A 55,765-nucleotide genomic window follows, 5' to 3' on the forward strand; every position below is an offset into this window, starting at 1 on the left:
ACAATGCCCACATGCGCTATTTCATCGCCCACATCCACCGGCTGCGGGACGAGGGCAAGGCCGCCTCGCCGACCGAGGAACTGGGCTGACCGCGGGCCCGCCATGGCGCTGAAACTCGGCCTCACGCTCTACGGGCTCGGCCACCGGCGCGAGGCGGGCAAGGACGTGCCCCGCCCGGCGCGGCCGACCGGCCAGCTGGCCTGGCTGCACGCGCCCGAGGCCGCGGCGGCCCGCGGCCTGCGCGAGCTGGCGCGGCGGCTGTGGCTGGAGGACGGGGTGCCCTGCCTGGTCACCTGCCCCGACCCGCTGCCCGACCAGCCCGGCGCGCTGGTGCAGCCGCCGCCGCCGGATACGCCGGCCGAGGCGCGCGCCTTCCTCGACCACTGGCGCCCCGACCTCTGCCTCTTCGCCGAGGGAGAGCTGCGCCCGGCGCTGGTGCGCGAGGCCGCGCTGCGGCGGCTGCCGCTGCTGATGGCCGATGCCCGCGCGCCGCGGCTGCCGCGGGACCGCGACGGCTGGTTCCCGGGGGTGATCCGCGGGTCGCTGACGCCCTTCCGCTGGATCGGCGCGCTGGACGAGGCCTCGGCCCGCGCCTTCCGCCGCGCCGGAGCGCCGCCCTCGGCGGTGGCGGTGACCGGACGGCTGGAGGAGCCCTCGGCCGTCCTTAGCTGCAACGAGGCCGAGCGGGCGGCGCTGGCCGCCACCTTCGCCACCCGCCCGGTCTGGTTCGCCGCCGCCCTGCCGGAGGCCGAGGAGGAGGCCGTCTTCACCGCCCACCGGGCGGCGCTGCGCCAGTCGCACCGGCTGCTGCTGATCCTGCTGCCGGAACGCCCCGACCGGGCCGAAGCCATCGCCGCCCGCGCCGAGGCCGAGGACTGGGCCATCGCCCGCCGCGCCCGCGAGGAGGAGCCGGAGGCGCAGACCGAGCTGTTCCTGGTCGACAACCCCGACGAGATCGGCCTGTGGTATCGGCTGGCCCCGATCACCTTCCTCGGCGGCAGTCTCTCCGGCACCGGCGCGATCCGCGACCCGATGGAGGCCGCCGCGCTCGGCTCCGCCATCCTGCACGGGCCGCGGGCCGGGGTGCATGGCGCCGCCTTCGGCCGCCTCGGCGCGGCGCGGGCGGCGCGGGCCGTCGCCTCGGCGCAGGACCTGGCCGAGGCGATGGGGGACCTGCTGTCGCCCGACCGTTCGGCCCGGCTGGCGCATGCGGCCTGGACCGTGGCCTCGGACGGGGCCGAGGCGACCGAGGCGCTGTTGTCCCGTATCCGCGGCACGCTGGAGGGAGACGGCTGATGCGCGCGCCCGGCTTCTGGTTCACCCCGCCCGACCGGCCCGCCCTGGCGGCACGGCTGCTGGCGCCCCTCGGCTGGCTCTATGCCGCCGCCACCGCAAGGCGGCTGGCGCGGGGGCCGGGCTATCGGGCCGCAGTCCCGGTGATCTGCATCGGCAACCTGAACGCGGGCGGCACCGGAAAGACCCCCACCGCCATCGCCCTGGCGCAGCGCCTGCTGGCGTGGGGGCTGACGGTGCACATCGTCAGCCGCGGCCATGGCGGCAGCCTGCCCGGCCCGGTGCAGGTGGATGCCGCCCGCCATACCGCGGCTGAGACCGGGGACGAGCCGCTGCTCTTGTCCGCCTTCGCGCCGACCTGGATTTCCCGCGACCGCGCCGCCGGGGTGCGGGCAGCCGAGGGTGCGGGGGCGCAAGTCGTTCTGCTGGACGACGGCTTCCAGAATCCCTCGGTGGCCAAGGACCTGTCGCTGGTGGTGGCGGATGCCGAACGGGGGTTCGGCAACGGCCGCTGCCTGCCGGCGGGGCCCCTGCGCGAGCCGGTGGCGAAGGGCCTCGCCCGCGCCGACGCGCTGCTGACCATCGGCGAGCCGGCGGCGCAGGAGCGGTTCCTGGCCGCCTGGGGCGGTTCGGTCGCGCTGCCGCATCTGAAGGGGCGGCTGGCGCCGTTGCAGATGGGGATGGACTGGCAGGGCGAGCGGGTGATCGCCTTCGCCGGCATCGGCCACCCCGAGAAGTTCTTCGCCACCCTGCGGGCCGAGGGCGCGCAGATCACCCGCGCGCTGGCGCTGTCGGACCACGAGCCGTTCCAGGACGCGATGCTGCGGCGGCTGGAGCACGAGGCGCGGACCATCGGCGCGCAGCTGGTGACGACCGAGAAGGACGCCGCCCGCCTGCCCGCCTGGTTCCGCCCCAAGGTGCTGGTGCTGGTGGTGCGGCTGGAGCTGGAAGACTGGGCGCCGCTGGATGCGCTGCTGGATCGGCTGGGGCTGGCGCGGTAGATCAGGCCCGCTTGCCCACCATCGAGACCCCCAACACCTCCAGCACTTTCGCCTCGATCTGCGCCGCGTCCATGCCGGCGACGCGATACATCGCCTCGGGGCTGGCCTGGTCGATGAAGATGTCGGGCAGGACCATCGAGCGGAACTTGAACCCGCGGTCGAAGATGCCATCCTCGGCCAGCAGTTGCGCGACGTGGGAGCCGAAGCCGCCGATGGCACCCTCCTCGATGGTGATCAGCGCCTCATGCCCGCGCGCCAGCCACAGGATCAAGTCGCGGTCCAGCGGCTTGGCAAAGCGGGCGTCGGCCACGGTCGGCGCCATGCCGCGGCCGGCCAGCGCCTCGGCGGCCTTCAGCACCTCGGAAAGCCTGGTGCCGAAGGACAGCAGCGCCACCCGCGACCCTTCCCGCATCACCCGGCCCCGGCCGATCTCCAGCGGCACGCCGCGGGCGGGGAGTTCCACCCCACAGCCCTCGCCGCGCGGGTAGCGGAAGGCGATGGGGCCCTGGTCCCAGGCGGCGGCGGTCGCCACCATGTGCCGCAGCTCGGCCTCGTCCGCCGCAGCCATCACCACCATGCCCGGCAGGTTGGACAGGAAGGCCACGTCGAAGGACCCGGCATGGGTCGCCCCGTCCGCGCCCACCAGCCCGGCGCGGTCGATGGCGAAGCGCACCGGCAGGCGCTGGATCGCCACGTCATGCACCACCTGATCGTAGCCGCGTTGCAGGAAGGTGGAGTAGATCGCGCAGAACGGCTTCATCCCACCCGCCGCGAGGCCGGCAGAGAAGGTCACCGCATGTTGCTCGGCTATCCCTACGTCGAACATCCGGCGCGGGAAGCGCCCGGCGAACAGGTCCAGCCCGGTGCCGTCCGGCATCGCCGCGGTGACGCCGACGATCTTCTCGTCGCGCTCGGCCTCCTGGATCAGGCTTTCGGCGAAGACCCGGGTGTAGCTGGGGGCATTCGACGGCACCTTCTTCTGCTCGCCCGTCATCACGTCGAACTTCGCCCGGGCATGGCCGCGGTCGGCGGAGTTCTCGGCGGGGGCGTAGCCCTTGCCCTTCTTGGTCAGCACATGGATCAGCATCGGCCCGGTCGCCCGCGCCTTCGCCGTGCGCAGCACCGGCAGCAGCTGGTCGAGGTCGTGCCCGTCGATGGGGCCGACATAGGAAAAGCCCAAAGCCTCGAACAGGGTCCCGCCGATGGCCATGCCCTTCAGCATCTCCTTCGCCCGCCGCGCACCTTCCTGCAGCGGCTCCGGCAGCAGGCCGACGAAGCCCTTCGCCACCTGCTTCAGGTCCTGCATCGGCGCCTCGGCATAGAGGCGGCTCAGATAGCTGGACAGCGCCCCCACCGGCGGGGCGATCGACATCTCGTTGTCGTTCAGGATGACGAACAGCCGCTGGTTCAGGTGGCCGGCGTTGTTCATCGCCTCGAAGGCCATGCCGGCGGACATGCTGCCGTCGCCGATCACCGCGATGGCATCGCCCGGGTCGCCGCCCAGATCGGCGGCCACGGCGAAGCCGAGCGCGGCCGAGATCGAGGTAGAGGAATGCGCCGCGCCGAATGGGTCGTAGGGCGATTCGCTGCGCCGGGTGAAACCGGACAGCCCGCCCTCCATCCGCAGGGTGCGGATGCGGTCGCGCCGCCCGGTCAGGATCTTGTGCGGATAGCACTGGTGGCCGACATCCCAGACCAGCTTGTCGCGCGGGGTGTCGAAGACCGCGTGCAGCGCCACCGTCAGCTCCACCACGCCGAGCCCGGCGCCGAGGTGGCCGCCGGTGACGGAAACCGCGCTGATGGTCTCGGCCCGCAGCTCGTCGGCCAGCTGGCGCAATTCGCGGTCCGACAGCGCCTTCAGGTCCGAAGGCACGGTCACGCGGTCGAGGATCGGCGTAAGGGGTCGCTCGGGCAAGGCGCCCTCCTGTCTAGCTGTCACGCGAAATAGAGAACCGCGCCGCCGCGATCAAGTTTCCTGCCGCAGGTCCATAAGGCGCAAGCGCCGCCTCCGCCTCCGCCACCAGCGCCGCCGCCCGCGCCCGCGCGCCGTCCAGGCCGAGCAGGGAAACGAAGGTGGCCTTGCCCGCCCGGGCATCCTTGCCGACCCGCTTGCCCGCGGTGGCGGCATCGCCGGTCACGTCGAGGATGTCGTCGGCGATCTGGAAGGCGAGGCCGAGCGCGTCGGCATAGGCCCGCAGCGGCCCGGGGTCGGCGCCGGCCAGAATCGCTCCGGCCTCGGCCGAGAAGCGGATCAGCGCGCCGGTCTTGCCGGCCTGCAATTCGGTGATCTCCGCCAGCGTCAGGCTGCGCCCGGCGGTCTCGGCCGCGATGTCCAGCGCCTGTCCCAGCACCATCCCCTCGGCGCCCGAGGCGCGGGCGAGGCCGGCAACCAGCGCGATCCGGGCCTCAGCCGGGCCGATGGCGGGATCGGCCAGCAGGCCGAAGGCCAGGGTCTGCAAGGCGTCGCCGGCCAGGATCGCCGTGGCCTCGTCCCATTTGACATGAACGGTGGGCTGGCCCCGGCGCAGGTCGTCGTCGTCCATCGCCGGCAGGTCGTCATGGACAAGGGAATAGGCGTGCAGCGCCTCGACCGCCGCCGCCACCGGCAGGGCGCGGGCCTCCTCCACCCCCAGCATCCGCGCCGAATCCAACACCAGGAAGGCGCGCAGCCGCTTGCCGCCCTGCACCGCATAGCGCATGGCATGGACCACCGGCCGGTCGGCCAGCCCGGAAAGCGCCGCGTCCAGCCGCGCCTGAACCAGCGCGGCATCCGCCTTCAGCCGTTCGGGAAAGGTCACAGCCCGGTCACCGGCTCCGTGCCGACGGCACGGCCCTCGGCCAGGCGGATCTTCTCGACCTTTTCCTCGGCCTCGCGCAGCAGCACCTCGCAACGGGCCTTCAGCGCGGCGCCGCGTTCGTAAAGCGCGATGGATTCCTCCAGCTTCACCTCGCCGCGTTCCAGCTGGGTGACCACGGCCTCCAGCGCCGCCATCGCCTCCTCGAACGCCATTTCCGCCGGGGGTTTGCCTGTCATGCCGAAAGCCTCGCCATCTCGTCCACATAGGCCCTGACGCTTTCGGACAGGGCCGGGAGATCATAACCGCCTTCCAGACTGGACACCACCCGCCCGCCCGACACCTCCCACAGCCGGGCGGCGAGCCAGCGGAAATCCTCCGCCTCCCACTCCAGCCCGGCCAGCGGATCGGCCCGATGCGCGTCGAAGCCGGCGGAGACCAGCAGCAGGTCGGGCTTCCAGTCGGCAACGGCGGGCAGGATGACACGCTCGTAAGCCGCGCGCATCGCCGCGCCATCGGTGCCACCCCGCAGGGGGACATTCAGCACCTGCCCATGGGCGCCGCGTTCCTCGGGACGGCCGGAGCCGGGATAGAGCGGCATCTGGTGGCTGGAGGCGAAAAGGCAGCGCCCCTCGTCCCACATCAGGTCTTGGGTGCCGTTGCCGTGGTGCACGTCGAAATCGACGATGGCCACCCGTTGCAGCCCATGGCCCTCCAGCGCCCGCATGGCGCCGATGGCCACCGTGCCGAACAGGCAGAAGCCCATGGCGCGGCGCGCCTCGGCATGGTGGCCGGGCGGGCGGCAGCCGACGAAGGCCGCCCCGGCCTCGCCGCCCAGCACCGCCGCCACCGCCGCGCCGATACCGCCGACCGCCCGCATCGCCGCGGTGTAGGAGCCGGGCGACAGGAAGGTGTCGCCGTCCAGCTGCGCCCAACCCTCCGCAGGCACCGCCGCCGCGATCCGGTCGTGATGCGCCGCCGGATGGCACAGCAGCACATCCTCACGCGTCCCCGGCGGACAGTCCCGCCGCTCCACCGGCAGCCCCTGCAACCCCGCCTCCACCGCCGTCATCCGCTCCACCCGCTCGGGGTGGCCCGGCGGGGTCACATGGGTCGCAGAGTCAGGATGGGAAAAGACGATCATCCGCTTTCATCTGTCCATAAATATCCCGGGGGGTCCGGGGGGCTGGCCCCCCGGCCGCCGGCCGCAGTCAATCCGGCGCCAGCATGTAGCCCTCGCCCCGCACCGTCTGCAGGTAGCGCGGCGACTTCGGGTCTTCCTCGATCTTCCGCCGCAGCCGGGTGATCTGCACGTCCACCGCGCGTTCCTGCGCCACATCCTCGCGGCCGAGGTCGCCGACCAGCCTCTCGCGGCTGACCGCCACACCGGGGGCATTGGCGAAAAGCCGCATCAGGGCCGCCTCGGTCGCCGTCAGCCGCACCAGCGACTCGCCGCGCCACAGCTCGCCGCGGTCCATGTCGTAGCGCACGCCGCCCAGATGCAGCACCTTCGGCGCCGCAGCCTCGGGGCGGGCCTGCGGCACCCGGCGCAGGATGGCGTTGATCCGCAAGAGCAGTTCCTTCGGCTCGAAGGGCTTGACCAGGTAGTCGTCCGCCCCGGCCTCCAGCCCCTCGATCCGGTTCGCCGCCTCGCCCTTGGCGGTCAGCAACAGGATCGGCACCTGCATCCGGCTGCGCAGGTCGCGGGTCAGGCTGATGCCGTCCTCGCCCGGCATCATCACGTCCAGCACGATCAGGTCGAATTCCAGCCCCGCCAGCAGCCGCCGGGCCTGCGCCGCATCGCGCGCCACCGTCACCACGAAGCCGCTGCGGATCAGGAACTTCTGCAACAGGCCGCGGATGCGCTCGTCGTCGTCGACCACCAGCAGATGCACGTCGCCGGAATTCATGCCCCGCCCTCCCTCAGCCGGTTGTAGGCGTTGCGCATCTCCGGGTCCATCATCGCCTCCAGCACCTGCCGGAAGCCGGCCACCGCCGCCGGGCCCGCGGCGCGATAGGCCGCCCGCATCCGCGCCCGCTGGGCGTCCGACAGCTGGCGTTCCAGCGCCTCGCCCTTCTGGGTCAGGTAGAGATGCCGCTCGCGCCCGTCCACCCTTCCCTTCTCGCTGCGCACCAGCCCGTCGTCGATCAGCGTCCGCAGCACCCGGTTCAGGCTCTGCTTGGTGACGCCCAGGATCGACAGCAGGTTCGACACCGTGGTGCCGGGGGAGCGGTGGATGAAATGGATCGCCCGGTGATGGGCGCGGCCGTAGTCCAGCCCCTGCAATATCCGGTCGGGATCGGCGGTGAAGCCGCGATAGGCGAAGAACATCGCCTCGATCCCCTTCCGCAACTGCTCGTCCGTCAGGAAAAGCAGGCTTTCGCCCCCGGCGCGTTCGGCCATCGCAACCTCCATCTTCAAGCCGAATTTACGTCAGCCTTGTTGACATTCCAAGACACAACCCGTAACACGGCGACGATTTGGCGCAAGAATCTGTCCGGTGCGGACCTTTCAGGCGCAAGATTCGCAAAGCAAAAGGTGTCCTCATGGCTGGATATGACGATCGCGACGGATTCATCTGGATGGATGGCGCGCTGGTGAACTGGCGCGACGCCAAGGTCCACCTCCTGACCCATGCGCTGCACTATGCCTCTTCGGTGTTCGAGGGCGAGCGTTGCTACAACGGCAAGATCTTCAAGTCGACCGAGCATTCCGAGCGGCTGATCAAGTCCGGCAAGCTCCTGGACATGGACATCCCCTGGAGCGCCGCCCAGATCGACGCCGCCAAGGAAGAGGTGCTGAAGGCCAACGGCCTGACCGACGCCTATGTCCGCGCCATCGCCTTCCGCGGCGCGGGCGAGGAGATGGGCGTCGCCTCGCTGGGCAATCCGGTGCGGCTCGGCATCGCCTGCTGGACCTGGGGCGCCTATTACGGCGATGCCAAGTTCAAGGGCGCCAAGCTCGACATCTCGAAATGGAAACGCCCCAGCCCCGAGACCATCCCGTCGGAGGCCAAGGCCGCCGGCCTCTACATGATCTGCACCATGTCGAAGCACGCGGCGATGGCCAAGGGCTGCTCGGACGCGATGATGTATGATTACCGCGGCTATGTGGCCGAGGCGACCGGGGCCAACATCTTCTTCGTCAAGGATGGCGAGGTGCATACGCCCAAGGCTGACTGCTTCCTGAACGGCCTCACCCGGCAGACCGTGATCGGGATGCTGAAGGACATGCAGATCAAGGTCCACGAGCGCCACATCCTGCCCGAGGAACTGGAAGGCTTCGAGCAGTGCTGGCTGACCGGCACCGCCGCCGAGGTCACCCCGGTGGGCGAGATCGGCCCCTGGCGGTTCGAGGTGGGCGAGCTGACCAGGCGCGTCGCCACGGAATACGAAAAGCTGGTCCGCGCCTGAGCGGATTTCCCGGCCCGAAACTCCGGTCCCGGCCCTCTGTGCGGGGCCGGGATTCTTCGTTTGCTGCCCGAACCGGATCACAAAAATTTTTAGTGCTGCGATAATTGTTGTTGCATCCGCAAAATCTTTGGGATCAACCTGCCCCCGATCTGCTGCTCTGCCTGCCACGGGGGAACATGGCTCGGAAGGCTACGAACGTCCCGGTCGCCCTTGGCACGCGGGTGCGCCGGCGCAGGCAGGCCATGGGCCTGACCCTGCAGGAACTGGGCGGCATCTGCGGCGTCTCGGCGGGCTACCTGAGCCAGGTCGAACGCGACAACGCCGTCCCCACCCTGGGCACCCTGGCCGAGATCGCCGCGGCGCTGGACGTGCCCATCGACCATTTCATCGCCACGCCCCGGCAGGCCGACAGCGTGACCCGCGCCGGCCAGCGGCCCGGCTTCTCGCTGGCCGGCACCTCGATCGTCTACGAACAGATCGGCGCGGAATTCCCGGGGCACGAACTGACCTCGTTCATCCTGAACATGCCGCCGGGCTACCGCTCGGAAACCGTGCAGCATTCCGGCGAGGAGCTGATCTTCGTGCTGGAGGGCGAGGTGCTGCAGGTCGTCGGCGGGCAGGAGTTCCTGCTGCGGGCGGGGGACAGTATGCATTACCTGGGCCAGCACCCGCATTCCTGGTCGAATCCCGGCCCCGGCCCGGCGCGGCTTTTGTGGACCGGCAAGATGCTGCACGGGGCCACCGTGTCGGACTACATGTTGCGGGGCGCGGTTGCCGTAAGGGAATCGGCTGACGAGCGATGAAATTCGCGCCACAAAGGGCGCACCGATGCACATGCCGGATCAACGGCAGGCGAACACCAACGATCCAATAAGGAGAGAGTGCAGATGAAACATCTTCCCGTTCTTGCCTCGGCGCTGACCATGGCGCTGGCGGCCCAGGTGGCGGAGGCCAAGACCTTCGTCTATTGCTCGGAAGCCTCGCCCGAAGGCTTCGACCCCTCGCCCTATACCGCGGGCGGCACCTTCGACGCCTCGGCCCACCCGGTCTACAACCGCCTGACCGAGTTCAAGAAAGGCACGACCGAGGTCGAGCCGGGCCTGGCCGAAAGCTGGGAAGTGTCCGAGGACGGGCTGGAATACACCTTCCACCTGCGCAAGGGCGTGAAGTGGCATTCCAGCGACAAGTTCACCCCGTCGCGCGAGTTCAACGCCGACGACGTGATCTTCTCGTTCGAGCGTCAGGGCAAGGCCGACCATCCCTGGCACCAGTATATCGCCGGGATCACCTACGAATACTATACCTCGATGGCGATGCCCGAGCTGATCAAGTCGATCGAGAAGGTGGACGACTACACCGTCAAGTTCACCCTGAACACGCCGGAAGCGCCGTTCCTGGCCAACATCGCCATGCCCTTCGCCTCGATCGTGTCGAAGGAATATGCCGATACGCTGGACGCCGCCGGCACCAAGGAGGACCTGAACAACGCGCCCATCGGCACCGGCCCGTTCAAGTTCGTCGCCTATCAGAAGGATGCGGTGATCCGCTACCAGAAGAACCCCGACTACTGGGGCCCGGCGCCGCTGATCGACGACCTGGTCTTCGCCATCACCCCCGATGCCGCGGTGCGGCTGCAGAAGCTGAAGGCCGGCGAATGCCACCTGATGCCCTATCCGGCACCGGCCGACATCGAGGCGATCAAGGCCGATTCCAACCTGAAGCTGGATGAACAGGCGGGCCTGAACGTCGGCTACCTGGCCTACAACACCACCATGGCGCCCTTCGACAATCCGAAGGTCCGCAAGGCGCTGAACATGGCCATCAACAAGCAGGCCATCGTCGACGCGGTGTTCCAAGGCGCGGCCGAGCCGGCGAAGAACCCGATCCCGCCGACCATGTGGTCCTACAACGACGCGATCCAGGACGATCCCTACGATCCGGAAGCGGCCAAGAAGATGCTGGAAGAGGAAGGCGTCACCGATCTGTCGATGAAGATCTGGGCGATGCCGGTTCAGCGTCCCTACATGCCGAACGCCCGCCGCACCGCCGAGCTGATGCAGGAAGACCTGTCGAAGATCGGCGTCTCGGTCGAGATCGTCAGCTACGAATGGGGCGAATACCTGTCCAAGTCGATGGAGCCGGGCCGTGACGGCGCGGTGATCCTGGGCTGGACCGGCGACAACGGCGACCCCGACAACTTCCTGTCGGTGCTGCTGTCCTGCGACTCCGCCGGCGAGGGCGGGGCGAACCGCGCCTTCTGGTGCAACGAGGAATTCTCGAAGCTGCTGAAGGACGCCAAGGTCACCGCCGACCCGGCCGAGCGCACCGCGCTTTACGAACAGGCGCAGGTGATCTTCAAGGACCAGGCGCCCTGGTTCACCATCGCCCACTCGACCCAATACGTGCCGATGTCGGCCAAGGTCTCGGGCTTCGTGATGAGCCCCTTGGGCGACTTCACCTTCGAGACCGTGGATATCGCCGAGTAACCGGGGCATCCTATCGAATGAAACCGGGCGCGCGGGGGCTGGTCCCCCGCGCGTCTTTCAAGGGACAGGTCCATGGTCCGGTTCATCCTATCCAAGTTGCTCTATCTGGTGCCGACCTTCCTCGGCATCACCATCATCGCCTTCAGCTTCGTGCGCATCCTGCCCGGCGACCCGGTGCTGCTGATGGCGGGCGAACGCGGCGTCACGCCCGAGCGCCATGCCGAGCTGACGGCCCAGCTGGGCTATGACAAGCATGTGGTGCTGCAATATTTCGATTTCCTCGGCCGGCTGCTGCAGGGCGACCTCGGCAATTCGCTGGTGACGAAGAAGCCGGTGCTGACCGAATTCCTGGCCCTGTTCCCGGCGACGGTGGAACTCGGCCTCTGCGCCATCATCATCGCCACGGTGATCGGCGTGCCGGTGGGCGTGCTGGCCGCGATCAAGCGCGGCAGCTGGTTCGACCAGGTCTCGATGACCACCGCCCTTGTCGGCTTCTCGATGCCGATCTTCTGGTGGGGTCTGCTGCTGATCATCTTCTTCTCCGGCATCCTGGGCTGGACGCCGGTGTCGGGCCGGATCAGCCTGATGTATTTCTTCCCCGACGTGACCGGCTTCATGCTGATCGACAGCCTGATCTCCGGCCAGTCGGGCGCCTTCCGCTCGGCGATCAGCCACCTGATCCTACCCTCGGTCGTGCTGGCGACGATCCCCTTGGCGGTGATCGCCCGGCAGACCCGCTCGGCCATGCTGGAGGTGATGGGCGAGGATTACGTCCGCACCGCCCGCGCCAAGGGGATGCCGGCCAGCCGCGTGATCGGCATCCATGCGCTGAGGAACGCGATGATCCCGGTGATCACCACCATCGGCCTGCAGATCGGCGTGCTGATGGCGGGGGCGATCCTGACCGAGACCATCTTCTCCTGGCCCGGCATCGGCAAGTGGATGATCGATTCGATCAGCCGCCGCGACTATCCGGTGGTGCAGTCCGGCCTCCTGCTGATCGCCGGCCTCGTCATGCTGGTGAACCTGCTGGTGGACCTGACCTACGGCCTGATCAACCCGAGGATCCGCAACAAATGAGCGACGCAACCGTGAAACTTTCGGACGCCGCCATCCGCCGCCGGATGCTGGCCGAGTTCTGGTTCTACTTCAGCCAGAACCGCGGCGCCGTGCTCGGGCTGGTGGTCTTCCTGCTGCTGGTGCTGGTCGCGGTCTGCGCCTCGCTGCTGGCGCCGCACGACCCGACGATGCAATACCGCGACGCCCTGCTGGTGCCGCCGGTCTGGGAGGACGGAGGCCGCGCGGGCTTCATCCTCGGCACCGATGCGGTGGGGCGGGACATGCTGTCGCGGCTGATCTTCGGCGCGCAGTATTCGCTGTTCATCGGCATCGTCGTCGTCTCCATCGCGCTGGTCGGCGGAATCGTCATCGGCCTGATCGCCGGGTTCTTCGGCGGCTGGGTGGACACCGTGATCATGCGGGTGATGGACGTGATCCTGGCGTTTCCGTCCCTGCTGCTGGCGCTGGTGCTGGTGGCCGTCCTTGGCCCCGGGCTGACCAATGCGATGATCGCCATCGCCATCGTCTACCAGCCCCACTTCGCCCGGCTGACCCGCGCCGCGGTGATGTCCGAGATGAAGCGCGAATACGTCACCGCCGCCCGGGTGGCCGGCGCCGGCAACCTGCGGCTGATGTTCAGGACCATCCTGCCCAACTGCCTGGCCCCGCTGATCGTGCAGGCGACGCTCTCCTTCTCCTCCGCCGTGCTGGACGCCGCCGCGCTCGGCTTCCTCGGCATGGGGGCGCAGCCGCCGGCGCCGGAATGGGGCACCATGCTGGCCGAGGCGCGCGAGTTCATCCTGCGGGCCTGGTGGGTCGTCACCTTCCCCGGCCTCGCCATCCTGATCTCGGTGCTGGCGATCAACCTGATGGGCGACGGCCTGCGCGACGCGCTCGACCCCAAGCTGAAGCGGAGCTGACCGATGGCGCTTCTGAACATCCGCAATCTGACGGTGCGCTTCGCCACCGCCACCGGCAGCTTCACCGCCGTGGACGGCATCGACGTGTCGGTCGACAAGGGCGAGGTGCTGGCCATCGTCGGCGAATCCGGCTCGGGCAAATCCGTGTCGATGCTGGCGGTGATGGGCCTTTTGCCCGACACCGCCACCATCACCGCCGACGAGATGACCTATGACGGGCAGGACATCTCGAACCTGGCCCCCTGGCAGCGCCGCAAGCTGATCGGGCGCGAGATCACCATGATCTTCCAGGAACCCGTGGCCTCGCTGAACCCCAGCTTCACCACCGGCTTCCAGATCGAGGAGGTGCTGCGGCTGAACCTGGGCATGTCCCGGGCGCAGGCCCGCGCCCGCGCGCTGGAGCTGTTCCGCGCCGTCGGCATCCCGGAGCCGGAAGAGAAGCTGAACGCCTACCCGCACCAGATGTCGGGCGGGCAATGCCAGCGGGTGATGATCGCCATCGCCATCGCCTCCAACCCTCGGCTCCTGATCGCGGACGAGCCGACCACGGCGCTGGACGTGACGATCCAGAAGCAGATCCTCGACCTTCTGATGAAGCTGCAGGAGGATTACGGCATGGCGCTGATCCTGATCACCCACGACATGGGCGTGGTGGCAGAAACCGCCGACCGGGTGGTGGTGCAATACAAGGGCAAGAAGATGGAAGAGGCCGATGTGCTGAGCCTGTTCGAGGCGCCGAAGCATCCCTATACCCGCGCGCTGCTGTCGGCGCTGCCGGAGAACGCCACCGGCGACCGGCTGCCCACCGTCTCGGACTTCTTCCAGCAGGAGGCTGCGCGATGAGCCCCGTCGTCGAAGGCCGCGCCATCGTGCAGGACTACCACGTCCCCGGCGGCATGTTCGCCCGGGCCAAGACCGTCCGCGCGCTGAAGGGCGTCAGCTTCAAGGTCGAGAAGGGCAAGACCCTGGCCATCGTCGGCGAAAGCGGCTCGGGCAAGTCGACGCTGGCGCGGGTGATCGCGCTGATCGACGCGCCCTCGGGCGGCGAATTGCTGATCGAGGGCAAGCCGGTGGACATCCGCCGCCAGCGCCCGGGGCCGGAGATGCGGTCCAAGGTGCAGATGGTGTTCCAGAACCCCTATGGCAGCCTGAACCCGCGCCAGAAGGTCGGCGACGTGCTGATGGAGCCGCTGGTGATCAACACCAAGGTCCCCGCGGCGGAACGGCGCGAGCGGGCCGAGGCGATGCTGGCCAAAGTCGGCCTGCAGCCCGAGCATTTCAACCGCTACCCGCACATGTTCTCGGGCGGGCAGCGGCAGCGGATCGCCATCGCGCGGGCGCTGATGCTGAACCCCTCGCTTCTGGTGCTGGACGAGCCGGTCTCGGCGCTGGACCTGTCGGTGCAGGCGCAGGTGCTGAACCTGCTGGCCGACTTGCAGGACGAATTCGGCCTCACCTACGTCTTCGTCAGCCACGACCTGTCGGTGGTGCGCTACATCGCCGACGAGGTGATGGTGATCTCGAAGGGCGAGGCGGTGGAGCAGGGGTCGCGCGAGGCGCTGTTCGCCGATCCGCAGCACCCCTATACCCGGCAGCTGTTCGCCGCGACCCCGGTGACGGATGTCGAGGCGATCCGCGCCCGGGTGCAACGGCGCAAGGCGGCGCGGGCGCTGGCCTGAGGGGCCTTCCCCCGGCGGCCGCCGCTGCTACCATGCCGCCATGGTCAAGCGGCATTACAACCTGCCCTCGCTCAGCGCGCTGGCCGCGTTCGAGGCGGTGTCGCGCCGCCTGAACGTGACCCGCGCCGCCGAGGAGCTGAACGTCACCCCCGGCGCGGTGTCGAAGCAGGTCCGCGCGCTGGAGGCCGACCTCGGCCGCAGCCTGATCCGCCGTCACTCCACCGGCGTCTCGCTGACCGCCGAGGGCGCGGCGGTGGCGGCCAGCCTGTCCGACAGCTTCGGCAGGATCGCCGCCACCCTGCAACAGGTGCGCGAATCGGGCGAGCGGGCGCATGTCTCGATCCTGTCCACCATGGCAACGATGCAGCTTTGGCTGATGCCGCGGCTGGGGGCCTTCTGGATGGCGCATCAGGACATCGTGGTGGAACACGTCATCTCGGAACGGCGGCTGGACGCCGGGCGGCCCGACATCGACCTGCGGCTGCGCTACGGCGACGGCAACTGGCCGGGCGAGCAGGCGATGAAGATCCAGGACGAAAGGGTGCTGGCGGTGGCCAGCCCCGCCTTCCTGGAGGCCAATCCCGTCGCCACCCTGGCCGAACTGGCCGAGGCGCCGCTCCTGTCGGTCGAGGGTGCGGACTGGCCCTGGATGACCTGGGCGGATTTCATGCGGGCCAGCGGCACGCCGTTCCGGCGGCTGAACCTGCGGCGCTTCAACAGCTATGTCATCGCCTTGCAGGCCGCCCGCGACGGGCAGGGCGTGGCCCTCGGCTGGACCAGCTCGGTCGGGCCGCTGCTGGCCAGGGGAGAGCTGCGGCAGGTCACCGCGGCCGAGATCGCCGACCCCTTCGCCATCCATGTGACATGGAGCGACCGCCGCCCGCTCAGCCCCGAGGCAGTGGTGTTCCGCGACTGGCTGCTGTCGCAAGGGGAGTTGAGCTGAACTCAACTCTGCCCGGCATCTTCCTCGCTTGATCGGGGGGCGCCCGCCGCCTCATCTGTCCGGGTCTCCAGACAGGATCGAGAAGGCCGATGATACCGAAGACGATGACCGCCGTGCTGCTGACCAGCCATGGCGGGCCGGAAAAGCTGGACTACCGGACCGACGTGCCGGTGCCGCAGCCGAAAGCGGGCGAAGTGCTGATCCGCGTCGCCGCCTCGGCGGTGAACAACACCGACATCAACACCCGCATCGGCTGGTATTCCCGGAAGGTGGAAGTGGCGACCGAGGCCGCCGACACCGCGCAGGTAGATCAGGAGGATGCCTCCTGGTCCGGCGTGCCGCTGCAGTTCCCTCGCATCCAGGGCGCCGATGCCTGCGGCCATGTCGTCGCCGTCGGCGAAGGGGTGGATGCGGGGCGGATCGGCCAGCGGGTGCTGGTGCGCAACATGCTGCGCAGCTACGTCGGCTGGCGGCCCTACGAATGCTGGACCTACGGCAGCGAGATCGACGGCGGCTTCGCCCAGTTCACCGTGGCGCCCTCGGCCGAGGTCTACGCGGTGGACTGCGACTGGACCGATGCGGAACTGGCCTCAATTCCCTGCGCCTATTCGACGGCGGAAAACATGCTGCACCGGGCGGGGGTCGGGGCCGAACGGGTGCTGGTCACCGGCGCCTCGGGCGGCGTCGGCTCGGCCGCGGTGCAGCTGGCGAAGCGGCGGGAGGCGGAGGTGATCGCCCTCTGCGCCGCCTCGAAGGCGGAAGAGGTGAAGGCGCTCGGCGCCGACCGCACCCTGGACCGCGGTGCCGATCTGGTCGCCGCGCTCGGCCGCAACTCGGTGGACGTAGTGATCGACATGGTGGGCGGCCCGGGCTGGCCGGCGCTCTTGGACGTGCTGCGCACCGGCGGGCGCTATGCCTGCGCCGGGGCCATCGCCGGGCCGATCTGCGAGCTGGACCTGCGCCGGCTCTACCTGAAGGACCTGACGCTTTACGGCTGCACCTTCCAGGAGGACGCGGTGTTCGAGAACCTGATCCGCTACATCGAGGCGGGCGAGATCCGCCCCGTGGTCGCCCGCACCTACCCGCTGGCCGAGATCGCGCAGGCGCAGGCCGATTTCCTGTCGAAGAAGCACACCGGCAAGCTGGTGCTGATCCCGCCGCCGGTGACAGCATGAAGATCGCCGCCATCGAACTTTACCAGGTGGAGCTGCCCTATTCCGGCGGGGTCTACCTGCTGTCCGGGGGCCGCGAATACCGCGGCTTCGAGGCCTCGATCGTGCGGATCGAGACCGATACCGGCATCGAGGGCTGGGGCGAGAGCACGCCCTTCGGATCGACCTACATCGCCGCGCACGCCCGCGGCACCCGCGCCGGGATCGAGGAGATCGCGCCGCATCTCCTCGGCCGCGACCCGCGGCAGGTGGACCGGATCAACGACGCGATGGATGAGGCGCTGGTCGGCCACCACCACGCCAAGACCGCGCTGGACATCGCCTGCTGGGACGCCTTCGGCAAGTCGGTGGGGATGCCGGTCTGCGAATTGCTGGGCGGGGCGACCGGATTCCGGATGCCGACGATCTCGTCGATCTACGCCGGCCCGCCGGAGGAGATGCGCGCCCGGGTCGCCAGCCACCGGCAACGCGGCTATCGCGGTCATTCGATCAAGATCGGGGCGCTGGACAGCGAGGGCGGCCCGGCGCTGGACGCCGAGCGTATCGCCGCCTGCCTGGCCGACCGCCGCCCCGGCGAGTTCTTCCTGGTCGACGCCAACGGCGGGATGCTGCCGGAGACCGCGCTGCGGATGCTGCGCCTGCTGCCGCCGGGGCTGGACTTCGTGCTGGAGGCGCCCTGCGCCAGCTGGCGCGAGACCGCCTCCCTGCGCAGGCGCTGCCCGGTGCCGATCATCATGGACGAACTGGCCGAACTGGATGGCGACATCGCCCGCATCCTCGCCGAGGACATCGCCGACGGCATCGGGCTGAAGATCTCCAAGGCCGGAGGCCTGACCCGCGGCCGCCGCCACCGCGACATCTGCCGCGCCGCCGGGCTGACCGTCTCGGTGCAGGACACCGTGGGATCGGCCATCGCCTTCGCCGGCATCGTCCATCTGGGCGCCACCGTGCCGGAGCGTAACCTGCGCTGCATCCTCGACTGCCGCGACATGGTCACGCTGGTGACGGCCGACTTCGACGCGCCGGTGCAGGACGGCGGCGTGCTGGCGCCGATGGCCCCCGGCCTGGGCCTGACCGTCCGCCGCGAGGTCCTGGGCGATCCCGTCGCCCGCTGGACCGCCTGAACACCAAGAGCGCCAGAAGGCGCCATAACCCACCCGACATGGAGACAGACCGATGAGACAGCTTGTTCTTTCGACCGCCTTCGCAACCCTGCTGGCGGCGATGCCCGCGCTGGCGCAGGACCGGCCAGGCGAGGGCGTCACCGTCCGCCCGGCGATCCAGCCGCTCCTGGAAGAGATGTTCCAGAGCCGCATCCTGTTCCGCGCGCTGACCGATCTCGGCTATACCGTCGCCGATCCGCAGGAGGTGCTGGCCCAGACCGCCCATCTGGCGGTGGGGACGGGGGACGCCGATTTCTTCCCCTCCAGCTGGGACGTGCTGCACGCCCCCTTCGTGGCAGAGGCCGGCGGCGATGCCGTGGTGACCAAGGTCGGCACGCTGATCGAGGGCGCGCTGCAGGGCTATCTGGTCGACAAGGCCAGCTATGAGGCCGGCTTCACCAACCTGGGCGACCTGAAGGACCCGGCCAAGGCGGCACGCTTCGACACCGACGGCGACGGCAAGGCCGATCTGGCCGGCTGCGTGCCGGGCTGGGGCTGCGAGCGGGTGATCGAGCACCACCTGACCGAATACGGGCTGCGCGACACCGTCAACCACAACCAGGGCGAATACAACGCCATCATCGCCGACACCATCGCCCGGTTCCAGAACGGCCAGCCGATCCTCTACTACACCTGGACGCCCTACTGGGTGTCGGGCGCGCTGGTGCCGGGCAAGGACGTGGAATGGCTGGCGGTGCCCTATGCCTCGCTGCCCGACGGAGCCAGCGGGGTGACCGAATATGACGGCAAGACCCTTGGCTTCGCGGTGGACAGCATCCGCATCGTCGCCCGCAACGACTTCCTTGCCGCCAACCCGGCCGCAGCGAAGCTGTTCGAGGTGGCGAAGGTCGATATCAACGACGTTTCCGCCGAGAACAAGCTGATCGCGGACGGCGAGGACAGCTCGGCCGACATCGACAAGCATGTCGAGGACTGGATCGCCGCGCATCAGGCCGAATACGACGGCTGGCTGGCCGAGGCCCGCAAGGCGGCCGAGTGACCGGCCGGCGGAGGGGCCTTGGCGGCCCCTCCGCTCAGGGCTGGCCCAGGCGTTGCGCCAGCAGCCAGTCCCGCACCTCCTGCGCCGGGCGCGACAGCGGCGCCTGCTTCGGCCAGATGACGTGGAAATCCTTGCCGGTGGCCAGCATGTGCCCGGTCAGCCGGACGAGCACGCCCTTGGCCACCAGCCCCTCGGTCAGGTGCCGCCAGCCGAGCGCGATGCCCTGCCCCTCGATCACCGATTGCACCACCAGCACATAATCGTTGATCTGCAACCCCTTCGGCACCCGCCGCGGCTCGATCCCGCAGGAGGCGAACCAGTCCCGCCAGGTGGTGGCCGACCGGAACGGCTCTTCCAGATGGATCAGCGGATGGGCCAGCAGGTCCTCGGCCGCCTCCGGGCGGGGGTGGCGCGCCAAATAGGACTGGGCGCAGACCGGATAGATCTGTTCCGGCGCCAGCGCCTCGGCGTGGTATTGCGGCCAGTCGGCGGGGACGCCGCCGCGGATGCCCAGCGGGATGCCCTCGCCCACCAGATCCATGTCGCGGTCCGAGGTCTGGATGCGCAGGTCCACCTCCGGCAGGTCGGCGCGGAAGCGCTCCATCCGCGGCACCATCCAGAAGGCGGCGAAGGCGGTGGAGCAGGCCAGCGTGACATGGCTGCCCGCCGCCACCGCCCGCAGCCCCTGCGCCGAGCGCTGGATGTGCTGCAGGCCGATCGACACATCGGCATGGAAGCGCTGCCCCGCCTCGGACAGCCGCACCCGGCGGTATTCCCGCAGGAACAGCGCCGTGCCCAGCTGATCCTCCAGCCGGGCGATGGCGTAGGAGACCGCGGCCTGCGTCATCCGCAACTCGCGCGCGGCGGCGCTGAAACTGGCCAGCCGCCCCGCCGCCTCGAACACCACGAGGCTGTTGAGCGAGGGCAAAAGCTGACGCAGGTTTTCCATAAATCCAGCTTATCAAGCTGATGAGAATTTTCCAGCGTTACAGTGCCCGCCCCGAAGGTCTATTTTCGGCACCAGCTTATGAGAGGGGCCAGCCATGCCGGACGGGGATACCAGCAAGCGCCAGCGCGGCGGACGCGACCAGCGCCGGGTGGCGCGGGCACAGGGCAACGTGGTGCACCGGCCCTATATCACCCGCGGCATCCCGACCTACGACATTCTGTCCGAGGAAAGCCTGGAACGGATCGAGGCCACCGCCGACCGCATCCTGGCCGAGATCGGCATCGAGCTGCGCGAGGATGCCGAGGCGATGCGGCTCTACAAGGCCGCCGGCGCCGAGGTGACGGCGACCGCGCCCGAGGTCTGGCGGGTCAAGTTCCCGCCCGGCATGGTGCGGGAAATCCTGAAGACCGCGCCGGCGGAGTTCATCCAGCACGCCCGCAACCCGGCCAATTCGGTGCGGATCGGCGGCAGGAACGTGGTCTTCGCCCCCTCCTACGGCAGCCCCTTCGTGATGGACCTCGACCGCGGCCGCCGCTACGGCACCATCGAGGATTTCCGCAACTTCGTGAAGCTTTCCCAGTCCTCGCCTTGGCTGCACCATTCCGGCGGCACCGTCTGCGAACCGACCGACGTGCCGGTGAACAAGCGCCACTTGGACATGGTTTACAGCCACATCCGCTATTCCGACCGCGCCTTCCTCGGCTCGATCACCGCGGCGGAGCGGGCGGCCGACAGCGTGGAGATGGCGCGCATCCTGTTCGGCGCCGATTTCACCGACAAGAACTGCGTGGTGATGGGCAACTTCAACACCACCTCGCCCTTGGTGCTGGATGGCGTCACCGCGGCGGGCATCCGCACCTATGCAGCGGCCAACCAGGGGTCGATCCACCTGCCCTTCCTGCTGGGAGGCGCGGTGGCGCCGCTGACCACCGCCGGCATGGTGGCGCAGGGGCTGGCGGAAAGCATGTCCTCCTGCGCGCTGGCGCAACTGGTGCGGCCGGGGGCGCCGACGATCCTGGCCAGCTTCTTCTCCTCGATGAGCCTGAAGTCCGGCTCGCCCACCTTCGGCACGCCGGAACCCGCCGTCGCCTCGCTGGTGATGGGCCAGCTGGCGCGGCGGCTGAACATGCCGCTGCGCTGCGCGGGGAACTTCAGCACCTCGAAGCTGCCGGACGGGCAGGCGATGCAGCAAAGCATGATGTCGATGATGTCCGCGGTGCAGGGCGGGGCGAACTACATCCTGCATTCGGCCGGCTTCCTCGACGGCCTGTTGTCGATGTCCTACGAGAAGCTGGTGATGGACACCGACATGTGCGGCGCGCTGCATTCCTATCTCGACGGCATGGCGGTGGACGAGGACACCCTGGCCTTCGAGGCGCTGGACGAACTCGGCCCCGGGCAGCACCTGTTCTCGACCCAGCACACGCTGCGGCATTACGAGACCGCCTATTGGGATTCCGCGCTGGACGACAACCAGCCCTGGGAGACCTGGGACGAACAGGGCGGGATCGACTACGCGCAGCGCGCCAATGCGCGGTGGAAGCGGCTGCTGGCCGAATACGAGGCCCCGCCGCTGGACGAGGGCGTGGACGAGGCGCTGCAGGACTTCATGGCCCGCCGCAAGACCGCGGTGCCGGACATGTGGTATTGATCGCCGCCTGACCGGCCCTTTCCGACCCCAGACGACAGCCCGACGGTGCGGCCCCCGCCGCCCCGGCCGTTTCCTTCATTTCAAAGCAAACAAGGAGTTCCGCTCATGTCCAAGGATCTGGTCGCCCGGCTGGACGACAAGCTGCGCGCGAAACGCGAGAGTTTCGACCGCATCCCGGTGGTCGACGTGGCCCCGCTGCTGGACGGCAGCGGCAAGCAGGCGGTGGCCAGGCAGATCCGCTGGGCGCTGTCGAACGCCGGCTTCATGTATGTGAAGAACCACGGCATCGAGGCCGGCTTCGTCGACGAGGTCTTCGCCGTCACCCGCCGCTTCTTCGACCTGCCGATGGAGCGGAAGATGGCGCTGCACGTGTCGAAGTCCGACGTGGCGCTGCGCGGCTATATCGAGCCCTTCGGCGAGAACACCGATCCCGGCAAGACCCGCGACCTGAAGGAATGCTTCGACATCGGGCCGGAGCGTGCCACGCTGGAAGGCCCGTTCTTCGGCCCGAACCAGTGGCCCGAAGGCTTCCCCGACTTCCAGCGGCTGGTCTACGACTACCACCAGAAGATGGTCGCGCTGTCCCGGCAGCTGCTGCGCGGCATCGCCCTCAGCCTCGACCTGCCGGAGACGCATTTCGAGCCCTTGATGAAGGACCCGATCAGCATCCAGCGCCTGCTGCATTATCCGCCGCAGAACGGCCATGTGTCGGAAGACATCATCGGCATCGGCGCCCATACCGACTACGGCAACCTGACCATCCTGGCGCAGGACGACGTCGGCGGATTGCAGGTGATGAACCGCGACGGCGACTGGGTGGAAGGCACACCCATCCCCGGCCATTTCGTCATCAACATCGGCGACCTGATCCAGAAGCTGACCAACGATGTCTACCTGGCCAACATGCACCGGGTTATCAACACCTCGGGGCGCGAGCGCTATTCGATCCCCTTCTTCATCGACGCCGACTACGACGCGGTGATCGCGCCGCTGCCCTCCTGCGTGACCGAGGCCAATCCGCAGCGCTACCAGCCGGTCACCTGCGGCGCGCACAAGTTCGGCCGCTTCGCCGCCAGCTATGCCCATCTGAAGCAGCCGGCCTGAGGCGCGGTCAGAAATCCCAGTCCTCGTCCTCCGTCGCCACCGCCTTGCCGATGACATAGGACGAGCCGCTGCCGGAGAAGAAATCGTGGTTCTCGCTGTCGGGCGACAGCGCGGCCAGGATCGCGGGGTTCACCTCGCAGGCGGCCGGCGGGAACAGCGCCTCGTAGCCGAGGTTTTGCAAGGCCTTGTTGGCGTTGTAATGCAGGAAGGCCTTCACGTCCTCGGTCAGGCCGAGGCCGTCATACAGTTCCTCGGTGTATTTCTGCTCGATGTCGTAGAGGTCGAAGATCAGCGCGAAGGCATGGTCCTTCAGTTCCTGCCGCCGTGCCTCGCCCTCGCGCTCCAGCGCGCGCTGGTATTTGTAGCCGATGTAATAGCCGTGCACCGCCTCGTCGCGGATGATCAGGCGGATCAGGTCGGCGGTGTTGGTCAGCCTGGCGCGGCTGGACCAATACATCGGCAGGTAGAAGCCGGAGTAGAACAGGAAGGACTCCAGGAAGACGCTGGCGATCTTGCGCTTCAGCGGGTCGGCGCCGGGGGCGTAGTCGGCCAGGATCGTCCGCGCCTTGGCCTGCAGATGCGGGTTCTCCTCGGACCAGCGGAAGGCCTCGTCCACCTCCCTGGTCAGGCAGAGGGTGGAGAAGATCGAGGAATAGCTGCGGGCATGGACCGCCTCCATGAAGGCGATGTTGGTCAGCACCGCCTCCTCGTGCGGGGTCTGCGCATCGGGCAGCATCGAGGGCGCGCCGACGGTGTTCTGCACGGTGTCCAAGAGCGTCAGCCCGGTGAAGACCCGGATGGTCAGCTCCCGCTCCTCCGGCCGCAGCGTCGCCCAGCTTTGCACGTCGTTCGACAGCGGCACCTTCTCGGGCAGCCAGAAGTTCGCGGTCAGCCGGTTCCAGACCTCAATGTCCTTGTCGTCCTGCATCCGGTTCCAGTTGATCGCCTTCAGCGGCGCGCGCACCACGGCATCCTTCATTTCATCTGTCCTCAAATATCCCACGGGGGTCCGGGGGTGTGAAACCCCCGGCGCTTTCCGCCAATCACAACGTGCAGGACACGCAGCCCTGCACCTCGGTCCCTTCCAGCGCGGCCTGGCGCAGGCGGATGTAGTAGATCGTCTTGATCCCCTTCTTCCAGGCGTGGATCTGCGCCCGGTTGATGTCGCGCGTCGTCGCCTCGGCCGGGAAGAACAGCGTCAGGCTCAGCCCCTGGTCGACGTGCTCGGTCGCCGCGGCATAGGTGTCGATGATCGCCTCCGGCCCGATCTCGTAGGCGTCGCGGTAGTAGTCCAGGTTGTCGTTGGTCATGAAGGCGGCGGGGTAGTAGACCCGGCCGATCTTGCCCTCCTTCCGCACCTCGATCTTGGCCACGATGGGATGGATCGACGAGGTGGAGTTGTTGATGTAGCTGATCGACCCGGTGGGCGGCACCGCCTGCAGGTTGCGGTTGTAGAGGCCGTGTTTCATCACGTCCCCCTTCAGCTTCGCCCAGTCCTCGCGCGTCGGCAGCGCGATCCCCGCGAACACCCGCGCCACACCGGGCAGGGTCGGCAGCCAGTCGCGCGTTGTGTATTTGTCGAAGAACGACCCGTCGGCGTATGTCGACTTGTCGAAGTCCTTGAAGGTGCTGCCCTTTTCCTGCGCCAGCAGGCAGGAGGCGCGGATCGCGTGATAGGCCACCGCGGCGAAATACACCGATGTGAACTCGATCCCTTCCGGGCTGCCGTAATGGATGCGTTCCCGCGCGAGGAAGCCGTGCAGGTTCATCTGGCCGAGGCCCACGGCATGGGCCTCGTCATTACCGCGGCGGATGGAAGGCACGGCGTCGATGGCGGACATCTCCGACACAGCGGTCAGCGCCCGGATCGAGCACTCCACCGTGGCGCCGAAATCCGGGCCGTCCATGGTGGCGGCGATGTTCAGCGACCCGAGGTTGCAGGAGATGTCGGTGCCCAGCCGGGCATAGGACAGGTCCTCGTTGTAGGTGCTGGCCTCGTTCACTTGCAGGATTTCCGAACAGAGGTTCGACATGGTGATGCGGCCGTGGATCGGATTGGCCCGGTTCACCGTGTCCTCGAACATGATGTAGGGATAGCCGGATTCGAACTGGATCTCGGCGAGGGTCTGGAAGAACTCCCGCGCGTTGATCTTCTTCTTCCTGATCCGCTTGTCGTCCACCATCTCGGCGTATTTCTCGGTGACGGAAATCTCCGAGAATGGCAGGCCGTAGACCTTCTGCACATCATGGGGCGAGAACAGATACATGTCCTCGTTCCGCTTCGCCAGGTCGAAGGTGATGTCCGGGATCACCACGCCAAGGCTCAGGGTCTTGATCCTGATCTTCTCGTCGGCGTTCTCGCGCTTGGTGTCCAGGAAACGCAGGATGTCGGGGTGGTGGGCGTTCAGATAGACCGCCCCCGCCCCCTGCCTTGCGCCCAACTGGTTGGCGTAGCTGAAGGAATCCTCCAGCAGTTTCATCACCGGGATGACGCCCGAGGACTGGTTCTCGATCCCCTTGATCGGGGCCCCGGCCTCGCGCAGGTTGGTCAGCATCAGGGCCACGCCGCCGCCGCGCTTCGACAATTGCAGGGCCGAGTTGATGGAGCGGCCGATGCTCTCCATGTTGTCCTCCACCCGCAGCAGGAAACAGGAGATCAGCTCGCCGCGCGACTGTTTCCCGGCGTTCAGGAAGGTCGGCGTGGCGGGCTGGAAGCGGCCGGAGATGATCTCGTCCATGAAGCGCAGCGCCAGCGCCTCGTCGCCGCGGGCCAGCGTCAGGGCGACCATCACCACCCGGTCCTCGTAGCGCTCCAGATAGCGTGCGCCATCGCGGGTCTTCAGCGTGTAGCTGGTGTAATACTTGAAGGCGCCCAGGAAGGTGGGGAAGCGGAACTTGCGGGCATAGGCCTCGTCCCAGATCTTCCGCTGGAAGTTGCGGGAATACTGGTCCAGCACCGCGGCTTCATAATAGCCCTCGTTCACCAGATAGCCCAGCTTCTCGTCAAGGCTGTGGAAGAACACGGTGTTCTGGTTGACGTGCTGCAGGAAATACTGCCGCGCCGCCATCCGGTCGGCGTCGAAGCGGATGCGGCCGTCCTCGTCGTAGAGGTTCAGCATCGCGTTCAGCGCATGGTAGTCCAGCGCGGGTTTCACGGCGTCAAGCATGGCGCTCCCCGGAAGGTTTCCAGCCCCATCTTCGCGAGTCCTTCGCGGATGCGGGCGATGTCGGTCTCGGTTCCCGCCAGCTCGAACTTGTAGAGCAGGGGGACATTGCATTTCGCGGCGATCACCTCGCCGGCGCTGGCGAAGAGCCGGCCGAAGTTGCGGTTGCCGCCGGCGATGACGCCGCGGATCAGGGCGCGGCGGCCGGGATCGTTCAGGAAGCGGATCACCGGCTTCGCCACCGCGCCGCGGCCCTGGCCGTCGGCATAGGTCGGGCAGATCAGGACATAGGGGCCTTCGGGCAGCGGCATCCCGGCCTCGGGCGAGATCGGGATGCGCAGGGCGGGCAGCCCCAGCCGCGCGACAAGGCGTGCGGTGTTGCCGGAAGCCGATGAATAATAGACCAGCCCCGGCATCGCCGTCAGGCCAGCCGGCCGATCATGTCGGGCCGGAAGCCCGCCCAATGCGCCTCGCCCGCCACCACCACCGGGGCCTGCCGGTAGCCCAGGCCGGTGACCAGTTCCATCGCCGCGGCGTCCTCGGTCAGGTCGACGAGGCTGTAGGAAATGCCGCGGGCGTCCAGCGCACGGGTGGTGGCGGTGCATTGCACGCAGGCGGGCTTGGAATAGACGGTGATGCTCAAGGCTCTGTCCCCATTTCTTGTTCTGGCAACGGGGATGCGGCGTGGACGCGGCGGGAAAACCTGCCGGAGCCACGACGCCGCGCCCGCCGCACGGTTTCGTCTCGGTGTCCTGGCAGGTCTCCTGGCTTGCGGGTCTCGGCTTCGCCGGCCTTCCCGGGGTGTCCCGCCCCAGTGGCATTCCGGTTTCGCTCGCCGCTTACAGTTGCGGGGGCAGCGCCGGCATCGCACCGGCTTCCCTCTTCACCCCCGAGTCGCCCCGGGGGAACCATGACACCACCATTGGTGGGCTTTGCGCCCGGGTTTGTCAATATCTTGTGGCGGCCAATCCTAGACCCGCAGCGCCGGGCGTTCCGCTGCCTCCACCCGGCCGATCACGGCGGCCTGGGTGAAGCCGTGGCTGCGGAAGCAGTCCAGCACCGCGCCCGCGGCCTCCGCCGCGCAGGAAACCAGCAGCCCGCCGCTGGTCTGCGGATCGGTCAGCAGGGCGCGGTCCTCGTCGGAGAGGACACCTTCCACCTGCGCGCCATAGCTGTCCCAGTTCCGCGCCGAGGCGCCGGTGACGAAGCCGCCCTGCACCAGCCCGCGCGCGCCCTGCAGCACCGGCACCGAGGTCAGGTCCAGCCGCACCGCGCAGCCCGAGCCGCGAGCCATCTCCAGCGCGTGGCCGGCAAGGCCGAAGCCGGTGACGTCGGTCATCGCATGGACGCCCGGCATCCGCGCCAGTTCCGGCCCCGGCCGGTTCAGCGCGGTGGTGGTCTCGATCATCAGCCGGTAGCCGGCCTCGTCCAGCGCCCCCTTCTTGAGCGCCGCCGAGAAGACGCCGACCCCCAGCCCCTTGCCGAGGATCAGCACATCCCCCGGCTGCGCGCCGGAGTTGCGCTTCAGGTCGCGCGGATCGACCAGGCCGAGGGCGACCAGGCCATAGATCGGCTCCACCGAGTCGATGGTATGGCCGCCCGCCACCGGAATGCCGGCCTCGCGGCAGGCGGCGGCCCCGCCTTCCAGGATCTTGCCGATGGTGGCGGTGGACAGCACCTTTACCGGCATCCCCACCAGCGCCAGCGCCAGGATCGGCCGGCCGCCCATGGCATAGACATCGCTGATCGCATTGGTCGCGGCGATGCGGCCGAAGTCCATGGGATCGTCGACGATGGGCATGAAGAAATCGGTCGTTGCCACCAGCGCCTGCGTCTCGCTGATCCGATAGACCGCGGCGTCGTCCGAGGTCTCGGTCCCCACCAGCAGTTCGGGCGGCACCGGCAGCGCCGGGGTGGCGCGCAGGATGCTCTCCAGCACGCCGGGGGCGATCTTGCAGCCGCAGCCGCCGCCATGGGAGAGGGAGCTCAGTCGGGGTTCGGTCATCTAATCGCTCCGTATCATCCCGGCCAGCCGGTCCGCCGCCGCGGCCAGCCCATCGGGGCCAAGGGTTGCAAGGTGCAGCACCCGCCGCGGCACGTCGCTGCGCGAGCGGTGCTTCAGGTAGCGCGGATCGTAATGTGCCGCGACCAGCTGCCCGGCAAGTTCCACGAAATCGCCCCTGGCCGCCAGCGCCTGCCAGTCTTCGATCCGCTCGGCGGCGTGGTAGGGGCGCAGAAGATCGATGGTCGCCGCCAGCCGCGCCGGATCGGCGGTGACATCGGCATAGGCGCGGGCGAGGTAGGCCGCGCGCTCCTCCAGCGGCGCCTCCAGCTCGATCCGCGGCGCGGCGCAAAGCGCTTTCCACAGCGCCGGCGGCAGGCGGCAGTCGCCGACCATGGCGCTTTCGGCCTCCACCACCACCGGGCGCGACGGGTCCAGCCCGGCCAGCAGATGCGCCAGCCGCCCCTCGAACATCCGCTGCGAGGGCTGCCTCCCGCGCCCGCCGAACAGCGAGCCGCGGTGGTTGGCCAGCCCTTCCAGGTCGATCACCTGCACCCCGCGTGCCGCCAGCAGGTGCAGGAGTTCCGTCTTCGCCGTGCCGGTATTGCCGTCCAGCACGGTCAGCCGCCTCGGCACCGCCTCCAGCTGCTGCAGCACCAGCCCGCGCCAGGCCTTGTAGCCGCCGGCGATGGTCTCCACCCGCCAGCCGATCTGCGCCAGGATGGTGGCGAAGGAGCCGGAGCGCTGCCCGCCCCGCCAGCAATAGACCAGCGGCCGCCAGCCGCCGGGCCTGTCGGCCAGCGCCCCCTCCAGATGCCGCGCCGCGTTGCGGGCAACCAGCGCCGCACCGATCTTGCGCGCGGCGAAAGGGGCGACCTGCTTGTAGATCGTGCCGACCCGGGCCCGTTCCTCGTCGTCCAGCACCGGAAGGTTGATGGCGCCGGGCAGGTGGTCCTCGGCGAATTCCGACGGCGCCCGCACGTCGATGATGTCATCGAAGCGCAGCGCGGCAAGGTCGGTCAGCGAGGCAAGCGTCAGGGCCATGCCGCAGGGTTAGAGCAAATCCGCCGCGGCCGGAAGCCGTCACGCCAAGGCCCCACCCCCGTCTCAGCCGGTCGCGACGGAACGATCCTGCGCATTGCGGGTTATCCGGTGGCATCGGACTGCGGAAGGCGGAAGACATGGCGCCCCGGGCGAACTGGAAGGGCACGTTGAGGGTGGCCGAGGTCACCTGCGCGGTCGGGCTTTACACCGCCGCCTCGACCTCGGAGCGGATCGCCTTCCATACCATCAACCGGGCGACGGGCCATCGCGTCAGGCGGGAATTCGTCGATGCCGAGACCGGCAAGCCGGTCGACCGCGAGGATCAGGTCAAGGGCTACGAGCTGTCCGAAGGCCAGTATGTCCTGCTGGAGGCCGAGGAGATCGCCGCCGTCGTGCCGGAAAGCGACAAGGTGCTGGCGGTGGAGGTCTTCCTGCCCTGCCGCGAGATCGACGATGTCTATTTCGACAAGCCCTATTACCTCGCCCCGGCCGACCGGCTGGGACAGGAGGCTTTCGCGCTGATCCGCGAAGGGATGGCGGCGTCGAAGGTGGCGGCCATCGCGCGGACCGTGCTGTTCCGGCGGATGCGCACGGTGCTGATCCGCGCCCATGGCCCGGGGCTGGTCGCCACCACGCTGAACTTCGACTACGAGGTCCGCCCGGCCGAGGCCGCCTTCAAGGACATCCCGGCGCTGAAGATCGAGGGCGAGATGCTGGATCTGGCGCAGCACATCATCCAGAGCAAGATGGGCGCCTTCGATCCCTCCAGCTTCGACGACCGCTACGAGGCCGCGCTGGAAGAACTGGTCCGCGCCAAGATCGAGGGCCGCAAGATCGCGCCGCGCCGCGAGGCCAAGCGCGAGACGGTGGTCGACCTGATGCAGGCCCTGCGCGACAGCGCCAAGCTGGAGAAGAAGCCCGCGCGCAAGCCTGCCCCCCGGCGCAAGGCGGGCTAGGCCATGGCGCTGGAGACCTACCGCCAGAAGCGCGACTTCACCGCCACGCCGGAGCCGAAGGGCGCCCGGGCCCGCCGGCGCGGCAACAGCTTCGTCATCCAGAAGCACGCCGCCCGCCGCCTGCACTACGATTTCCGGCTGGAGATGGACGGCGTGCTGCGCAGTTGGGCCGTCACCCGCGGCCCCAGCCTGGTCGCCGGCGAAAAGCGCCTTGCCGTCCATGTCGAGGACCACCCGCTGGCCTATGGCGATTTCGAGGGCACCATCCCCAAGGGCGAATACGGCGGCGGCACGGTGATCGTCTGGGACCGCGGCACCTGGTCGCCGATCGGCGATGCCGCCAAGGGCTATGCCAAGGGCCATCTGGAGTTCGAGCTTGCGGGGGAAAAGCTGCACGGCCGCTGGCACCTGATCCGCATGCAGGGCCGGCCGGGCGAGAAGCGCGAGAACTGGCTGCTGATCAAGGCGGACGACGAGGCGGCGCGGCCCGAGGGCGCGCCGGACATCCTGGAGGAGCAGCCGCTGTCGGTGAAGACCGGGCGCGACATCCCGGACGTGGCGGGCGAGGCGCCGGGCTGGTCCTCGAAGACGGGGCCTATCAAGCCCGCCCGCAAGCGCAAGGCCCCGAAACCGGAGCCGGAGGAGGAAACCGATCTTCCCCCGCCCGACCCGTCCCGGCTGAAGGGCGCGCGGACGGACCGGCTGCCCGATTTCGTCCCGCCGATGCTGGCCACCCTTGCCTCGGCCGCCCCCACCGGCCCGCGCTGGCTGCACGAGATCAAGTTCGACGGCTACCGCCTGCAGGCGCGGATCGAGGCCGGGCGGGTGAAGCTCTTGACCCGCAGCGGGCTGGACTGGACCGACCGCTTCGGCAAATCCGTGCCCGCCGCCCTGCGCGACCTGCCCGTCGGCACCGCGCTGATCGACGGCGAGATGGTGGTGGAGACCGACAGCGGCGCCTCGGACTTCTCGGCGCTGCAGGCCGACCTCAGCGAGGGCCGCAGCGACCGCTTCACCTTCTACGGCTTCGACCTCTTGCACCTCGACGGCTACGACCTGCGCGCGGTGCCTCTGGTCGACCGCAAGGAGATGCTGGAACGGCTGCTGGCCGAGGCCCGCGGCCCGCTGCGCTACAGCGGGCATTTCGCCGAAAGCGGCGCGATGGTGCTGCGCCATGCCTGCCGGCTCAGCCTGGAAGGCATCGTGTCCAAGCTGCGCGACAGCCGCTATGGCGAGGGGCGCGGCAAGTCCTGGATCAAGTCGAAATGCTCGGCCCGGCAGGAGTTCGTCATCGGCGGCTACGTGCCCTCCACCGCCTCGCGCGATGCGGTGGGGTCGCTGGCGCTCGGCGTGTTCAAGGATGGCAAGCTGGTCCATGTCGGCCGCGTCGGCACCGGCTTCACCGCCGCGGTGGCGCGCGACCTGTTCCAGCGCCTGAACCGCATCCGCAGCGACACCAGCCCCTTCGCCGCACCGCTGACCGCCGAACAGGCGCGCGGGCTGCGCTACACCCGCCCGGACCTGGTGGCCGAGGTCGAATTCCGCGCCTGGACCGGCGACGGCCACCTGCGCCACGCCTCGTTCCGCGGCCTGCGCGAGGACAAGCCGGCGACCGAGATCGTGCGCGAGGCCGCGCCCGCCGCGGCAAAACCGGCCCCTGCCCGCCCGGCGATCAAGCTGACCCATCCCGACCGCATATACTGGCCCGACGAAGGCATCACCAAGGAGGGGCTGGCGGATTACTACACCGAGGTCTGGCGCCGCATCGCGCCCTTCGTGGTCAACCGTCCGCTGGCGCTGCTGCGCTGTCCCGAGGGGATAAACGGGCAGAGGTTCTTCCAGAAACATGCCTGGAAGGGCCTCAATCCCGCCATCCGGCTGGTGGACGACCCCAAGGACCCGGGCGATCCGCTGATCAGCATCGACGGGCTGGACGGGCTGATCGCGCTGGTGCAGTCGGCGGCGCTGGAGATCCACCCCTGGGGATCGACGCTGGACGACTGGGAGCGGCCGGACATGATCACCATGGACCTCGACCCCGGCGAGGGGGTGGAGTGGCAGCGGGTGATCGACGCCGCGCAGGAGGTGCGGCAGCGGCTGACCGATGCGGGGCTGGCGGCCTTCGTCAAGACCTCGGGCGGGAAAGGGCTGCATGTGGTGGCGCCGCTGAAACCCCATGCCGGCTGGCCGGAGGTGAAGGCCTTCACCAAGGCAATGGCCGAGGCGATGGCGGCGGATTCCCCCGACCTTTACGTCGCCACCATCGCCAAGGCCAAGCGCAAGGGGCGGATCCTGATCGACTATCTGCGCAACCAGCGCGGGGCGACGGCGGTGTCCGCCTGGTGCCCCCGCGCCCGCCCCGGCGCCGCCGTCTCCACCCCGCTGGGGTGGGAGGAACTGGGGCCGGAGATCGGGCCGGCGCATTTCACGATTCCGAACCTGACCGCCCGGCTGGCGGCGCTGGCCAAGGACCCCTGGGACGGATTCCGGGCCGCCGCGGCGCCGCTGAAACCGGGGAAGGGCTGACTTCGGCTCGCCCTGCACCCCGTGCCTTCATCTTGGTGAAAATACTCTGCGGAGGGTCCGGGGGGTGCACCCCCCCCCCCCCGGCCGCCAGCCAAGGGCGCTGAGGGGTCCGGGAATCCGATACAACCCGGTCACTTGCCCTTCTTCTCGGCCGCAAGGCTGCGCTTCAGCGCATCCATGATGTTGACCACGTTGTCCTTCGGCGGCTCGGCGGCCTTGGGCTTCGCCGGCTTGCGGGCCTTCTTCCGGGCCGCGATCAGCTCCAGCAGCCGATCCTGCACCGGGTCCGAGGCCATCTCGGGCGACCAAGGCTTCTTGCGCTCCTCGATCAGCCGGCGGACCAGCTTCATCAGCGCGGGCTCCGGCTTGCCGGCATCGACGCCGGCGAAATAGTCGCCCTCGTCTCGCACCTCGTCGCCGAAGCGCAGGGTCCAGACCACGATGCCCTTGCCCCGCGGCTCCAGCATCACCGCCCGCTCGCGCCGGTAGAGCACCAGCCGCGCGATGCCGACGGTGCCGCTGGCCGCCATCGCCTCGCGGATTACCGAGAAGGCCTCTTCCCCCACCCGGTCGGCGGGCGACAGGTAATGCGGCCGGTCATACCAGATCCAGCCGATGCTGTCGGCCGGCACGAACATGTCGATGTCGATGGTGCGGGTGCTTTCCAGCGCGACGCTGTCCAGTTCCTCGTCCTCCAGCAGCACGAAATCGTCCTCGCCGCGGGCATAGCCCTTGACCTCGTCCTCCTCGCGGACCGGCTTGCCGGTCACGGCATCGACGTAGCGGCTGACCACCCGGTTGCCGGTGGCGGCGTTCATGGTGCGGAAGCGCACCTTCTCGCCCTCGCTGGTGGCGGGGGCCATGGTGACAGGGCAATTCACCAGCGACAGCTTCAGATAGCCCTTCCAGAACGGTCTCGGCGCCATTCGCCCGCCCTCAGCAATCGTTGTCCTTGTCGATCCGGCCCGGGTGGGCGCGATCCTCGCACATCGCGCTGTCGGGATTGCGCCCGCGCGGGATCGAGGGTTCGTCGGTGCCCTGCGCGATGGCATGGCGGCGCACCTCTTCGGGCGTCACCCGCTTCTGCTCGCGCGTCAGGCCCTCCGGTTCGGGCTTGGCTGCCTGCTCGTCGGGGCTGGTCGCCTCCCAGGCCTGGCTGCCGTAGAAGCCTTCTTCCTGCACGCCGCGCACGTTGTCGGCCGGCCTGTCGCCCTGCTGCGCCGGGTTCACCGTGCGGAACGCCTCGGGGCGATGCGCCGAGCCTTCCGGCAGCGCCTGTGCATTGCGGCCCGGCTCCACCGGAATGGAGCGCTTCTCCGCCGCCGCTTTGGGATCCAGTGCCATGACGGCCTCCTTCCTTCTGCCCGTATCGGGTGCAGGGACAATGCACGGGCGGCCGGATTGTTCCGCCGGACATCGGGAGAATGGCCGTGTCCTTGCCGATACAGTCCCGGCAAAGAGCGACTTGCGGCTCATGCGCGTGGATGGATCAGCCGGCGTCCAGGACCCTGTAGCTGGGGGCGAAGATGTCCTCGACCGGCGGGTGATGCAGGGTGCGCAGGGGGTATTTCGCGATCAGGCCGTCGAACTGCGCCTGCGCCCGGGCGTTCCATTCCTCCAGATCGACGCCGGGCAGTTGGCGGTCGCGCATCACCACCCGGCCGTTGATGATCGAGGTGCGGAAGTCGCGGCCGGTGCCCGACAGCATCATGGTCTGGATCGGGTCGATCACCTGCCCGATGGCGAAATCCGACAGGTCGAAGAGTGTCATGTCCGCCTTCGCCCCCACCGCCAGCCGGCCAAGGTCCGGGCGGCCCAGGGCATCCGCCGCATGGACGGTCGCCGCATCGTAGAAATCCGCCGCCGAGGCCGCGGTCACCGAATGGTCGGCCACCCGGCAGAGGCTGATGCCGAGCCGCATGTTCTCCACCATATCTGGCGGGAAGGTGTCGGTGCCGAGGCCGATGCGGATGCCCGCCTTCCGCAGCCGGGCGAAGCTTTCCATGGTGCCGCCGTAGCGCGACAGCACCAGCGGGCAATGGATCAGCGTGGCGCCGCTGGCGGCAAGGATGCCCACGTCGTCCCCCTGCCGCGCCACCTGGCTGTGGCCGGTGAGGAAGACGCCATGCGGCAGCAGCGATCGCTCGCTGAGGAAATCCAGCGACTTCAGCCATTCGATCGGGGTCATGTCGTAGCGGGCGACGATGGAGTCGAATTCGTCCATCGACTGGCAGCAGTGCAGCCGCACCGGCACGCCGTATTCGGCCGAGACGGCGGCAGAGCGGCGGATCAGCTCGGGCGTGCAGTTCTCGATCCGGTCGGGGGCCAGCATCCCGCGGATCAGACCGCCATGGGCGCCATCGAAGCTGCGGATGTAGCGTTCGGCATCGGCAAGGCCCTTCAGCCCGCGCGCCTCGTCCCAATGGGTGTGGAAACTGCCGTCCGCGCGCACCACCTCGACCCCGGTCATGTAGCAGGGGCCGAGATAGGCGCGGATGCCCAGTTCCGCCGCCGACTCGGCCGAGCGGGCGAATTCGTCGTAGGTCTCGGCCCATTTGCGGTAGAACATCGAGGTGATCGGCAGGGCGGTGGTGATACCGTTGCGGATCAGCTGGGCGAAGGCATACTTCATCTTGAAGGTCTGCTCTTCGTCCGAATACATCTCGATCGGGCCGGAGGCGACGTAATCCTCGGGCCAGGTGCGGCCCTTGGCCCAGTCGGGCTGGTTGTCGAAGGCCAGAACCGTGGTGTCGAGGTCGCCGAGTGCGTTCAGGTCGATGAACCCCGGGCCGAGGACGGCGTTGCCGCCGTCGATCTCGGCATCGACCGGGCCTTCGTAGCCGCGGCCCACGAAGATGATGGTGTCGCCGCGGAAGACGACCTCGCCGTCCCGCAGCGTCCGGTGCGAGGTGCCGTCCCAGGCGATCACATGGCGGGCGCGGACACGGGTGGTCGTCATTGCGGCAGTCCTTTCTTCGCGGAGTCGGGCAGCGCCCAGCGGTCCATGCCCACGGGCGTGGCAAGCGCACGGTCATACATGGCGCGGTAATGGGGGGCGAGTTCGTCGGCGGCTGTCTTGCAGCGCGCCATGTAGTCGGCGAATTCGGCGGCGCTGTCGCGGGCCTCGGCCAGCAGCGCCTCCTCGTCCACCCGGGTCAGGCGGCCGCCCTCCACCACCACCTCGCCGCCCACCAGAACGGTGCGGACCGATCCGCCGGTCTCGCAATAGACCAGCTGGCGGCGGATGTCGTTCAGCGGGGTGAAGGGCAGCGTGGACAGGTCGAGCATCGTCAGGTCCGCCTGCCAGCCGGGCGCGATGCGGCCGGTGGGCACCGGCAGCCGCATCGCCCGCGCCCCGGCATGGGTCAGCGCGCCGAGAATCTCCTGCGGGGTGATCCAGCTGCGGAACTCGGGGTCGGTGACGTTGTGCATCAGGCCGGCCACCTTGCCGACGGTCCACAGGTTGATGCCATCGTCGGTATTGGCCTCGTCATTGCCGAGGCAGACGTTGATCCCCGCCTGCCGAAGCTGCCGCCAGCGCATGATGCCGCTGCCGATCTTCAGGTTCGACACCGGGTTGTGCGCGACCGAGGCGCCGCTGTCGGCGATCAGCCGGATGTCCTCGTCGTCGACCCAGATGGCGTGGATGACCATGGCCTGCTCGGTCAGCACGCCCATGTCGTGGGCATAGCGGACCAGCGACTTGCCGTAGACCTCCTGCCCCAGCACCCGCTGCAGCCGGGTTTCCAGGATGTGCATGTCGTAGGGGATGTCCATCTCCTGCGCGATGCGGCCGAGGGCGCGGAAATACTCCGGCGTCACCCGCTGCGGGGCCGAGCAACTGACGGCGGCGCGCAGCCGCCCCCCGGCGCGGTTGTGCCAGCGGTCGATGTAGCGGGCGTAGTGGTCCAGCAGCTCGCGGTCCGACATCCGCGGCGCCGCCTCCATCCGGGCGCGCAGCGGCGCGGGCAGGATTTCGGACAGGAACGGGTATTTCGCCGTCTCGGCCACGTTGGGCTGGTCCAGCGTGACCGTGGCCCGCATCCCGGCATCCTGGTAGGCCTGCATCACCGCATCCACCTCGTCCCCTGTCACCACCGGAACGAAGAAGCAGTCGTCATGCACCGCGGTCACGCCCTGCTTCAGCATCTCGATGATGCCCAGCATGGTGCGCAGATAGGCGAAGCGCGGCGTCGCCAGCCGGTCCATCAGCGGCGGCACCTCGTAGAGCATGAACAGCTCCAGCGGCCAGTTCTCCAGCGCGCCCTTCATGAAGTTGCCGGGCGAGTGGAAATGGCCGTTGACCAGCCCGGGGATGACCAGCTTCCCGGTGCCGTCGATCACCCCGGCACCGGGCGAGGCCGAGGCGGCGGTGCCCGGCCCGACGGCGCGGATCAGCCCGCCCTCGATCACCACATCGGCGCGCGGGTGCAGGCGATCGCTGTCGTCCAGCGTCAGGACGGTGGCGTTGCGGATGACGGTGGCGGCGGGGGTCATCGCTTCTCCTTCGCGGGTCGGACGAGGCGCAGGCGGGTGCGCGGGTCGAGGCTGTCGCGCAAGCTGTCGCCCAGCAGGTTGAAGGCCATCACCAGCACGGTGATCGCCAGCCCGGGGATGGCGGCGATATGCGGAGCGTTGAAGATGAAGCTGCGCCCCTCGCTGGTCATGATGCCCCATTCCGCCGTCGGCGGCTGGACCCCGAGACCCAGGAACGACAGCCCGGCGGCGGTGATCACCACCGCGCCGATGATGGTGCAGGAATAGACCACCGAGGCGGCGACGACGTTCGGCAGCATCTCGACCAGCAGGATCTTCATATCCGGCGTCGCCATGGCGCGGGCGGCCTCGACATAGGCCTGCTCGCGCTCCAGGCAGGCGGCGGCATAGACCACGCGGGTGTTGTAGGGGATCAGGGTGACGACCAGCGCGATCATCATGTTGGCGATGCCCGGCCCCATCAGCGCGGCCAGCAGGATCGCCAGCAGCGCCATCGGGAAGGCGAACAGCACGTCCATCACCCGCATGATCACCGCGCCCATGCCGCGATACCAGGCGCCCAGAAGGCCGAGGGGAACCGAGATCGCCGCCCCGATCAGCACCGGCAGGATGCCGCACAGCAGGGTCAGCCGCGCGCCGTAAAGCAGCCGCGAGAGGATGTCGCGGCCCTGGTTGTCCAGCCCCAGCAGGTGGCCGCGGGTTCCGGGCGGCATCAGTCGCAGCTCGGGGTTGGCCTCGTTCGGCGGCCAGGGCGCGATCCAGGGCGCGAAGATCGCGGCAAGGACCATGCCGGCGATGATGGCGGCGGCGATGCGGGCGACCGGATCGCCCAGGACCCCGCGCCAGACGAAATAGAGGTTCGACCGGCGGGGAATGCGCTTCGGGGCGGGGGTGGTGTTGGCGGCGGCAATGGTCATCGGTCAGCCCTTCCGCGGGTCCAGCGCATGGACGGTGATGTCGGAGATCATGTTGCCAAGGACGAAGACGGTGGCGACCACCAGCACGCAGCCCTGGATCATCGGGATGTCGCGGGCGAGGATGGCGTCGTAGAGCTGCAGCCCCACGCCGGGCCAGTTGAAGATGATCTCGGTGAAAACCACGCCGCCGAACAGGTAGCCGATCTGCAGCCCGCCGATGCTGGCGAAGGTCGGCAGGGTGTTCCTGACCCCGTGCCGCAGCACCACCTGCCGCCGCCGCAGCCCGCGGGCGCGGGCGGCCAGGATATAGGGCTCGTTCAGCACGTCGATCATGCGCGACCGGGTGACCCGGGCGACCACGGCGATGGAGGAGGCCGCGGTCACGCTGGCCGGCAGCACCATGTGGTGGATCAGGTCCCAGAACCCGCCGGGGCTGACGATGTTATACATCCCCGAGATCGGGAACAGCTTCCATTTGAAGGCCAGCAGGTAAAGCGCGACGATGCCCAGCCAGAACACCGGCAGGCTGGCCAGCACCAGCGTCAGCGCCACCACGGCGCGGTCGGTCAGGCTGCGGAAGCGCGGGGCGGACAGCACCGCCAGCAGGAAGCCGAAGACCAGCACCAGGGCCAGGCTGCCCGCCATCAGGATCAGCGAGTTCCAGATCTTCGGCACCAGGATCTGCGCCACCGGCAGCTGCTGCGCCAACGACACGCCGATGTCGCCCTGCATCAGCGCGCCGAACCAGCGCAGGTATTGCACGACGATCGGCTGATCCAGCCCCATGGTCTCGCGCAGGGCCTGAAGCTGTTCCTGCGAGGCCATGCGGCCCAGGATCGACAGCGCGATGTCGCCGGGCACCAGCTGCACCGACAGGAAGACGACGATGGTCACGCCGATCAGCACGGGGATCGCCGACAAGAGCCGGCCGAGCGCGAAGAGGGTCAGGTTCATGGCGGGGCCTCGGGGCACAGGGACAGTAGCCGCCCCCGCATAGCGCGGGGACGGCCGGACGCGTCATTCCTTGGTCAGGCCGGTCAGATCGACCCAATGCTGCGGCGCCAGCACGAAGCCCGAGACATTGGGCGCCAGCGCATAGACCGAATTGGCCGCGTAATAGGTGGTGAAGGGCATGTCGGCGGCGATGATGTCGCGCATCTCGTGCAGCTTGCCGTCCAGTGCCTCCTGCGTGGCCGAGGCCCGCGCCTCGGACAGCAGCCGGTCGATCTCGGGGTTGTCGTAATAGCCCGAGTTGCAGCAGCTGGGCGGCAGCGCCGTGGTCGTCACCACCTGGTCGAGCCAGGCGAAGGTGCTTTCCCCCCAGGAGGCCGAGGTCAGGCCGGTGCCCTCGCGCATTCCGGCCGACATCATGTCCCAGAAGGTGTTGTTGTCGAACATCTCGATGCTGGCGCGGATGCCGACCTTTTCCAGGTCGCGCTGGAGCCATTCGGCATCGCCCTTGGTGTTCACGTCCGAGCCGCCGCCGAAGGTCCAGTCCATCCGCGTCTCGAACCCGTCCGGGTAGCCCGCCTCGGCCAGCAGCGCCCTGGCGCCTTCGGGGTCGTAGTCGCAATCGCGGAAGGCCGGGTCGTAGCCCGGGCCGCCGGGGTTCAGGATGCCCCAGGCCGGGATGGCAAAGCCCTTGCGCTGATACTTGGCCATGTCCTCGCGGTTGATGGCCATGCAGGCGGCCTTGCGCACCCTGGCGTCGTCGAAATGCTCGTCCTTGGTGTTCAGCCACAGCACATAGACCATGGGCGAGGGGCCGGTGACGATCTGCATCCCCTGCGCCTGCAGCGTCTCGATCGAATCCGGCGAGGGGGTGCCGATCATGTCGACCTCGCCGCTCATCAGCGCCAGCTCGCGCGTCACCACCTCGGGGATGCCGCGCAGGACGATGGCATCCGCCTTCGGGATGCGCTCGGGGTTCCAGTAGGCGTCGTTCCTCGCGATCACCAGCTTCTCGCCCACCACCCGTTCCACGAACTTGAAGGGGCCGGTGCCGATGGGATGATCCTCGATCCCGTCGTTGCCGTAGGTCTTCACCGCCTCGGGCGAGACCATGCGCGGCGCCCCCGACCCGCCCGCGGTCAGCCGGCGCAGGAATTCGGCGTTCGGCTGCTTCAGGTCGATGCGGAAGGTGTATTCGTCCACCACCTCGTAGCCGACGAGATCCATCCAGACCCAGCCCATCAGCCCGGGCGAGGCCGGCACGAAATACTCGAACTCCGGGTTGGTCATCCGGTCGAGGTTGAACTTCGCCGCCTCGGCGTTCCAGGGGGTGCCGTCGTGGAAGGTCACGCCCTTGCGCAGGTGGAAGGTGTAGGATTTGCCGTCCTCGGAAATCTCCCAGCTTTCGGCCAGGGCGGGGACGATCTCGGGAACGGCGTCGCCACCCTTGGTCAGGTCCTCTTCCACGAAGCTTTCGAAGATGTGGCGCACCACCTTGAAGGTGTTCCAGGTGCGCGAGGCCGCCGGGTTCATCCGGCTGAAGTCGGCCTCCACCGCCATGACGATGGTGGTCTCGGCCAAGGCGGGCGCGGCAAGCGAAAGGGCGAGGCCGGTCACCGTGCCCTTGAGCAGCATTCGAAGCGAAGAAACTCTGGTCATGCGGAAACTCCTGTTGGGATGGGCTTGCGGTTTTCTTGTGGTTGCGCGGCGAACCGCGGGTCGTGGAGGAAACAGGCGACGGCCCTTTCGTCGCCGGCAGGCAGAAGCGCGGGATCGGCGGTCATGCAGCGGTCCAGCCGGTGGGTGCAGTTGGTGACATAGGGGCAATGCTCGCTGGCGATCGGCGGCGGCGCCCCCTCCAGATCCTCGGCCCGCTCGGCGGCGCGCTCCCACCGGCCGTCGCGGCGCAAGTGCAGCACGGTGCCGAGAAAATCCTGGGTGAAGGGGTGCAGCGGCGCGCGATAGACCTGATCGCTGCCGCCGCTTTCCAGGAGCTTGCCGCGATACATCACCATGGTGCGGTCGCAGAACTCGCGCACGATCTTCAGGTCGTGCGAGACGAAGAGATAGGTCAGCCCCAGTTCCTTCTGCAGCCGCTGCAGCAGGTTCAGGATCTGCGCCTGGATCGAAACGTCCAGCGCCGAGACGGGCTCGTCCAGGAACAGGAACTCCGGCTCCAGCGCCAGCGCGCGGGCGATGGCGATGCGCTGGCATTGCCCGCCCGAGAATTCGTGCGGGTAGCGGTGCGCCTGCCGCGGGTCCAGCCCGACCATCTCCAGCAGTTCGTCCACCCGCCGGGCGGCGGCGGAGGGGGCCATCCCGAAGTTCAGCATCGGCCGGGCGACGTTCTCGGCCACCGTGCGGCGCGGGTTCAGCGATTGCAGCGGGTCCTGGAACACGATCTGCGCCCGGCGCCGGTGCTGGCGCAGCTCTTCCGCCGACAGCCGGCGCAGGTCGCGCCCGCCGTGGGTGATGCTGCCGCCGTCCGCCTCGATCAGCCGCAGGATCATCCGCCCCAGCGTCGACTTGCCCGAGCCGGAGCCGCCGACGCAGCCCAGGATCTCGCCCTTGCGGATGTCGACCGAGATGTCCCGCACCGCATGGTTCAGCACCGTCTCGCGGGTGAAGAAGCCGCCGCGGCGGATGCGGAAGGTCTTGGAGAGGTTGCGGATCTCGATCAGGTTTTCCATTGTCCCCTCACACCAGATGACAGCGGACGGACCGCCCCGGCCCCACCGCGCGCAGGGCGGGCTGGACCTTGTAACACTGCGCCTCCGCCAGCGGGCAGCGCGGGGCGAAGCGGCAGCCCGGTGGCGGATCGGCCAGGTTCGGCGGCTCGCCCTCGATGAAGAGCCGCTCGCCCCGCGGCGCGTCGGGATCGGGGATCGCGGCGATCAGCGCCCGGGTATAGGGATGCAGCGGCCGCTCCAGCAGGTCCTCGACCGGGGCCTCCTCCTGCAGCTGGCCGCCATACATCACCAGCACCCGCGTCGCCATCGCCGCCACCACGCCGATGTCATGGGTGATCAGGATGACCGGCAGGCCTGTGGCCTGGCTGCGCCGTTTCAGCAGCATCAGGATGCGCGCCTGCACCCCCACGTCCAGCGCGGTCGTCGGCTCGTCGGCGATCAGCAGCTCCGGCTTGCAGGCCAGCGTCATCGCCAGCGCAATCCGCTGGCACATGCCGCCCGACAGCTGGTGCGGATAGCTGGCCAGCACCCGCTCGGCATCCGGGAAGCCGACCTCGCGCAGCGCCTGCGCCGAGGCCGCGCGCGCCGCGGTCCGGCTCAGTGCGGGGTCGTGCCGGCGCAGCGTCTCGACCAGTTGCGCGCCGATGGTGAAGGACGGGTCCAGCGAGGCGCGGGGATTCTGGAAGATGGTGCCGATCCGGCGGCCGCGGACCTCTTCCATCTCGCGTTCGGACAGCGCCAGCAGCTGCGCCTCGCCCATGCGGACCGATCCTTCCAGGTAGCGGGCCGGGGGCACGGGCAGCAGGCGGGCGATGGCCATGGCCGTCACCGTCTTGCCCGAGCCGGATTCGCCGATGATGGCCAGGACCTCGCCCTTGCTGATCGACAGCGTCACATCCTCGACCGCGACGATCAGCCCCGCCGGAGTGGAAAAGCCCATGCGCAGATCGCGCACATCGAGAGTGGCAGCAGATGGCATTCCGTTCCTTTCGCGTGTTCGGCTACTGGAGGGATGTCACTATTGTATACGAGTAAACTATTGTATCGCTCACAACTATGTATCCAATATTTGCATCCGCCTAGTGATTCTTTCCGATCCTTGCGCGCAGAGTGCGGGTCCTCCGAGGCTCCTCTGCGGGGACCGGGCCACACAGAGGAGTTCTCGGCGCTGAAATTCATGGGAAAAGATTGGGGCCTGAGGCCAGTTGCCGAGCCTCCTCCTGCCCCCTCTCTGCTACGGATCGGCAAAGCGAAGAAAGGCTACGCTCAGGACGCCGCTGGAAGAGAAGCTCTTGGCGCAACAATCATTGTATACAATGAAGGCGCCCATCCTGCCACCGGCCGTGCCGGGATCGCCACCCAGCACCACCGAAGAAATGGCCTGAAGGTGAAGGCAGATTGCGCACTCGTCCGACCCGGCGACGGAATCGGAAGAGGCCCCCCCGCAGAAAGCCATCAAAACCCGCGAAACCGCAGGATGCGTCGATCTCTGGTGCTGTCGAGAAAAATCCAGTGCCGTTTGCGACGCTTGGCAGTCGCCCGACAGGAGGTTCAGTGGTGAGCCCGACAGGATTCGAACCTGTGACCCACTGATTAAAAGTCAGTTGCTCTACCAACTGAGCTACGGGCCCACGCCGGGGGTGATTAGAAAGATGCGCGGCGGGGGTCAAGGGCGAAAATGCGCGGGCTCTGGCAAAATCTGAACGGCGGGCGTATGAGGGGCGGCATGACCCGGATGGATACCCCGCAGGGCCTCGCCTTCATCAAGATGCATGGCGCGGGCAACGATTTCGTCGTGATCGACTCGCGCGGGCGCGGGGCGGCGGCGACGCCTGCGCTGGCTCGCGCTCTTGGCGACCGCAACCGGGGCGTGGGTTTCGACCAGCTGGCCGAGATCCGCGATGCGGAGGATGCCGACATCGCGCTGGATTTCTGGAACAGCGACGGCTCGCGCGCCGGGGCCTGCGGCAACGCCACCCGCTGCGTGGCCGACCTGGTGATGCAGGGGCCGCGGCTGACCATCCGCACCGGACGCGGGCTGCTGCGGGCGGAGCGGATGGGGGACGGCAAAGTCGCCGTCAACATGGGGCCGCCGCAATTGGACTGGCGGGAGGTGCCGCTGGCGCACGAGACCGATCCGCTGCACCTGCCGCTGTCCGGCGATCCGGCGGCGGTGGGAATGGGCAATCCGCATTGCGTGTTCTTCGTGCCGGAGGCCGAGGCGGTGGACCTGCCCTCGCTCGGCCCGAAGCTGGAGCACGACCCGCTGTTCCCGCAGCGCACCAATGTCGAATTCGTCAGCCTGACCGGCCCCGACCGCCTGCGGATGCGGGTGTGGGAGCGGGGGGCGGGCATCACCCTGGCCTGCGGCTCGGGCGCCTGCGCCGCGGCGGTGGCGGCGCATCTGCGCGGGCTGACCGGGCGGCGGGTGGTGCTGGATCTCGACGGCGGCCGGCTGGAGGTGGACTGGCGCGAGGATGGCGTCTGGCTGACCGGCCCGGTGGCGCGGGTCTTCGACGGCCGGCTCTCCCCGGCCTTCCTGGCCGCCCATGCGTGACCGCCATGCGTGACGGTGCGAACTTCCGCCCCCCGGTGTTCTCCACCCTCGGCTGCCGGCTGAACGCCTATGAATCCGAGGCGATGCGGGAACTGGCCGAGGCCGCCGGGCTGGAAGGCGCGGTGATCGTGAACACCTGTGCGGTAACGGCCGAGGCCGTGCGCAAGGCCAAGCAGGAAATCCGCCGGCTGGCGCGGGAAAATCCCGGCGCGCAGGTCATCGTCACCGGCTGCGCGGCGCAGACCGAGCCGGAGACCTTCGCGGCGATGCCCGAGGTCTCGCGTGTCGTCGGCAACCACGAGAAGATGCGGGCGGAGACCTGGAAGGGGCTTTCGGTGCCCGACCTGATCGGCACCACCGAGAAGGTGCAGGTCGACGACATCATGTCGGTGCGCGAGACCGCCGGCCACCTGATCGACGGCTTCGGCCGCCACCGCGCCTATGTCCAGGTGCAGAACGGCTGCGATCACCGCTGCACCTTCTGCATCATCCCCTACGGCCGCGGCAATTCCCGCTCCGTCCCCGCCGGGGTGGTGGTAGAACAGATCAAGCGGCTGGTAGGCAAGGGTTTTCTGGAGGTCGTGCTGACCGGGGTCGACCTGACCTCCTGGGGTGCCGACCTGCCCGGCGGGCCGCGCTTGGGCGACCTGGTGATGCGGATCCTGCGGCTGGTGCCGGACCTGCCGCGGCTGCGGATCAGCAGCATCGACTCGATCGAGGCGGACGAGATGCTGATGCAGGCCATCGCCACCGAGCCGCGGCTGATGCCTCACCTGCACCTGTCGCTGCAGGCCGGCGACGACATGATCCTGAAGCGGATGAAGCGCCGCCACCTTCGCGACGACGCCATCCGCTTCTGCGAGGAAGCAAGGCGCCTGCGGCCGGACATGGTCTTCGGCGCCGACATCATCGCCGGTTTCCCGACAGAAACAGAAGAGATGTTCATGAACTCACTGAAGCTGGTGCAGGACTGCGGGCTGACCTTCCTGCATGTCTTCCCGTTCAGCCCGCGCAAGGGCACCCCCGCCGCCCGGATGCCGCAGGTCTACGGCGCCGAGATCAAGGATCGCGCCGCCCGGTTGCGGGCCGCGGGCGACGCGGCGCTGGCGCGGCATCTGACGGCCCAGCAGGGCGCGCTGCACCGGGTGCTGACCGAAGGGCCGCGGATGGGCCGGACCGAGCAGTTCACCGAAGTGGCCTTTGCCGAAGACCAGCCCGAGGGGCGCATCGTCGAGGCGCGGATCACCGGCCATGGCGGCGGGATGCTGACGGCCGGATAGGCCCGTCAGCGGCGGATGGTGTCGCCCAGATCCAGCGTCGGGGTCAGCTCGATGACCTCGCCGCCGATCACCCCGCCGGGCCGCTTGCCGGCGATGATTTCGGCCGATTTCTGGCCGATCTCCAGCCGGCAGGCATCCATCGTCGCCAGCTTGCGCGGCAGGCCGTCCAGCAGTTCCATACCATTGAAGCCAGCCAAACCGATCTTCCCCGGCACGTCCAGCCCCTGGTCCAGGCACCACAGCAGCCCGCCGGCGCCGATCATGTCGTTGGAATAATACAGGAAATCCACGTCCGGCGTGCGTTGCAGCAGCGCCTCGGTCATTGCGCGGCCCTGCAGCAGCGACGATCCGCCGGCGTAGTATTCGCGGTCCACCAGCGTCAGCCCGGCCTTGGCCAGCGCCTCCTCGAACCCCTCCAGCCGCTTCTTCGCGCGGGTGTCCTGCTCCGGCATGTGGGTGCCGAGGAAGGCGATGCGGCGGTAGCCGGCGGCGATGATCGCCTCGGCCATCTGGCGACCGGCGCGGCGGTGCGAGATGCCCACGGCGGAATCCACCGGGGTGCCGTCGATGTCCATGATCTCGACGATGGGGATTCCTGCCTGCGCCAGCATGGCGCGCGCGGCCTCGGAATGCTCCACCCCCGCCAGGATCAGGCCCGATGGCCGCCAGGACAGCATCTCGTAGATCACCTGCTCCTCGCGGTCGTGCAGGTAGTTCGACACGCCGACCACGGGCTGAAGCCCGGTGTCCTCAAGCACTTCCGAGATGCCGGTCATCACCTCGGGGAAGACCATGTTGGACAGCGAGGGGATGATCACCCCCACCAGGTTCACCCGCTGCGAGGCCAGCGCCCCGGCGATCTTGTTCGGCACATAGCCAAGGCTGCGGGCCGCCTCCAGCACCCGTTCCCGCGTCGCGCCCGACACGTCGCCGCGGTTGCGCAGCACCCGGCTGACAGTCATTTCGCTGACGCCGGAGGCTTCGGACACGTCCCGAAGGGTCAGGGTGCGGCGCGGGTCTGGAGTGGGCGGCTTCGACAATCTCTGGCGTCCGGCAAGGGGCTTTTTCCTAGTTAGCCCCAAAGCGGCCCCTTGTCCAAGGACCATTTCCATGGTAATGATAGCGCTAACAGCGACAAGCTGCCGATATCCGTTGCGTCCTGCAAGCTCTCGAACCAGGACGCAAGGGTCCCAAGGGGGAGTGGTGGGCCAAGTTCACTCCCCCTTATCTTTTCCCCGACACGCCGAAGACCTGGTTGCCATGCCCGCCGTCATTGTGCATTGAAGGAACGCGGGCCCCGTAGCTCAACGGATAGAGCGTCCCCCTCCTAAGGGGAAGGTTGCAGGTTCAAGTCCTGCCGGGGTCGCCACGCAGGGCCGGAGGGGACGATGCGGGCGGCGAAGCTTCAGGATTTTCTCGATCAGTCGGCGCAGGCGCTGCGGGCCGCGCGGGTTCCGTCGGAGCGGGCGGCGCGGGCCTGCGAGCGGGCGATCGCGCTGTGGCAGGGGGCGGAGGGGACCCCGGGCACGGCGGCGGCCGACCGGCTGCCGGTCTGCCAGTGGCTCGATCCGGCGCTGGAGATCGCCGCGCAGGGACCGCGGGCGGGGCTGGCGCGGGCGTTCGCGGCCATAGAGCCGGGGCTGGTCTGGCGCCGGCGGGCCTCGGCCAATCCCTCCGATGCCGCGTTCTGGAACGGCCATGCCAATGCGATGATCCTCGGCCCCGGGGGGCTGGAGGACCGCAAGGACATCTGGATCGGCGCCACCGTGATGGCTCCCGGCACCACCTATGCCGACCATGACCACCCGCCCGAGGAGGTCTATCTGTCGCTGGCCCCGGGCGAGTGGTGGAATGCCGAGATGGACTGGACCGACCCCGGCCCCGAAGGCGCGATCTACAACCCGCCGGGCATCCGCCACCGGATGCGCGCCGGCGACGGGCCGTTCCTGGCGCTGTGGTATCTGCCGGTCTGAGCCCGTTCAGAAATCCAGGTTTTCCACCGACAGCGCGTTCTGCTGGATGAACTCGCGCCGGGGTTCCACCACGTCGCCCATCAGCTTGGTGAAGATGTCATCGGCCTCGGCCAGATCGTCGACGCGGACCTGCAGGAAGGTGCGGGCCTCGGGGTCCAGCGTGGTTTCCCACAGCTGTTCCGGGTTCATCTCGCCCAAGCCCTTGTAGCGTTGCAGCGACAGGCCCTTCTCGCCCTCGGTGAGGATGGATTTCAGCAGGTCGATGGGGCCGTGGACCAGTTGCTCGCGGTCCTTGCGCGCCAGCCGGGCCGGGTCGCGGTAGATGTCGCGGTGCTGGCCGGCGATCTGGCTCAGCTTGCGGGCCTCGCCGGAGCGCAGGACGGCGCCATCCAGAGTGCGCAGCTCCTCCACCCCGCGCAGGATGCGCGACAGGCGGATGCCGTGGTCTTGGGTGATGCGGCCGTGCCAACCCTGCTCGAACTCCGGCGCGATCAGGTTCAGGCGGCGGGCGACGGTGTCGGCTACCGCCTGCAGGTCGTCATCGGCCCGGCCCGGGTCGAAGGCCCCGGCCAGCGCCGCCTGTTCCAGGATGCTGCGCGGGTAATGGGTCGGGAAGGCGTCCAGCACCCGGCGGAAGGAACGGGCGCCCTCGATCACCCGGGCGAGGTCCTGCCCGGCGATCTCCTCGCCCGTCGCCAGCCGCAAGACGGCGCCTTCGACGCCCATCTCGATCAGATAGTCGTCCAGCGCGGCCTGATCCTTCAGATAGACCTCGGACTTGCCGCGGCTGACCTTGTAGAGCGGCGGCTGCGCGATGTAGAGGTAACCGCCCTCGATCAGCTCCGGCATCTGGCGGAAGAAGAAGGTCAGCAGCAGCGTGCGGATATGCGCGCCGTCCACGTCGGCGTCGGTCATGATGACGACCTTGTGGTAGCGCAGCTTGCCGATGTCGAATTCGTCCCGCCCGATCCCGGTGCCGAGCGCGGTGATCAGCGTTCCGATCTCCTGGCTGGACAGCATCCGGTCGAAGCGGGCGCGTTCCACGTTCAGGATCTTGCCTCGCAACGGCAGCACCGCCTGATTGCTGCGGCTGCGGCCCTGCTTGGCCGAGCCGCCGGCGGAGTCGCCCTCCACCAGGAACAGTTCGGACTTCGCCGGGTCGCGTTCCTGGCAATCTGCCAGCTTGCCGGGCAGGGAAGCCACGTCCAGCGCGGTCTTGCGCCGGGTCAGTTCCCGCGCCTTCCGCGCCGCCTCGCGCGCCAGCGCCGCCTCGATGATCTTGCCGACGATGACCTTGGCCTGCGCCGGGTTCTCCTCGAACCATTCGGACAGCTTCTCGTTCACCAGGTTCTCGACCGCCGGGCGCACCTCGGACGACACCAGCTTGTCCTTGGTCTGGCTGGAGAATTTCGGGTCCGGCACCTTGACCGACAGCACGCAGGTCAGCCCCTCGCGGGCGTCGTCGCCGGTGAAATCCACCTTCTCGCGCTTGGCGATGCCGCTGGTCTGGGCGTAGGAGGTGATGGTCCGGGTCAGCGCGCCGCGGAAGCCGGCCAGATGAGTGCCGCCGTCGCGCTGCGGGATGTTGTTGGTGAAGGGCAGCACGTTCTCGTGGTAGGTGTCGTTCCACCACATCGCCACCTCGACGCCGATGCCGTTCCTCTCGCCGACCATGTAGATCGGCTCGGCCATCACCGAGGTCTTGGAGCGGTCGAGGAATTTCACGAATTCCCGCACCCCGCCGTCGTAGAACATCTCGACCCGCTGCGGCTCGGCATGGCGCTCGTCCTCCAGTACGATCCTCACGCCCGAGTTCAGGAAGGCCAGCTCGCGCAGCCGGTTCTCCAGCGTCTTGAAGCTGTATTCGAGGTTCGAGAAGGTCCCGTCCGGCCGGTTGGTGCGGGCGCTGGCGAGGAAGCGCACCTCGGTGCCGCGCTTGCCGGGGGCGGGGCCGACCTCGTGCACATGCTCGGTGCATTCGCCGAACTCGAACCTTCCGCGGTATTCGGTGTCGTTGCGCCAGACCGTCAGCTCCAGCCATTCCGACAGCGCGTTGACGACCGAGACGCCGACGCCGTGCAAGCCGCCGGAGACCTTGTAGGCGTTGCCGCCCTCGTCGGTGTTGTTGAATTTGCCCCCCGCGTGCAGCTGGGTCATGATGACCTCGGCCGCGGAAACGCCCTCTTCGGGGTGTATGTCCACCGGGATGCCGCGGCCGTTGTCGCGCACCGAGACCGAGTCGTCGGGGTGGATCTTCACCACCACTTCGGTGGCGTGGCCGGCCAGCGCCTCGTCGATGCCGTTGTCCACCACCTCGTAGACCATGTGGTGCAGGCCCGAGCCGTCATCGGTGTCGCCGATATACATGCCGGGGCGCTTGCGGACGGCCTCCAACCCCTTGAGGACCTTGATGGAATCGGCGCCGTATTCGGCGGGTTTCTTGGGCGCTTCGGCCATGCGTCGGTAACCTTCGTAAATGCCCGCGATTTATAGCGGTTTGCCCCGGCAATGTCACGCGCAGGACACCAGATTTTGTGTCAGGTGAAGGGGATCACCAGCCCGACCAGGATCAGCAGCAGGCCGGAGCCGATGTTCATCCGCCGCAGCGCCTGCGGGCTGGACAGAAGCTGCCGCGCCCGGTCCAGGAACAGCGCCAGGCCCAGGTTGCCCAGCATCGGCACCAGCGCCGAAATCGCCAGGATCGCGGCGATGTCGGGGACAGTGACGCGGCCAAGGTCGAAGAACCCGGGCAGGAAGCCCATGTAGAACAGGATCGCCTTGGGGTTGCCGATCACCGCCGCCACGCCGACCGAAAACCCCGCCCAGAGGCCGGGGCGGGTCAGCCGGCTGTCGGTGCCGGGCGGGGCGGGGCGTTTGCGGATCAACAGCAGCCCCATCGCGATGAACACCGCCGCGGCGACCCAGCGCAGCACAGAAAGGATGTCGCCATAGACCGACAGCACCCAGGCCAGGCCGAGGATGGCGCAGAGCGGCCAGATCAGGTCCCCCAGCGCCACGCCCACCGCCAGCGGCCAGGCCCCGCGCATCCCGCTCGACAGCGCCCGCGCGATCAGCGCCACCCAGACCGGCCCGGGCACCGCCCAGAGCCCCGCCATGCCGAGGGCGTAAAGCAGCAACTGCTGGCCGGTGACGGTCATGGCAGGGTCAGGCTACCGTCTTCGGCCAAGGGCCAGAACGGGTTCATGGCAACTTCCCAGACATGGCCGTCCGGGTCGGCCCAGTAGCCGGAATAGCCGCCCCAGAACACCTTCTCCGGGGCTTTCAATGGGGTGCCTCCTGCGGCCAGCGCAGCGGCGAAGGCCGCATCCACCTCGGCCTCGGTGGCGAAATTCTGCGCCAGCGTGATGGCCCCGGTGCCGAGTTTTGCGTCGGGACGGCCCTGGTCGGCGGCAAGGTCCGCCGCGCCGAACAGCGCCAGCGCCGCGCCCTGCATCTGGTAGAAGGCCACGCCGGGCTGGCTTTCGCCATGCTCCTTCCAGCCGAGACGCTCATAGAAGGCGCGCGCGGCCGCGAGGTCCGCAACGCCAAGGGTGATCAGGGTAACGCGCTGCGGGGTCACGATTGCACCAGACTGACGCCGCCCTCCTCGGCGACGGCGAAGCTTTGCCCGCGATTCCCCAGGCTGTCAAACAGCCCCGGCTCCGTCCCGGTCATCAGCGCCTGCGCCCCAAGGCCGCAGATCTCGTCGTAAAGCGCGGCGCGGCGCCCGGCATCCAGATGCGCGGCCACCTCGTCCAGCAGCAGGACCGGCGCATGGCCCAGGTCGGCAGCCAGCGCGTGGGCATTGGCGAGGATCAGGCTGATCAGCAGCGCCTTCTGCTCTCCGGTCGAGCATTGGTCGGCCGCCACGCCCTTCGCGGTATAGACTGCCGCCAGATCGGCGCGATGCGGCCCGGCCAGCGTGCGCCCCGCCGCCATGTCGCGCCGCCGCCCCTCGGCCAGCGCCTGCGCCAGATCCTCCGGGTTGCCCTCGGGATATACGAGCGTCAGTTCGGATTGCGGAAACTGCGTCTCAGCGCCCTGCTGCGCCCCGGCGATCCGGTCCAGCGTCGCCAGACGGTTGGCGGTGATCCGGCGTCCCGCCTCCTCCATCCGCGCCTCCAGCGCGGTATACCAATGCGGGTCCTGCACCTGGTCCTTCAGCAGCCGGTTGCGGTCGCGCATGGCCTTTTCATAGGTCAAAACCGCCTCGGCATGGTCGGGGGTGAAGGACATCACCATCCGGTCCAGGAACCGCCGCCGCCCCTCCGCCGCCTCGATCCACAGCCGGTCCATCGCCGGCACCAGCCACAGCACCCGCAGGATGCGGCCCAGCGCGACCTGCGTCGCCGCCTTGCCGTCGATGCGGGTCTGCCGGGCCTCCTGCCCCTCGGCCCAGGTCTCGATCTCATGGGCGCCACCGATACCGAACACCTGTGCGGAAACCTTCCAGCCCAGCGATTCCGGCCGCCTCGCCAGCTCCTCGGCCGAGGCGCGGCGCAGCCCCCGCCCTGGCGACAGCAGCGACACGGCTTCCAGGATATTGGTCTTGCCCGCCCCGTTCGGCCCGACGATCGCCGCCGGCCGGCCGTCGAAGACCAGCCGCGTCGTCCGATGGCTGCGGAAATGCGACAGGCTCAGCGTGGTGATGGCAAGCCCGCCCAAGCCCTCTTCCTCTTGATGAAAATACTCCGGGGGGTCCGGGGGGCTGGCCCCCCGGGCCGCCGGTCACACGCGCATCGGCATCACGACATAGACCGCTGAAGTATCATTGCCCTCGCGCATCAGCGTCGGGTCGCCGGAGGAGTTGAACAGGAACACCGCATTCTCGCGGTCCACCTGGGATGCGATCTCCAGCAGATACTTGGCGTTGAAGCCGATCTCCAGCCGCTCGTCGCCATAGGCCACCGCCAGCTCTTCCTCGGCCGCCCCGGAATCCGGCGCGTTGACCGACAGCACCAGCCGGTCCTCGTCCAGCGCCAGCTTCACCGCGCGCGACCGTTCCGAGGATACCGTGGCCACCCGGTCCACCGCCTTGGCGAACTCGCTTGCGTCCACCTCCAGCCGCCGCGTGTTGCCGGTCGGGATCACCCGGCTGTAATCCGGGAAGGTGCCGTCGATCACCTTCGAGGTCAGGGTGATCGCCGGGGTGGCGAAGCGCACCTTGGTCTCCGACACCGAAACCGCGATCTGCGCCTCGTCGTCGTCCAGAAGCTTGCGCAACTCGCCCACCGTCTTGCGCGGCACGATCACCCCGGGCATCCCCTCGGCCCCCGCGGGCAGGGGCGCGTCGATCCGGGCCAGCCGGTGGCCGTCGGTCGCCACGCAGCGCAGCACCGGCCCATCCTCGGCCGTCGCCACATGCATGTAGACACCGTTCAGGTAATAGCGGGTCTCCTCGGTCGAGATGGCGAATTTCGCCTTGTCGAACAGCCGCCGCAGCTCGGGCGCCTTGGCCGAGAAATTGGTGCTGTATTCCGACGAGGCCATCACCGGGAAATCTTCCTTCGGCAGCGTCGCCAGCGAGAAGGTCGACCGCCCCGCGGTGATGGTCAGCCGGCCCGAGGCGCTGTCTTCCGACAGGTTCACCAGCGCGCCGTCGGGCAGCTTGCGGACGATCTCGTGCAGCATCACCGCCGAAACCGTGGTCGCGCCTGCCCGTTCCACCATCGCATCGGTGCGGTCCACCACCTCGATGTCCAGGTCGGTGGCGCGGAAGGAAACCTGCGCGCCCTCGGCCTCGATCAGCACGTTGGCCAGGATCGGAATGGTGTTGCGCCGTTCCACCACGGATTGGGCCTGGGCCAGCGCCTTCAGAAGCGTGCCGCGTTCGATCGAAAGTTTCATCCCTTTTCCCCCTGCCGGACCCCGGAACCGGGGACGCCGACATTACCCGGCTTTCGCCGGTGCGCAATCGTTCCGCGCGACTTTGAGAGGCTTTCCATGGGCCGTCAAGGCCGCCGGCGGTCAGCCCTGCAGCATCCGCTTCAGCAGTTGCAGATCGTCCGCAAGCTGGCTGTCCAGCGCCATCAGTTCCTCGATCTTGCGCACGCCGTGCATGATCGTGGTGTGGTCGCGTCCGCCGAAGCGGCGGCCGATCTCGGGCAGCGACCGCGGGGTCAGCTGCTTGGCCAGATACATCGCCACCTGCCGCGGCCGGGCGATGGTGCGCAGCCGCTTCGGCCCGATCATGTCGGCCAGGCGGATGTTGTAATGCTCGGCCACCTTGCGCTGGATTTCCTCGATGGTCAGCTTGCGGTCGCTGGCCCGCAGGATGTCGGCCAGGCAGTCCTGCGCCAGGTCCAGCGTGATCTCGCGCCCGACCAGCGAGGCGAAGGCGAAGAGCCGGGTCAGCGCGCCTTCCAGCACGCGGACATTGGTGGTGATCCGATGGGCCAGGAACTCCAGCACCCCGGGGGCGATCTGCAGGCCCTTGTATTGGTTGCGGTAGACCTCGACCTTCTGTTGCAGGATGCCCAGGCGCAATTCGTAATCGGTGGGATGCAGGTCCACCACCAGCCCGCATTGCAGGCGGGACTTGATCCGGTCCTCCAGATCCTTGATCTCGCCCGGTGCCCGGTCGGCCGAGATGACGATCTGCTTGTTCTGGTCGACCAGCGCGTTGAACGTGTGGAAGAATTCCTCCTGGGTGGAATCCTTGCCGGCGATGAACTGCACGTCGTCGACCATCAGCACGTCGACCGACCGGAACAGCTGCTTGAAATCCATCACCTGCTTGTCGCGCAGGGCCTGGATGAAGCGATACATGAACTGCTCGGCCGACAGATACAGCACCCGCAGGTCGGGGCGGCGGGCCTGAAGCTCATGCGCGATGGCGTGCATCAGGTGGGTCTTGCCCAGACCGACGCCGCCGTAAAGGAACAGCGGGTTGAAGGTGACCGGCCCGCCCTCGGCCACCCGGCGGGCGGCGGCATGGGCCAGTTCGTTCGGCTTGCCGACCACGAAAGTGTCGAAGGTGAAGCGGGCGTCCAGCGGCGCGCCGGGCAGGTCGTCGTCCTGCGCCGGGCGGCTGCGGGCGGCGCGCGCCGCAGGCTTCGCCGGCGCCTCGGCCTGCGGCCGGGCGGCGGCCACGGCGAATTCGATCCGGTGCACCTCGGCCCCGGCGGTGACGAGCTGGCTGCGGATGTGGTCGGCATAGTTGCGTTGCACCCAGTCACCGAAGAAGCTGGTCGGCACCTCGAAATGCGCCACCCCGTTCTTCAGCCGGGCCAGCCGCAAGGGTTCGATCCAGGTGGTATAGTTGTTCTTGCCCACGCGCTGCATCAGCGCTTCCCGGACCTGGCCCCAAGTTTCGTTCGTCATCGTTTGCCCGACCTGCATACCTTTTTCCCGGGTCCTGACGGCCCCCGGGGTCCTTCCTTGCACCCCACACGCGACCCGCACACGCCACGGGGCCTGTCCGCCGCATCGGCAGGGACAGGCCGGACTCCGGTCCTGAGGAGGCAGGAACGACAAAGGGCGCCGCAGCGGACTGCAGCCCAAGGTCCTTCTGGCCGGGATGCCACGGGCATCCTGTTAACATCTTGTCCGCAAACGAAATCCGCTATTTTCCGGCAAGCAGCCCGGCATTCTTTGGCAGCGCGGATTCAGTCTGCGACCACGATCTGTCCCCCAAGACGAAGTGAATCGCAGGCTGACGCTAGCCCGGCCCCGGCGGGCACTGCAACCGAACATCTCGCTTGACAGGGATTCCGTCGCGGCGAATCCCGGGACCCTTGGCAATTCGGCAACGGCCTGCCGAAAACGCCGTTCCGGGGGCCGGAAAAACCAACGGGGACGCAGCCGGAAAGGGCTGCGTCCCCGTCGATTTCCGCGATCCGAAAGGATCAGGCCTTGGCGGCCAGCGCCTTCACCCGCGACGACAGCCGCGACATCTTGCGCGACACGGTGTTCTTGTGCAGCACGCCCTTGGTCACGCCGCGGGCCAGTTCCGGCTGGGCGTTCTTCAGCGCCTCGGCGGCGGCGGTCTGGTCGCCCGAGGCGATGGCCTCCTCGACCTTGCGCAGGAAGGTGCGGATGCGCGAACGGCGCGCCTTGTTGACGGCATAGCGCGCCTCGGACTGGCGGGCGCGTTTCTTGGACTGGTCGGTATTGGCCATGGAAGGCTCCTTGCGGTCTGTTCGATGTCTATTGCACGAAAGACCGAAGGCCCCGATCCGGGATCGGGTTCGATTCTTGCCTAAGCGGGCCCACGCGCATGTGGGGCGGGCCTATAAGGCATCCACCGGGGAAAGGGAACAGGGAATCAGCGGTCCCGGAACTGGGGCTGCCGCTTTTCCAGGAAGGCGGCCATGCCCTCCTTCTGGTCCTCGGTGGCGAAGGCCGCATGGAACAGCCGGCGTTCGTGCAGAAGGCCCTCGGCCAGCGTGGTCTGCTCGGCCCGGTTCACCGCTTCCTTCACCAGCATGGCGGTGATCATCGACTTCTCGGCGATCTTGGCGGCGACCTTCATCGCCTCCTCGATCAGCGACTTGGCCGGCACCACGCGGCTGACCAGCCCGCAGCGTTCGGCCTCTGCCGCCTCCATGAAGCGGCCGGTCAGGTGCATGTCCATCGAC

52 protein-coding genes, 2 tRNA genes and 1 riboswitch (2 of these 55 only partly in view) are annotated in these 55,765 nt (G+C 68.6%); of the genes, 22 read left to right on the forward strand and 32 right to left on the reverse strand.

Annotated features, from left to right (window positions below):
- The 3 genes in view from G5B31_RS02105 to lpxK are tightly spaced (at most 13 nt apart) and all read left to right on the forward strand, a layout consistent with a single transcriptional unit that may run on beyond the window.
- Positions 1–89, forward strand: partial view of a DUF4170 domain-containing protein gene (locus G5B31_RS02105; RefSeq protein ID WP_165013300.1) — the 3' end only. Its footprint begins 154 nt before the window's first position; 89 of the gene's 243 nt are visible here — the last part of the coding sequence; its start codon lies beyond the left edge, outside the window; the stop codon is at positions 87–89.
- A gap of 13 nt (positions 90–102) precedes the next feature.
- Positions 103–1,296 carry a 3-deoxy-D-manno-octulosonic acid transferase gene (locus G5B31_RS02110; protein ID WP_165013302.1) on the forward strand — a complete coding sequence of 398 codons (1,194 nt, stop codon included), beginning with the start codon at positions 103–105 and terminating at the stop codon, positions 1,294–1,296.
- Positions 1,296–2,294: a tetraacyldisaccharide 4'-kinase gene (gene lpxK / locus G5B31_RS02115; protein WP_165013304.1), complete on the forward strand. Its 999-nt coding sequence runs from the start codon at positions 1,296–1,298 to the stop codon at positions 2,292–2,294. Before G5B31_RS02110 ends, lpxK begins: the two co-directional genes overlap by 1 nt.
- A gap of 1 nt (position 2,295) precedes the next feature.
- On the opposite strand, the gene dxs is transcribed toward lpxK, so the two are convergent.
- From dxs to G5B31_RS02145, 6 genes are all read right to left on the reverse strand, one after another.
- The gene (dxs, locus tag G5B31_RS02120; protein ID WP_165013306.1) at positions 2,296–4,209 is read right to left on the reverse strand and encodes a 1-deoxy-D-xylulose-5-phosphate synthase; all 1,914 of its coding nucleotides are present in this window, start codon (positions 4,207–4,209) and stop codon (positions 2,296–2,298) included.
- A gap of 13 nt (positions 4,210–4,222) precedes the next feature.
- Entirely contained in the window at positions 4,223–5,092 is an 870-nt protein-coding gene (locus G5B31_RS02125; RefSeq protein ID WP_346763867.1) for a polyprenyl synthetase family protein, read from the reverse strand.
- Complete coding sequence (locus tag G5B31_RS02130) at positions 5,089–5,328, reverse strand: exodeoxyribonuclease VII small subunit (protein ID WP_165013308.1); 240 nt, start codon at positions 5,326–5,328, stop codon at positions 5,089–5,091. Before G5B31_RS02130 ends, G5B31_RS02125 begins: the two co-directional genes overlap by 4 nt.
- Positions 5,325–6,233: a histone deacetylase family protein gene (locus G5B31_RS02135; RefSeq protein ID WP_165013310.1), complete on the reverse strand. Its 909-nt coding sequence runs from the start codon at positions 6,231–6,233 to the stop codon at positions 5,325–5,327. The genes G5B31_RS02130 and G5B31_RS02135 overlap by 4 nt, the downstream gene beginning before the upstream one ends.
- A 67-nt stretch (positions 6,234–6,300) precedes the next feature.
- Positions 6,301–6,999 (reverse strand): response regulator, encoded by a 699-nt coding sequence (locus tag G5B31_RS02140; protein ID WP_165013312.1) that lies wholly within the window; start codon positions 6,997–6,999, stop codon positions 6,301–6,303.
- Positions 6,996–7,493 carry a MarR family winged helix-turn-helix transcriptional regulator gene (locus G5B31_RS02145; protein ID WP_165013314.1) on the reverse strand — a complete coding sequence of 166 codons (498 nt, stop codon included), beginning with the start codon at positions 7,491–7,493 and terminating at the stop codon, positions 6,996–6,998. The genes G5B31_RS02140 and G5B31_RS02145 overlap by 4 nt, the downstream gene beginning before the upstream one ends.
- 143 nt (positions 7,494–7,636) lie before the next feature.
- Here G5B31_RS02145 and G5B31_RS02150 point away from each other — a divergent pair, with 143 nt between their 5' ends.
- From G5B31_RS02150 to proX, 11 genes are all read left to right on the forward strand, one after another.
- Positions 7,637–8,503 (forward strand): branched-chain amino acid aminotransferase, encoded by an 867-nt coding sequence (locus tag G5B31_RS02150; RefSeq protein WP_165013316.1) that lies wholly within the window; start codon positions 7,637–7,639, stop codon positions 8,501–8,503.
- A gap of 176 nt (positions 8,504–8,679) precedes the next feature.
- On the forward strand, positions 8,680–9,306 hold the full coding sequence (locus G5B31_RS02155; protein WP_165013318.1) for a helix-turn-helix domain-containing protein: 627 nt from the start codon (positions 8,680–8,682) through the stop codon (positions 9,304–9,306).
- A gap of 84 nt (positions 9,307–9,390) precedes the next feature.
- Complete coding sequence (locus G5B31_RS02160) at positions 9,391–10,989, forward strand: ABC transporter substrate-binding protein (RefSeq protein WP_165013320.1); 1,599 nt, start codon at positions 9,391–9,393, stop codon at positions 10,987–10,989.
- 72 nt (positions 10,990–11,061) lie between these two features.
- Entirely contained in the window at positions 11,062–12,069 is a 1,008-nt protein-coding gene (locus tag G5B31_RS02165) for an ABC transporter permease subunit (protein ID WP_165013322.1), read from the forward strand.
- Positions 12,066–12,968, forward strand: a complete 903-nt coding sequence (locus tag G5B31_RS02170) for an ABC transporter permease subunit (protein ID WP_165013324.1) — start codon at positions 12,066–12,068, stop codon at positions 12,966–12,968. Before G5B31_RS02165 ends, G5B31_RS02170 begins: the two co-directional genes overlap by 4 nt.
- A 3-nt stretch (positions 12,969–12,971) precedes the next feature.
- Positions 12,972–13,811, forward strand: a complete 840-nt coding sequence (locus G5B31_RS02175; RefSeq protein ID WP_165013326.1) for an ABC transporter ATP-binding protein — start codon at positions 12,972–12,974, stop codon at positions 13,809–13,811.
- Entirely contained in the window at positions 13,808–14,647 is an 840-nt protein-coding gene (locus tag G5B31_RS02180) for a dipeptide ABC transporter ATP-binding protein (protein WP_165013328.1), read from the forward strand. The genes G5B31_RS02175 and G5B31_RS02180 overlap by 4 nt, the downstream gene beginning before the upstream one ends.
- A 40-nt stretch (positions 14,648–14,687) precedes the next feature.
- Positions 14,688–15,590: a LysR substrate-binding domain-containing protein gene (locus G5B31_RS02185; protein ID WP_165013330.1), complete on the forward strand. Its 903-nt coding sequence runs from the start codon at positions 14,688–14,690 to the stop codon at positions 15,588–15,590.
- A gap of 89 nt (positions 15,591–15,679) precedes the next feature.
- Complete coding sequence (locus G5B31_RS02190; protein WP_240904234.1) at positions 15,680–16,765, forward strand: alcohol dehydrogenase family protein; 1,086 nt, start codon at positions 15,680–15,682, stop codon at positions 16,763–16,765.
- The gene (locus G5B31_RS02195) at positions 16,762–17,886 is read left to right on the forward strand and encodes a mandelate racemase/muconate lactonizing enzyme family protein (RefSeq protein ID WP_165013332.1); all 1,125 of its coding nucleotides are present in this window, start codon (positions 16,762–16,764) and stop codon (positions 17,884–17,886) included. Before G5B31_RS02190 ends, G5B31_RS02195 begins: the two co-directional genes overlap by 4 nt.
- Before the next feature lie 52 nt (positions 17,887–17,938).
- On the forward strand, positions 17,939–18,925 hold the full coding sequence (gene proX, locus G5B31_RS02200) for a glycine betaine/L-proline ABC transporter substrate-binding protein ProX (protein ID WP_165013333.1): 987 nt from the start codon (positions 17,939–17,941) through the stop codon (positions 18,923–18,925).
- Between the two features lie 34 nt (positions 18,926–18,959).
- Here the strand turns inward: proX and G5B31_RS02205 are convergent, their stop codons facing one another.
- The gene (locus tag G5B31_RS02205; RefSeq protein WP_165013335.1) at positions 18,960–19,874 is read right to left on the reverse strand and encodes a LysR substrate-binding domain-containing protein; all 915 of its coding nucleotides are present in this window, start codon (positions 19,872–19,874) and stop codon (positions 18,960–18,962) included.
- 94 nt (positions 19,875–19,968) lie between these two features.
- Between G5B31_RS02205 and G5B31_RS02210 the strand changes: the two genes are divergently transcribed.
- Together G5B31_RS02210 and G5B31_RS02215 are read left to right on the forward strand one after the other, a co-directional pair.
- Positions 19,969–21,525 (forward strand): trimethylamine methyltransferase family protein, encoded by a 1,557-nt coding sequence (locus G5B31_RS02210; protein WP_165013337.1) that lies wholly within the window; start codon positions 19,969–19,971, stop codon positions 21,523–21,525.
- A 105-nt stretch (positions 21,526–21,630) separates the two neighbouring features.
- Positions 21,631–22,629, forward strand: a complete 999-nt coding sequence (locus G5B31_RS02215) for an isopenicillin N synthase family oxygenase (RefSeq protein ID WP_165013339.1) — start codon at positions 21,631–21,633, stop codon at positions 22,627–22,629.
- A gap of 7 nt (positions 22,630–22,636) precedes the next feature.
- Here G5B31_RS02215 and nrdF read toward each other — a convergent pair whose 3' ends face one another.
- From nrdF to mnmH, 6 genes are all read right to left on the reverse strand, one after another.
- Positions 22,637–23,608 (reverse strand): class 1b ribonucleoside-diphosphate reductase subunit beta, encoded by a 972-nt coding sequence (gene nrdF / locus G5B31_RS02220; RefSeq protein WP_165013341.1) that lies wholly within the window; start codon positions 23,606–23,608, stop codon positions 22,637–22,639.
- A 64-nt stretch (positions 23,609–23,672) separates the two neighbouring features.
- Positions 23,673–25,796, reverse strand: a complete 2,124-nt coding sequence (gene nrdE, locus G5B31_RS02225; RefSeq protein ID WP_165013343.1) for a class 1b ribonucleoside-diphosphate reductase subunit alpha — start codon at positions 25,794–25,796, stop codon at positions 23,673–23,675.
- Complete coding sequence (nrdI, locus tag G5B31_RS02230; protein ID WP_165013345.1) at positions 25,781–26,209, reverse strand: class Ib ribonucleoside-diphosphate reductase assembly flavoprotein NrdI; 429 nt, start codon at positions 26,207–26,209, stop codon at positions 25,781–25,783. Before nrdI ends, nrdE begins: the two co-directional genes overlap by 16 nt.
- A gap of 5 nt (positions 26,210–26,214) precedes the next feature.
- Positions 26,215–26,436, reverse strand: a complete 222-nt coding sequence (gene nrdH, locus G5B31_RS02235; RefSeq protein WP_165013347.1) for a glutaredoxin-like protein NrdH — start codon at positions 26,434–26,436, stop codon at positions 26,215–26,217.
- 93 nt (positions 26,437–26,529) lie between these two features.
- Positions 26,530–26,721: riboswitch (cobalamin riboswitch) on the reverse strand.
- 42 nt (positions 26,722–26,763) lie between these two features.
- A complete protein-coding gene (gene selD, locus G5B31_RS02240; protein ID WP_165013348.1) occupies positions 26,764–27,798 on the reverse strand; it encodes a selenide, water dikinase SelD in 1,035 nt (344 codons plus the stop codon).
- A complete protein-coding gene (gene mnmH / locus G5B31_RS02245) occupies positions 27,799–28,839 on the reverse strand; it encodes a tRNA 2-selenouridine(34) synthase MnmH (protein ID WP_165013349.1) in 1,041 nt (346 codons plus the stop codon).
- A 137-nt stretch (positions 28,840–28,976) separates the two neighbouring features.
- Between mnmH and G5B31_RS02250 the strand changes: the two genes are divergently transcribed.
- Both G5B31_RS02250 and ligD read left to right on the forward strand, forming a co-directional pair.
- Positions 28,977–29,795 carry a Ku protein gene (locus tag G5B31_RS02250; RefSeq protein WP_165013350.1) on the forward strand — a complete coding sequence of 273 codons (819 nt, stop codon included), beginning with the start codon at positions 28,977–28,979 and terminating at the stop codon, positions 29,793–29,795.
- Positions 29,796–29,798: 3 nt separating this feature from the next.
- On the forward strand, positions 29,799–32,321 hold the full coding sequence (gene ligD, locus G5B31_RS02255) for a DNA ligase D (protein WP_165013351.1): 2,523 nt from the start codon (positions 29,799–29,801) through the stop codon (positions 32,319–32,321).
- Between the two features lie 131 nt (positions 32,322–32,452).
- On the opposite strand, the gene G5B31_RS02260 is transcribed toward ligD, so the two are convergent.
- From G5B31_RS02260 to G5B31_RS02305, 10 genes are all read right to left on the reverse strand, one after another.
- A complete protein-coding gene (locus G5B31_RS02260; protein ID WP_165013352.1) occupies positions 32,453–33,247 on the reverse strand; it encodes a Ku protein in 795 nt (264 codons plus the stop codon).
- A 10-nt stretch (positions 33,248–33,257) separates the two neighbouring features.
- Positions 33,258–33,665 carry a hypothetical protein gene (locus tag G5B31_RS02265; RefSeq protein WP_165013353.1) on the reverse strand — a complete coding sequence of 136 codons (408 nt, stop codon included), beginning with the start codon at positions 33,663–33,665 and terminating at the stop codon, positions 33,258–33,260.
- A gap of 145 nt (positions 33,666–33,810) precedes the next feature.
- Positions 33,811–35,280, reverse strand: coding sequence for an amidohydrolase family protein (locus G5B31_RS02270; RefSeq protein ID WP_165013354.1), 1,470 nt, complete (start codon positions 35,278–35,280; stop codon positions 33,811–33,813).
- Entirely contained in the window at positions 35,277–36,818 is a 1,542-nt protein-coding gene (locus G5B31_RS02275) for an amidohydrolase family protein (protein WP_165013355.1), read from the reverse strand. The genes G5B31_RS02270 and G5B31_RS02275 overlap by 4 nt, the downstream gene beginning before the upstream one ends.
- A complete protein-coding gene (locus G5B31_RS02280; RefSeq protein ID WP_165013357.1) occupies positions 36,815–37,735 on the reverse strand; it encodes an ABC transporter permease in 921 nt (306 codons plus the stop codon). Before G5B31_RS02280 ends, G5B31_RS02275 begins: the two co-directional genes overlap by 4 nt.
- A gap of 3 nt (positions 37,736–37,738) precedes the next feature.
- The gene (locus tag G5B31_RS02285) at positions 37,739–38,689 is read right to left on the reverse strand and encodes an ABC transporter permease (protein WP_205911764.1); all 951 of its coding nucleotides are present in this window, start codon (positions 38,687–38,689) and stop codon (positions 37,739–37,741) included.
- Positions 38,690–38,752: 63 nt separating this feature from the next.
- Entirely contained in the window at positions 38,753–40,345 is a 1,593-nt protein-coding gene (locus tag G5B31_RS02290; RefSeq protein WP_165013359.1) for an ABC transporter substrate-binding protein, read from the reverse strand.
- Positions 40,342–41,376: an ATP-binding cassette domain-containing protein gene (locus tag G5B31_RS02295; protein WP_165013361.1), complete on the reverse strand. Its 1,035-nt coding sequence runs from the start codon at positions 41,374–41,376 to the stop codon at positions 40,342–40,344. Before G5B31_RS02295 ends, G5B31_RS02290 begins: the two co-directional genes overlap by 4 nt.
- Before the next feature lie 7 nt (positions 41,377–41,383).
- On the reverse strand, positions 41,384–42,355 hold the full coding sequence (locus G5B31_RS02300; RefSeq protein WP_165013363.1) for an ABC transporter ATP-binding protein: 972 nt from the start codon (positions 42,353–42,355) through the stop codon (positions 41,384–41,386).
- Between the two features lie 576 nt (positions 42,356–42,931).
- Positions 42,932–43,007 (reverse strand) — tRNA-Lys (locus tag G5B31_RS02305).
- A 95-nt stretch (positions 43,008–43,102) separates the two neighbouring features.
- Here G5B31_RS02305 and dapF point away from each other — a divergent pair.
- Both dapF and mtaB read left to right on the forward strand, forming a co-directional pair.
- The gene (dapF, locus tag G5B31_RS02310; RefSeq protein ID WP_165013365.1) at positions 43,103–43,933 is read left to right on the forward strand and encodes a diaminopimelate epimerase; all 831 of its coding nucleotides are present in this window, start codon (positions 43,103–43,105) and stop codon (positions 43,931–43,933) included.
- A 5-nt stretch (positions 43,934–43,938) separates the two neighbouring features.
- The gene (mtaB, locus tag G5B31_RS02315; protein ID WP_165013367.1) at positions 43,939–45,213 is read left to right on the forward strand and encodes a tRNA (N(6)-L-threonylcarbamoyladenosine(37)-C(2))-methylthiotransferase MtaB; all 1,275 of its coding nucleotides are present in this window, start codon (positions 43,939–43,941) and stop codon (positions 45,211–45,213) included.
- Between the two features lie 5 nt (positions 45,214–45,218).
- On the opposite strand, the gene G5B31_RS02320 is transcribed toward mtaB, so the two are convergent.
- Complete coding sequence (locus G5B31_RS02320) at positions 45,219–46,253, reverse strand: LacI family DNA-binding transcriptional regulator (protein ID WP_276616081.1); 1,035 nt, start codon at positions 46,251–46,253, stop codon at positions 45,219–45,221.
- A gap of 253 nt (positions 46,254–46,506) precedes the next feature.
- Between G5B31_RS02320 and G5B31_RS02325 the strand changes: the two genes are divergently transcribed.
- Together G5B31_RS02325 and G5B31_RS02330 are read left to right on the forward strand one after the other, a co-directional pair.
- Positions 46,507–46,582, forward strand: a tRNA-Arg gene (locus G5B31_RS02325).
- A 19-nt stretch (positions 46,583–46,601) separates the two neighbouring features.
- Entirely contained in the window at positions 46,602–47,186 is a 585-nt protein-coding gene (locus tag G5B31_RS02330) for a dimethylsulfonioproprionate lyase family protein (RefSeq protein ID WP_165013371.1), read from the forward strand.
- Between the two features lie 6 nt (positions 47,187–47,192).
- Here the strand turns inward: G5B31_RS02330 and gyrB are convergent, their stop codons facing one another.
- The 8 genes from gyrB to G5B31_RS02370 form a co-directional block, all read right to left on the reverse strand.
- Positions 47,193–49,643, reverse strand: a complete 2,451-nt coding sequence (gene gyrB / locus G5B31_RS02335; RefSeq protein WP_165013373.1) for a DNA topoisomerase (ATP-hydrolyzing) subunit B — start codon at positions 49,641–49,643, stop codon at positions 47,193–47,195.
- An 80-nt stretch (positions 49,644–49,723) separates the two neighbouring features.
- Positions 49,724–50,344, reverse strand: coding sequence for a LysE family translocator (locus G5B31_RS02340; RefSeq protein WP_165013375.1), 621 nt, complete (start codon positions 50,342–50,344; stop codon positions 49,724–49,726).
- A complete protein-coding gene (locus G5B31_RS02345; protein WP_165013377.1) occupies positions 50,341–50,766 on the reverse strand; it encodes a VOC family protein in 426 nt (141 codons plus the stop codon). Before G5B31_RS02345 ends, G5B31_RS02340 begins: the two co-directional genes overlap by 4 nt.
- Complete coding sequence (recF, locus tag G5B31_RS02350; protein WP_165013379.1) at positions 50,763–51,851, reverse strand: DNA replication/repair protein RecF; 1,089 nt, start codon at positions 51,849–51,851, stop codon at positions 50,763–50,765. Before recF ends, G5B31_RS02345 begins: the two co-directional genes overlap by 4 nt.
- A gap of 63 nt (positions 51,852–51,914) precedes the next feature.
- The gene (gene dnaN / locus G5B31_RS02355; RefSeq protein WP_165013381.1) at positions 51,915–53,033 is read right to left on the reverse strand and encodes a DNA polymerase III subunit beta; all 1,119 of its coding nucleotides are present in this window, start codon (positions 53,031–53,033) and stop codon (positions 51,915–51,917) included.
- A gap of 120 nt (positions 53,034–53,153) precedes the next feature.
- Complete coding sequence (gene dnaA, locus G5B31_RS02360; protein ID WP_240904236.1) at positions 53,154–54,509, reverse strand: chromosomal replication initiator protein DnaA; 1,356 nt, start codon at positions 54,507–54,509, stop codon at positions 53,154–53,156.
- Positions 54,510–55,033: 524 nt separating this feature from the next.
- A complete protein-coding gene (rpsT, locus tag G5B31_RS02365) occupies positions 55,034–55,306 on the reverse strand; it encodes a 30S ribosomal protein S20 (RefSeq protein WP_165013385.1) in 273 nt (90 codons plus the stop codon).
- Positions 55,307–55,452: 146 nt separating this feature from the next.
- Positions 55,453–55,765 carry the end of an enoyl-CoA hydratase gene (locus G5B31_RS02370; protein WP_165013387.1) on the reverse strand. Its footprint extends 464 nt past the window's final position, so 313 of the gene's 777 nt are visible here — the last part of the coding sequence; its start codon lies off the right edge, out of view; it ends in the stop codon at positions 55,453–55,455.

The organism is Rhodobacter sp. SGA-6-6 (genome assembly GCF_011043545.1).
Lineage (GTDB): Bacteria > Pseudomonadota > Alphaproteobacteria > Rhodobacterales > Rhodobacteraceae > Pseudogemmobacter.

Coding starts and splice junctions, on each gene's coding strand:
- G5B31_RS02110 (WP_165013302.1), top strand. CDS start 103: ATGGCGCTGAAACTCGGCCTCACGCTCTACGGGCTCGGCCACCGGCGC.
- lpxK (WP_165013304.1), top strand. CDS start 1,296: ATGCGCGCGCCCGGCTTCTGGTTCACCCCGCCCGACCGGCCCGCCCTG.
- G5B31_RS02130 (WP_165013308.1), bottom strand. CDS start 5,328: ATGACAGGCAAACCCCCGGCGGAAATGGCGTTCGAGGAGGCGATGGCG.
- G5B31_RS02135 (WP_165013310.1), bottom strand. CDS start 6,233: ATGATCGTCTTTTCCCATCCTGACTCTGCGACCCATGTGACCCCGCCG.
- G5B31_RS02140 (WP_165013312.1), bottom strand. CDS start 6,999: ATGAATTCCGGCGACGTGCATCTGCTGGTGGTCGACGACGACGAGCGC.
- G5B31_RS02145 (WP_165013314.1), bottom strand. CDS start 7,493: ATGGCCGAACGCGCCGGGGGCGAAAGCCTGCTTTTCCTGACGGACGAG.
- G5B31_RS02150 (WP_165013316.1), top strand. CDS start 7,637: ATGGCTGGATATGACGATCGCGACGGATTCATCTGGATGGATGGCGCG.
- G5B31_RS02155 (WP_165013318.1), top strand. CDS start 8,680: ATGGCTCGGAAGGCTACGAACGTCCCGGTCGCCCTTGGCACGCGGGTG.
- G5B31_RS02160 (WP_165013320.1), top strand. CDS start 9,391: ATGAAACATCTTCCCGTTCTTGCCTCGGCGCTGACCATGGCGCTGGCG.
- G5B31_RS02165 (WP_165013322.1), top strand. CDS start 11,062: ATGGTCCGGTTCATCCTATCCAAGTTGCTCTATCTGGTGCCGACCTTC.
- G5B31_RS02170 (WP_165013324.1), top strand. CDS start 12,066: ATGAGCGACGCAACCGTGAAACTTTCGGACGCCGCCATCCGCCGCCGG.
- G5B31_RS02175 (WP_165013326.1), top strand. CDS start 12,972: ATGGCGCTTCTGAACATCCGCAATCTGACGGTGCGCTTCGCCACCGCC.
- G5B31_RS02180 (WP_165013328.1), top strand. CDS start 13,808: ATGAGCCCCGTCGTCGAAGGCCGCGCCATCGTGCAGGACTACCACGTC.
- G5B31_RS02185 (WP_165013330.1), top strand. CDS start 14,688: ATGGTCAAGCGGCATTACAACCTGCCCTCGCTCAGCGCGCTGGCCGCG.
- G5B31_RS02190 (WP_240904234.1), top strand. CDS start 15,680: ATGATACCGAAGACGATGACCGCCGTGCTGCTGACCAGCCATGGCGGG.
- G5B31_RS02195 (WP_165013332.1), top strand. CDS start 16,762: ATGAAGATCGCCGCCATCGAACTTTACCAGGTGGAGCTGCCCTATTCC.
- proX (WP_165013333.1), top strand. CDS start 17,939: ATGAGACAGCTTGTTCTTTCGACCGCCTTCGCAACCCTGCTGGCGGCG.
- G5B31_RS02205 (WP_165013335.1), bottom strand. CDS start 19,874: ATGGAAAACCTGCGTCAGCTTTTGCCCTCGCTCAACAGCCTCGTGGTG.
- G5B31_RS02210 (WP_165013337.1), top strand. CDS start 19,969: ATGCCGGACGGGGATACCAGCAAGCGCCAGCGCGGCGGACGCGACCAG.
- G5B31_RS02215 (WP_165013339.1), top strand. CDS start 21,631: ATGTCCAAGGATCTGGTCGCCCGGCTGGACGACAAGCTGCGCGCGAAA.
- nrdF (WP_165013341.1), bottom strand. CDS start 23,608: ATGAAGGATGCCGTGGTGCGCGCGCCGCTGAAGGCGATCAACTGGAAC.
- nrdE (WP_165013343.1), bottom strand. CDS start 25,796: ATGCTTGACGCCGTGAAACCCGCGCTGGACTACCATGCGCTGAACGCG.
- nrdI (WP_165013345.1), bottom strand. CDS start 26,209: ATGCCGGGGCTGGTCTATTATTCATCGGCTTCCGGCAACACCGCACGC.
- selD (WP_165013348.1), bottom strand. CDS start 27,798: ATGACCGAACCCCGACTGAGCTCCCTCTCCCATGGCGGCGGCTGCGGC.
- mnmH (WP_165013349.1), bottom strand. CDS start 28,839: ATGGCCCTGACGCTTGCCTCGCTGACCGACCTTGCCGCGCTGCGCTTC.
- G5B31_RS02250 (WP_165013350.1), top strand. CDS start 28,977: ATGGCGCCCCGGGCGAACTGGAAGGGCACGTTGAGGGTGGCCGAGGTC.
- ligD (WP_165013351.1), top strand. CDS start 29,799: ATGGCGCTGGAGACCTACCGCCAGAAGCGCGACTTCACCGCCACGCCG.
- G5B31_RS02260 (WP_165013352.1), bottom strand. CDS start 33,247: ATGGCGCCGAGACCGTTCTGGAAGGGCTATCTGAAGCTGTCGCTGGTG.
- G5B31_RS02265 (WP_165013353.1), bottom strand. CDS start 33,665: ATGGCACTGGATCCCAAAGCGGCGGCGGAGAAGCGCTCCATTCCGGTG.
- G5B31_RS02270 (WP_165013354.1), bottom strand. CDS start 35,280: ATGACGACCACCCGTGTCCGCGCCCGCCATGTGATCGCCTGGGACGGC.
- G5B31_RS02275 (WP_165013355.1), bottom strand. CDS start 36,818: ATGACCCCCGCCGCCACCGTCATCCGCAACGCCACCGTCCTGACGCTG.
- G5B31_RS02280 (WP_165013357.1), bottom strand. CDS start 37,735: ATGACCATTGCCGCCGCCAACACCACCCCCGCCCCGAAGCGCATTCCC.
- G5B31_RS02285 (WP_205911764.1), bottom strand. CDS start 38,689: ATGAACCTGACCCTCTTCGCGCTCGGCCGGCTCTTGTCGGCGATCCCC.
- G5B31_RS02290 (WP_165013359.1), bottom strand. CDS start 40,345: ATGACCAGAGTTTCTTCGCTTCGAATGCTGCTCAAGGGCACGGTGACC.
- G5B31_RS02295 (WP_165013361.1), bottom strand. CDS start 41,376: ATGGAAAACCTGATCGAGATCCGCAACCTCTCCAAGACCTTCCGCATC.
- G5B31_RS02300 (WP_165013363.1), bottom strand. CDS start 42,355: ATGCCATCTGCTGCCACTCTCGATGTGCGCGATCTGCGCATGGGCTTT.
- dapF (WP_165013365.1), top strand. CDS start 43,103: ATGACCCGGATGGATACCCCGCAGGGCCTCGCCTTCATCAAGATGCAT.
- mtaB (WP_165013367.1), top strand. CDS start 43,939: ATGCGTGACGGTGCGAACTTCCGCCCCCCGGTGTTCTCCACCCTCGGC.
- G5B31_RS02330 (WP_165013371.1), top strand. CDS start 46,602: ATGCGGGCGGCGAAGCTTCAGGATTTTCTCGATCAGTCGGCGCAGGCG.
- gyrB (WP_165013373.1), bottom strand. CDS start 49,643: ATGGCCGAAGCGCCCAAGAAACCCGCCGAATACGGCGCCGATTCCATC.
- G5B31_RS02340 (WP_165013375.1), bottom strand. CDS start 50,344: ATGACCGTCACCGGCCAGCAGTTGCTGCTTTACGCCCTCGGCATGGCG.
- dnaN (WP_165013381.1), bottom strand. CDS start 53,033: ATGAAACTTTCGATCGAACGCGGCACGCTTCTGAAGGCGCTGGCCCAG.
- dnaA (WP_240904236.1), bottom strand. CDS start 54,509: ATGACGAACGAAACTTGGGGCCAGGTCCGGGAAGCGCTGATGCAGCGC.
- rpsT (WP_165013385.1), bottom strand. CDS start 55,306: ATGGCCAATACCGACCAGTCCAAGAAACGCGCCCGCCAGTCCGAGGCG.